Source organism: Streptomyces sp. NPDC085944 (assembly GCF_040686295.1).
Taxonomy (GTDB): Bacteria; Actinomycetota; Actinomycetes; order Streptomycetales; family Streptomycetaceae; genus Streptomyces; species Streptomyces salinarius.
Map to the genome: position 1 here is coordinate 166,334 of NZ_JBFBJX010000011.1, position 55,081 is coordinate 221,414.

Below are 55,081 nucleotides of genomic sequence, written 5' to 3' on the forward strand. Positions count from 1 at the left end.
AGGCTGGACTCCGTCACTCATGTATATGAGTGACATGAAGAAGAGTGCATCACTCCTATACATGAGTCAACCCGCCGCGACAGAGAACTCGTGACGGGCTGTGAGGAGTTGAGCGGTCGTCAGTCGGCTGCTGGGATCCGGTACTCGAAAACGAACTGGTCAGCGGCCATGAGGGTGTCGCAGACCTCGACGACGAGCCCGGCCGTGGTGCGGGCTTCCCGGATCAGGTGAACGACCGGGGCGCCTGGGCTGAGAGCCAGTTCGGTGGCTTCCGCCTTAGAGGCCGGCCGTGCTTGCAGCGTCTCGACGAACTCGGCGAACTCGTGCCCGTGGTCTTCGAGTCGGGCGTAGATGCCACCGCCGCCGGGGTTCTCGGCGAACAGCTCGGGGATGTCCTTGACGACGTCCCACGGGAGGTAGGAGGAGGCGGTCTCGACCGGGGTGCCGTTACGGAAGTAGAGGCGCCGCCGGGCGAGCACCTGAGTGCCGGCGGGGACGCCCAGTCGCTGAGCGGCATCCGCGGGGGCCTCCATCGGGCCGATGTAGAGGACGCTCACCTTGGCCATGGCGCCGGACTGCGCGGATTCCGCGAGGTACGCGGCCTTGCCGCCCTGGCGGATCGAGCGCCGGAAGCGGTCGGAGGAGCGGTGCCGCACCGGCGGCCGGTCCTTCACGATCGAGCCCTTGCCGTGCCGGGTCTCGACGAGTCCGCTCGCTCGTACCTCAACCATGGCCTTGCGGATCGTGCCGCCGGACACGCCGTAGCGATCGACGAGCTCCGATTCACTTGGCACCATGTCGCCGGGCTTGAGGACACCAGCCCGGATCTGCTGCACGATCTCGTCCGCGATCTGCACGTATCGAGGCCCCGACCTGCCCCCTTCTGCCGTGGTTCCCATAGTCCTTCTCTGCCTCCTATGCTCCTGTACATGAGTCAACCACAGGAAGCCACGTCGCCGCCGCTGCACTCCGTATCCGTTGCGGGAGTGGTGGTGCGCGAAGACGGGCGCCTCCTGGCGATCCGCCGAGCCGACAACGGCGCCTGGGAGCTCCCCGGCGGTGTGCTCGAACTGGACGAGACCCCGGAGGCGGGCGTAGCCCGCGAGGTCTGGGAAGAGACAGGCATCCACGTCGAGGTCGACGAGCTCACCGGCGTCTACAAGAACACCACCCGAGGCATCGTGGCCCTGGTCTTCCGGTGCAAGCCGTCCGGCGGGGTCGAGCGCACGTCCAGCGAGTCGACGGCTGTCTCGTGGCTCACGCCCGACGAGGTCAGCCAGCGCATGGCCGAGGTCTACGCGATCAGGCTCTTGGACGCCCTAGACGGTGCTGGTCCCCACGTGCGAAGCCACGACGGCAAGCACCTCATCCCAGTGGGATAAGACTTTCCCTACTTCATCAAGGCCCGCGCACGGCGCGGGCGCGCGCCGCCTCTACGGCGCGGCCCGCCTCCTGTCTTCGCCCCGGCTGGCCGCGCCCGGCGGCGCGCTCGGCGGCTGCGGGCATGAAATGGGAGACACCCTCTGTGGCTGGGGCGGTCGGCTCCACGGCTTTAGGCAGCCACTTTGGGGCGAGCCTCCAAGATCATGGCCCCAACGTCGTGCTTTAACGGGCAGGTCCACAGACTGCCCGACGCGCCGGAAGCTTACGGGGCCATGATCACTCGCCCCAAAGCAGCTCCAGCCCAAAGCCGCTCCACCGACCTCACAGCTCAGCATTCTGACCAATCAGTGACGCACCCTCTTCACCCTGTCCTGTTTTTCAATTTTCGCGCTTCCTCGATGCGTGCTCCCGATTTAACCCATACGGTTGCACCCTCTTCCGCTTTGGCGGGATTCACCCAAACAATACTCCCCACGCGACGACAATCCGATGATATGGAGGTGAAAATATTTCGAACGGTGTCATCGAGCGAGCTAACCAGCCCATCCGAAGCCCAAGCACAACAGACTAGGTGCGCGTCCTTATGGGCAGCCGCGCGCTCCTTACTATTCAGTAGGGAGGATTTATCAATCAACCCTTCCAGGTATTTCTCATCCACGACTGGACACGCAACAGAGGCAACCCTTCTCTTGCTTTGCATCATCGCAAACCACCTAAGTGCGTAGCCAGATTGATGCTTTCGCCACTCAGCCAAAAGAACGCCGTTATACGCAACTTTATGCCCTACAGAATAGATCTCCTGCAGGAAATCTCGGCATGCCTTAGATATTGGATGCTCAGACGTTCCAGAGGATCGAGCAATTGAGGCATCGACGACGATGGTCCGCTGCATGTGGTTCACAGGTCAGCCACCTTCTGCATCGCCGCATCAAGATAAGCGGCTTCAGAACCGAGATACACGTCGTCGAAATCTTCGGGCCAATCCCCGAAAGCCCCGTCACTGGAGAGTTCTGCCGTTGAAATCTCAGTTTCACCCGTAATGTAGCTTCTGGTGAACCAATGAAGCGCAACATCTTCAGGATCCAACTCGTCTCGCGCAATCATCGTCTGAATCGCTCTAATCAGAAGCGAGCTGTGAGTTTCGATGATTACCCGAACGCCCCTTTGTAGCGCACGCCCAACCAACCGAGCGAAATGCAGCTGAGCTCGGGGGTGCAAGTGAATTTCCGGCTGTTCCAGGTAGACGGTTTGTTCAGAGTCGGCAGCCAAGAGGGCCACCACAACAGGAAGCGTCTGGGAGACGCCAAACCCGACATCCGCGATATTGACCAGATCTCTGGCACCACCTTGTCGAGCATGGGGCAGCCGCCCAACCAAGAGTTCGACTTGTGTGTCGTCCACCTGACGCGCCTCCACTTTCCACGTGAGGCCAAGCTCTTCGATATCCTTTTTCAGCTGATTCAGCTTCTCTACCCGCCGGTTATTCTGCCAATAGGAGATGATACCGGCCGTGTAAGTATCAAAGGTGCCCGGATAGCGCCCTTCGATAGCGGCTGTCCGGTAAGTGCGTTTGGGATTACCACGCAAGGCGGGGAGATGAATTACCTTGGACGCTTCAGATGAAAGATCAATCCCGCCGATACCGAGAGGGAGCGTAACGGGATTAGAGCTCTGATCAAGAGTTACCCCTACATGCAAAGCGAATCTCTCACGAACTACCGAAATCTTATTCCCTTTACGCTTTAGAATACTTGCCGGAAACTCATCCGTTTTGAGGACCGAGGCGAAGGCTTTTCGTAGAGTCGCATCCGTCATCCCCTCCCGCAATGTAACTGGCTCTTCCTGTCCCATCATGAAAGTGGAGGTATATTCCGCTACGCGCAAGTTGCCGTTTGCGTCGCGGCTAAATTTGACTTTCGTTCGATAGTCATTAACGCAAAGCTCCACTGAAAAACTTGCTACTCTACTTGCAGCAGAAGCGCCTCGAGAGAGGATCTGATCAACAGACGTGATACTGACGTTAGGCCCATCGAGCTGCAAGGGGCCGGGATCATAAGCGGCATCCACTGTTTGCTTCAGCAGAAGTAGCGGTTGCATAATGCTGGACTTCCCAGAACTATTAACGCCCGCAATAACTGTGAGAGGAGGGGTAGCGATTTCCATGCGGCTTCGAAGCGACTTATAACCCTCGATTGCAATACTCTGGATTCCAGATCGCTTCGAACGCTTACGCGTAGCCACGGCGGTCTCCTCCTCATGGACAGCCCAACCTAGTTTGCTGGAAGACTAGGCATACTAGTAGAGGAACGGCCAAAATTCTGCCCCTCGAAATCAAATCATGCCTATGTGTCAGGGAAAACGCTTCACTTGGCCCCAGACACGGGTAGCGCGTTTCGGCCGCCTCGGCTGCACAGGGAAGTGGTCGCAGCGTTGTCCTGAAGCGCTTGAGGATCGATGCACGAGCGCCCTCCCGGGCCGTCCTAGGGCCGTGGAAGGGCGCTCAGCGTTGACCAACGTCGACAACTGCCGACAGCTCGGCAGCAGGTCAGGGCGTTGATCAGTAAGGCGGCCGCAGGTCACGGCCGCGCGTGATCAGTTGTGGCTGTGCAGCAGCCCGGCGCGTGCATCATGGAGCATGGGGATTGATCTGGAGCTGCACTCATCACGGCCGGCGCGCAAGGACTGGCGCGCGACGCTCTTGCGGAGTTCCTACGGGCATGGCGACGCTCTAGCCGATGCGCTCGGCTCGCTTCAGCTCCTCGGCGTACCTGGCAGGCTCACTGGTGTCGACCTGTATCGGGGATACGTTGATGAACGAGCAGGAGGCCGCAGCCGCCATCCAGGAGATTGACGATCTGAAGCAACGATGCGGTGACGAGCGTCAGCTCGCCGCGTTGGATGACCTCGCGAGGATGCTGGGTGAGTGCGCAGTCACTCCAGGAAGTTACCTATGGTTCGCGGGCGACTGACGCTCAGGTCGCACATGCCGGGTGAGTGTCTAACTGCGTGACAACGCCGACGAACAACGGCGGACGAGCGCGGACGACAGCGGACCATCAGCACAGGCGAGAGGCACGCACCCCCAAGGCAGCGCCCACAGCCAAGTTGCTTCGGGACGAAGAGGTCGTGGGTTCAAATCCCGCCACCCCGACAGAGAAACGCCAGGTCGGGCCCGGTGCTGAGAGATCAGCGCCGGGCCTGACCTGTTTTGTCGGCCGGGTCTGGGAGCCGACTTCACGGGGTCGAGCGCGGCGTCGGCTCCGCACGCACGACAGCCGCCCGATGATCTGGATCGTCGGGCCCGAACTGCCCTGGTGCAGGGCCGGCTCGGCGTCCAGGCCCGGACCGACAACCAGATGCGTGACCTGCGGTCCAGCCTGCGTGGCGGACGCGAGGCCCTGATCACCGGTGAGATCGGCGGCACCGCCGTCCTGCTGACAGGCTTCGCGTCGGCCCAGCTGTAGGCGGGCAGAGCCGCGGGCCCACGCCGCCGACGCCCCGCCGGTCGCCCGTCACCGGACCGAGGCCGTGGCGGTCTCCTGTTCCAAGCGGGCCGCGAGGGTGAGGTAGCGGGCACGCCGGGCCACCGGCACCATGCCCCGGATCCGGATGTGCCACATCTCCGCGAGACGGCGGGGCTGGCGCCCGGCCGGTTCGAGAGTGCCGCCCACGACGCAGGTACCGACGACGGAGGAGACGAGGGTGTGGGCGATGGAGTCGACGTCGATGTCCGCATGCACGTCCGACTGCTGCACCGCGTTCAGCAGCCGTGACGTGGCGATCTCCCGCCACTCGGTGAAGGGATGCGGCAGCGGCGGCCGCACGGGCACCCCCGCGGTGGCGAGTCGCATTCCGGCCCGCAGCACCGGCCCCTCCTCGTAGACCCGGGCCATGCCGAAGGTGAGGCGCATCAGCGCCTCCAGCGAGGAGTAGCCCCGCCCGTCCAGGTCCCTCGCCAGCCGGCGGAAGGTACGGGACTGCATCTCCATGATGGCGTGGGCGAGGTCTTCCTTCGCCGCGAAGTGGAAATACAGGGCGCCCTTGGTGACCCCGGCGTGGGCGACGATCTCGCTCAGGCTCGTCGACTCGTAGCCCTGGCGGTCGAACAGGTCGGCCGCCGCACCGACGATCGTCGCGCGGGTCCGCTCGGCGCGTAGCTGCCTCGCCATCGGCTGGATTCTCCCGGGCTGGGACTCAACAGACCGTATGCCTGCTCATACTCCCCGCACACGATAGCTCACGGGTCAACTGCCCATCGGGCAGGACCGCTACCCACTCTTGCCGAAGCGGGAAAACAGCGTGCGCAGGGCCGGTCCAGTGGTGAGAGTTGGCACATGGATGCCATCGAGGCCGCACGCGCCGTCGTAGAGGAGCAGCACCCCGGAGCACGTACCGCGTTCCTGGGCGGCAGCGTCGCGACGGAACGCGGCACGGCGACGTCGGACCTCGACGTCGTGGTGCTGCTCCACGGCGCACCGGCCCCTTACCGCGAGAGCCTCCAGTACGCCGACTGGCCGGTGGAGATGTTCGTGCACACCGAAGCGACGTGGCACGCCTACATCGAACGGGAACTGCCCACGCGCCGCTCGCCGTTGCTGTGGATGTGTGCCGACGGACTGCTGCTCTTCGACACCGACGGGCTCGGAGCGCGCCTCGCCGCACACGCCCGCACGCTGGCCGCCGCAGGACCTCCCCCGGTGCCGGCGGACGAGATCGACGACTGTCGCTACGCGATCACCGACCTCCTCGACGACCTCGCGGGAAGCACCGACCCGAGCGAGCGTCTGTTCATCGCGACCGAGCTGGTCCGTCGGACCGGTGAGCTGGCGCTGGCGGTGTCCGGATCCTGGGGCGGCGGCGGGAAGTGGCTGGCTCGCCGCCTGGAGACAACCGCGCCGGACGTCAACGCCCGCCTCCACCACGGCCTGAGGGAGGTGCTGGACGGGAGGGCGGAGCCCCTCGCGACCGTCGTCGACGAGGTGCTCGCGCGGGTCGGCGGCCGGTTGTGGGTCGGCTACAAGCGTGCTGGGACCCCCTGAACGGTGCCCCTTCCGGACGGAACAGGCCCGTTTCCGCCGGGGTGAATTGCGGGTGCCCGCGGCCCGGCGCCTCTGACATGATCAGGATGGACGGGGTGGGTACCGGGCCCCAACACGACTGTCCTGCGGGGGGATTCGCATGTTCCAGGTGAAGGACGGCTGTCGTCTCTTGCTGGTGGCCGGGCTCGCTCTGAGCCTGACCACGGCGTGCGGCGGCTCGGGCGACGGAGACGGTCCGAGCTGGGCCACACCTTCCGCGGGGGGCGGAAAGGGAGGTGGCGACAAGCACTCGCCCGGCCGCGTCAAGGCTTACGACCCGCCCCTGAAGTTCCAGGACGGCGGCGGGGCCCAGTACGTAGCGGGCGGCACGGGGGAGGGCAAGTGGTCCGTGAGGCTCAAGGACACCACGGTGTTCGCCGCCTCCGACGACGAGGTCCGGGCCATGAACGTGCTCGACGGCGAGGAGCTGTGGAGCGTGAAACCGAAGGGCCGCCCCGCCGAAGACACCGACTACGGCACGGAAGCCGTGGGCGGGCCGGAACTCGTCGAACTCGATGGGCAGACGGCGGTCCTCGCCGCGTTCTCGGTCACCAGGCCCGGGGCCGGCACGACGCCGGACCGCCGGCTGATCGAACTCACCGCCGTCGCCGCCGACTCCGGCAAGCGGCTGTGGACCACGGAGCTGGAACGCCCGGAGGGCGAGGAGGAAGGGGAACCCTATGTGGCAGGGGTCGACGACTCCGCCGTCGTCTTCTCCTTCGGGGGGAGCGGCAGCGCGGTGACCATGGGTGTGTCTCTCGACACCCGCAAGACGTCCTGGACGGAGGAGGGCTTCTACGCCGACTTCGTCGACGGGAGCGTGGTCGTCGGACGTGGGGGCGCCGACAGCGTGTTCGGCGGGGGCGTCTCCGTCGAAGGACGGAACATCGCGGACGGCTCCGAGCTGTGGACGTACAAGGGACGCCTGAACAGTGCCGAGCTCTCGCCGGCCGGTGACTGTCTGTTCACGGCCGTCGTCGACGCGCCCTTCGAGCGGGACACCGACATCGCCACCCTGGTCACGACGGACACCGGCAAGGAGCCCCCGAAGCTGCGGGCGGCCAAGCCGTTCGGCGACCCGACGGACCTGACGTGCTGGAACGCTGAAGACACCGCCCTTCTGTGCGCCGTCGCCGAGAAGTTCGACAAGAGACTGGTGGCAGTCGATCCCGGCAGCTGGACGGAGCTGTGGTCCGTCGCGGACGACGACGACAGCCGCCTCATGCCCAGCATTTCCACGGTCTTCCACGGAGCCGTCTACGGCACGACCGAGAACGGCTCGGTGATTCTCGACGCCCGCACGGGCAAGGACAGGTCCGCGGACAGTGGGGGCGCTCCCTTCCTGGTGAACGAGTACGTCGGCCTGTTCGGCGGGTCCATCGGCGAAATCGAAGCGCGCCGCGCGGTGGGCTGAGGGCTGAAGGCTGAAGGCTGAGGGCTCGGCGGAGGCCTTCCGCGCCCAGGAACCGGGACACTCCCGGAGCTCCCGGAGCTGCCGGAGCTCCCGGAGCTCCCGGAGCTGCCAGAGCTGCCGGAGCTGCCGGAGCTGCCAGAGCTGCCAGAGCTGCCAGAGCTAGGATCCGGGGCATGAGGCGGCGGGCGGGTGCGGGGCAACAGGCGGAAGAGCAGCAGAGGTTCACCGGCATGCGGCCGATGGAACCGCCCCCGGCCGGCTCGGACGCTCTCGGAGTGACCACCCACTACCTGAGTCACTTCCGCAAGGAATACACGCGCACCCGCGAGCTGATGAAGAAGAAGGCCCGGCGGTCCACCGTGGGGATCGCCGCCCTGAACGGACTCATCGCCGTGCTCGGCGTGGCGGTCGCGGCCTGGCGGGACTACGCGGCCTGGCTCGGGTTGGCGAGCACGGCCGTGGCCGGCGTCGTCGGTGTCATCTCGGCGTGGAGCGGCCTCATGCGTCACCACGAGCTGTGGCAGCAGCGGAGCCTGATCCTCGCGGAACTCCAGCGCATCATAAGGAACGTCGAGCGCCGGGAGGCCTCGGGCGACGACCGGCAGCTCATCGCGCGGGAAGCGATGGAACTGCTCGACGCGACGCTGAGCCAGGACGCCAGCAACTGGGGCAGCCTGAGCCGGACACCCCTGGCCGCAGCCGTCCCGTACCAGCCCCACCAGGCGCCCGGCGAACGCGCACCGCAATGACGCCGGCCGGTGTCGAGGCCGGTCACCTCTGGTGAGCCGGGGCGTCACCCGCCGGTGCCCGGGAAGGCCGTCGGCAGTTGCACGGTGACGCGGAGGCCGCCGTCGGGGCGGGGGGAGACAGTGAGGATGCCGTCGTGGGCCTCGGTGATGGTGGCGACGATGGCCAGGCCCAGGCCGGTGCCCGCGTGGTCGGTGTGGACGCGTTCGGTGCCGCGCTGGAAGGGTTCGGTGAGGGTCGCGGCCTGCTGGGGGCTGATCCGTTCGCCGGTGTTCTCGACGGTGAGCAGCGCGGTGCGCGGGCCGTTGGAGGTGCTGACCCGGACCCTGCCGTGTTCCGGGAGGTTGTGGACGATCGCGTTGTGGACGAGGTTCGTGGTCAGTTGCAGCAGGAGCGTGGGCGATCCGGGCGTGGGGGTCACGTCGCCGCCGGTCTCCAGAGTGATGCCGTGCTTCTCGGCGAGGGGCAGGAGGGTTTCGGTGGCCTCTTCCGCCAGCAGGGACAGGTCGACGGGTTCCCGGGTGAAGGAGCGCTGTCCGGCCCGGCTGAGCAGGAGCAGGGCCTCGGTGAGGTCGATCACCCGGGTGTTCACGGTGTGGAGGCGATCGATGATCTCGCCGGTGTCCTGGTCCGGGTCGGTGCGGGCCACGTCGAGAAGGGCCTTCGAGACGGCGAGCGGGGTGCGCAGCTCGTGCGAGGCATTGGCCGCGAAGCGCTGCTGTTCGGCGACGCGGGCTTCGAGGCGGGCGAGCATCGTGTCGAAGGCGTCGGCGAGTTCCCGGAACTCGTCCCTGCGCCCCGGCAACCGGATCCGGTGGGACAGCGAACCGGCCTCGGCCGTGCGGGTGGCCCGGGTGATGCGGTCCAGGGGTGCGAGCATGCGTCCGGCGAGGATCCAGGCGTACCCGTACCACGCGGTGCTGGGCACGGTCGGGGTGTGGAGCAGGCTGCCGTTGTCGGACACGCGGCCGGTCGACATCGCGACCGACGTCGGGCCGCTGGCGGCGACCAAACCCGCCGACGTGCGGACGGCCGGCAACCGGGCGCTGCGCACCACGGTGGCCACGGACCGGGGCCCACTCGCGGTGTACGCGGTCCACCTGGGCTCCGTACGGCTGAACCCCCGGACCGGTTTCTGGACCGACTCGCGCGACCGGAACGTCCGAGCGCTCGGCGATGTGCTCGCCGCCGACCGGAATGAGCGGGTGGTGCTGCTCGGCGACCTGAACGACAGCCTGGAGGACCGCGCCTTCGACGGCGTCACCTCACAGGTGCACTCGGTCCAGGAAGCGGCCGGCGACGGCTTCGGGTTCAGCTGGCCGGCGCGATTCCCGGTGGCGCGGATCGACCACATCCTGGTGCGGGGCGTGGAGCCGGCCAGTTCGTGGGTGCTGCCCGCCACCGGCAGCGACCACCTGCCGGTGGCGGCCCGTATCAGCTGGTGAGCGTCGCCGGGCGGGCCACGCGGCAGGCCGCCCCCGGGCCGAGCGGGGTCTCAGGGCTTCGCGACCTCGAAGGTGCGGCCGGGTGCCGTTACGCATGGTGATGCTTTCCGGGGTGGACGGGGGGCAACGGCTCCGACTCCGCAGTGCCGGACTCGCCCAGCCAGCGGGCCAGCTTGCCGCGGCGGCCGACGGCGCGCAGGCGGCGTTCGGCGGCCTCGCGGACCTGGGGCGTGGTGATGAGCAGCAGTTCGTCACCGGCGCGCAGCACCGTCTCGCGGTCGGGTACGAGTGTGGTGCCTTCGCGGACGACCAGGGACACCACCGTCGGGTGGGGCAGCCGCAGTTCGCAGACGGTGACGCCGTGCAGCCGCGAGCCCGGCGGGACGGACACGGTGAGCAGGTCGGCGTCCAGCAGGTCGAGCGGCGCGCTCTCGACCTGGATCTCGCGGACCGCGTCCGCGCGGGTCACCCTCGTCCACCGGGCGACGGCGGGCAGCGTGGGCCCCTGGATCAGGGTGAACAGGACGACGAGCACGAACACGATGTTCAGGGCGTCGCGCGCACCGGCCACCCCGGCCACCACCGGGAAGGTGGTGAGCACGATGGGAACCGCGCCGCGCAGACCGGCCCAGGAGATGAAGACCTGCTCGCGCCAGGGCACGCGGAAGGGCAGCAGACAGAGCAGGACCGAGACGGGGCGGGCGATCAGGAGCAGCACCAGGCCGACGACCAGGGCCGGGAGGATCGCCGCCGGCAGTTCACTGGGGTCGACGAGCAGGCCGAGCATGACGAACAGGCCGATCTGGGCCAGCCAGCCGACGCCCTCGGAGAAGGAGCGGGTGGCCGCGCGGTGGGGCAGCTCGGCGTTGCCGAGGACGAGGCCGGAGAGGTAGGCGGCGATGATGCCGCTGGCGCCCAGGGCTCCGGCGGCGGCGAAGGCGATGACGCCGAAGCCGACCGTGGCCAGCGGGTACAGGCCGGTCGCGGGCAGGGCGATGTGCCGCAGCGCCGCGACGCCCAGACGGCCGATCACCACGCCCAGGACGCCGCCGACCACGAGCTGGAAGAGCAGGTTGCCCACGACGGGCAGCGGTCCCGGCAGGTCGGCGGTGGTGGAGAAGAGCAGCACCAGGATGATGGTCGGCGCGTCGTTGAAGCCGGACTCGGCCTCCACCAGCACGCTCACCTTGCGCGGCAGCGGCAGGACACGCAGTACGGAGAAGACGGCGGCGGCGTCGGTGGAGGAGACGATCGCGCCGATCAGCAGGGCCAGGCGCCAGTCGATCCCCAGCAGCCAGTGCGCGCCCGCCGCCGTCACCACGACGGAGATCGCCACGCCCGCCGTGGCGAGTACGCCGGCGGGGGCGAGCAGGCGCCGTACGTCGCTCCACCGCGTGGTCAGGCCGCCCTCGACCAGGATGAGCGCGAGGGCGGCGGCGCCCAGTGCCTGCGCCAGCTGGGCGTCGTCGAACCGCAGGCCGAGGCCGTCCTCGCCGGCGACGAGGCCGACGCACAGGAACAGCAGCAGGCTGGGCAGGCCGATCCGGTGGGCGGCGCGGGCGGCGGCGATGCTGGCCAGCAGCACCGTGCCGCCGATCAGCAGCATCACGTACAGCTCGGTGAGGGTCATCGGGCAGGCTCCGGGGCGTACCCGCACGCGCCCCGGGGCGCCGTCGCTTCCCCCGTGCGGCCCCCGCCGGGGTCAGGACCCGGACGGCGGGCACCGGGTCGGGCGTTCGCGTCGGTGCGGGTCGAAGAGCTCACCGGCGACGCCGGCGAAGACCAGCCCGGCGGCGACGAGGAGCCCGTGGGCCAGGAAGACGCCGGTGGCCAGCGCGCCGAGCGCGACGGCGAGCAGCAGCCAGGCCCGGCGGTAGCGGTACTCGCGCGGGCGGCAGGGGCGGCCGTCGGCGAAGGCGCGGGCGAAGCGGGGATCCTCGCGGTGCAGCCGGGTCTCGATCTCGGTGAGCCTGCGGTCGTCGGGTACGGGCATGAGGTCCTCCTCCCGCCGCGGGACCCCGGGTGGGCGACGCGGTCAGTGGGGCGGGCCATGCGCTCTCCTTGCGGTGCGGGTCGTCCCGAGCACACCCGGACGGAGCCGCCGGGTGGGACCGGGTAAGGGGAGTGGCCTCCACCGTCGTCCGTCCGGAGGCCTTCGGGCCATCCGGGGCGGCACCCAAATACCGGGGCGTGCGACCTGTAGGACGCGAGTCACCCCGGCGCCTCACCCGCGCGCCCCGCCCCGACGCCCCACCCCGTCGACCCGCCGTGCGGGACGTGTGTGGCCTCCGGGTCCTGTTCCGGCGCAACCTGGGAGAAGATCTGCGTGTCCTGCGCGCTCGCGGGGGGTGCCGACCGGGAAGGACCCAGCTCGTGATCATTTTCGGCACCAAGGGATACCTCTACCGGCTCGCGATACTGACGCTGGTGTGCGGCCGGTGCGGCAATCCCTCCGCGCACGCACTCCGCAAGCGCGTCACGAAGGTCACGCTGTTCTTCGTGCCGCTGTTCCCCGTCTCCACGAAGTACGCGACGCAGTGCACGTTCTGCGGCGCCGAGCAGCAGGTGCCTCGGGAAGAGGCGGAGCGGTTCCAGGCACAGGAGGCTGGGTGAGGCTAGCGGCTGCCCCCTGCCTTCGGCGTTGCCGGTTTCCGGCAGTGTTGACTACCCTCACGTTGCCGGACACCGCGCACGGGGCGTGAACGGCAGGGGAGGCGCGGGGTGAGGGACCTGCAGACGGACCAGCGGGCGGACGAGCGGGCGGGCCGACAGGAGACGTACCTGACCGGGTACGCCGAGATCCTGGCGGGGGTCGCCGCCACGGGGCGCAGGCTGACCCGCGACGAATTGGAGGAGCGGCGGCTCTTCGGTGAGCAGGCCGCGGAGGCGGGACACAGTCTGCGCAGCCTCGTGCGGCTGCATCTGGACGCCACGCGCACGTCCTGGCCCGGCGGCGGTTCGTCGGGGGCGGGCTCCGACGCCACCGGCAACGTGCTCGCCGCCGTCGCGCAGGCCGTGGACGCCTTCGCCGAGGGGTACGAACGCGCTCAGCGGCTCGCCGTGCGCCAGGAGGAGGCCGCGCGGCGGGAGTTCATCGACGACCTGCTCTACGGGCGCAGCGATCTGGGCCGCCTCTCCGAGCGCGCCGAGCGGTTCGGGCTCGTCCTCTCCCGCGCCCACGCCGTCGCGGTGGCCGAGGGCCCCGAGGCGTACGACGACACCGCTCCGGTCACCCGGATCGTGGAGACCGCGCTCATCGCCCGCTTCGGCGACCGGCGCGTCCTGATCACCACCAAGAACGGGCAGTTGATCTGCATCGCCCCGGGCGACCAGGACGACGTCCTGTCCTTCTTCGCCAAGCAGGCCTACGCCGCCACGGACGGCAACCGGGTCGCCATCGGGCGCCCCCAGAGCGGCGCGGGCGGCGTGGTGCACAGCTACGAGGAGGCGCTCAGCACCCTCGAACTCGCCGAGCGGCTGGGGCTGGACGAGCCGGTGGTGCGCGCCGCCGACATGCTGGTCTACCCGGTCCTCGCCCGGGACCGGCAGGCGATGGCCGACCTGGTGCTGAGCACCCTCGGTCCGCTGCGCGATGCCCGCGGCGGAGCGGAGCCGCTGCTGCGGACCCTGGAGGTGTACTTCGACGCCGGCTGCACCGCGGCCGAGGCCGCCCGACGGCTCGCGCTCAGCGTGCGGGCGCTCACCTACCGGCTGGACCGCATCCACCAGCTGACCGGGGCGGACCCCTCCGACCCGGTGCACCGCTACACACTGCAGACCGCGGTCATCGGCGCCCGGCTGCTGAAGTGGCCCGCGCAGGAGATCTAGCCCCGGCCCCCACGGCGGGGGACGGCCTGGTGCTCCGCCGGACGCGCCTGCCGGTACTCCGCCGCACACCCGCCTGCCGTCATTCCGCCGAAGTCCAGCGACAGGGCGGGCGGCACGACCCCCGTGGCACTCCCCCGTGCCCCCCTGCCCACTCGGTCCGGAAACCGGACCGTGCGTGCCGTCCCCCGTCCCGCCCGTCGCTGAGCTTCGGTGAGACGCATCGTCACACGTGCCGCGACAGCACGTCACTGCCGAGTCCCGGCAATCTTCGCGGGTCTTCCATGCCGCCCTCGATCGCCGGCGGCATCCCTGGAACCGCACCCGGCACCGGTACTGTCCTTCTTCAAATGGGGACTCATACGGGGAGCGTTCCGAACCAGGTGCCGCAGGGCGACGGGTACGCGCACATGGTGGTGTGCGGCGACGACGGGCTGGCGCACCGGCTGGCCGCCGAACTGCGCGGCGTCTACCGCGAACAGGTCACACTCGTCGTCCCGCCCTCCGGGCGCCGGGTGCGTCAGCCGGTGGTCGGGCGGGCCCGCGCGGCCTCGGCGGCGCTGCTCGACATGGTCAACGCGGCCGTCAACCGGACCGGCAACGGTGACGCGGCCGACGCCGACCGCGAACTGGAGGCCACCGAGCCGACCGAGGACGTGCTCGCGGACGCCGGCGTCGAACGGGCCACCGCGCTGGCCCTCGTGTACGACGACGACGAGACCAACATCCGCGCCGCCCTGACCGCTCGCCGGCTCAACCCCCGACTGCGCCTGGTCCTGCGCCTGTACAACCGGCGGCTGGGGCAGCACATCGAGGAACTCCTCGACCAGAGCGCCGCGCTGGCCGCCGGCGACGGTCCCGGCTCCGGTTCCGGGTCCACGACCGTGCTGTCCGACGCCGACACCGCCGCGCCCGCGCTGGCGGCCACCGCGCTCGTCGGCACCAGCAAGATCGTCGAGACGGACGGCATCCTGTTGCGCGCCGTCGAACGGCAACCGCCGCGCCCCGGCGAGGTGGCCGACCCGGGACTGTGCACCCTCGCGCTGCTCTCCGCGACGAGCAACGACCCCGCCGGGGCGGACGGTTCGGAGGAGAGCGGCGAGCACGGGCCGCAGCTGCTGCCCGACGCGGCGGCGGTGGAGGCGGCCACCGGACGCGGGACCGTGGCCCTGGAGCAGGTGTCGTACTCCGGGCCGCCGCTGGCGGCCGGGCGCGCCGGTGTGCCCGCCTTCGGCGAACTGTTCTCGCGCCGGCTGCGGTGGTCCCTGGCCGGTCTGGCGGCGTGCGTGGTGGCCCTCGCCGTGGCGCTGATGGTGGTCACCGGCGACCATCCGGTGCACGCCACGTACGTGACGCTGCTCGACCTGTTCGCCATCAACGATCCCGCGCACAACGACGACAGCGGGCGCCAGATCCTCCAGCTGCTGTCCGGCTTCGTCGGGCTGCTGCTGCTTCCCGTCCTGCTGGCGGCTGTGCTGGAGGCCCTCGGCACCTTCCGCACCGCGTCGTCCCTGCGCAAGCCGCCGCGCGGGCTCGGCGGGCACGTCGTCCTGCTGGGTCTCGGCAAGATCGGCACACGCGTGCTGACCCGGCTGCGGGAGATGGACATCCCCGTGGTGTGCGTCGAGGCCGACCCCGAGGCGCGCGGCATGGCGACCGCACGAAGGCTGCGGGTGCCGGTGGTGCTCGGGGACGTCACCCAGGAGGGCGTCCTGGAGGCCGCCAAGATCCACCGGGCGCACTCGCTGCTCGCGCTGACCAGTGTGGACACGACCAACCTGGAGGCGGTGCTGTACGCGCGTTCCGTGCGGTCGCGGCTGCGGGTGGTGCTGCGGCTGTACGACGACGACTTCGCGACCGCCGTATACCGCACCCTGCGCGCCGCGCACCCCCGCGCGCTCACCCGGAGCCGGAGCGTGACACATCTGGCGGCGCCGGCCTTCGCCGGGGCGATGATGGGCCGGCAGATCCTGGGGGCCATCCCCGTCGAGCGACGGGTGCTGCTGTTCGCGGCGGTGCGAGTGGCCGGGCATCCGCAGCTGGAGGGGAAGACGGTCGGGGAGGCGTTCCGGGCGGGGGCGTGGCGGGTGCTGGCGCTGGAAGTCTCCGACGGCGTCCTTGACGGTGAGCGGGTGGGGGGCGCCGGCTCACCGCCGGAGGGGGCGCGGGAGTCTCGGTTGGTGTGGGAGCTGCCCGACTCGTACGTCCTGCGGGGCTCGGACCGGGTGGTGTTGGCGGCGACGCGGAGGGGGTTGGCGGAGTTGCTGGGCCGACGGGGGGTGCGGCGGGGGGCGGATGTGTAGGGGCGCTGCCCCTACGGCCCCGCCAGGGGGCTCCGCCCCCTGGGCCCCGGCCTACGCCCACCCACCACCCGCCCCGGTCGGCCAGGCAGCCACCCCGAAGACCGCCCCGGGCGGCCGAGAAAGCCACCCCGACGAACGCCTGGGGCGGCCGAGAAGCCACCCGACGAACGCCCCCGGTCGGCCGAGGGGTTTCACCGCTTCGGCAAGTGCCTTCTCGCGAAGTCCAGTTCCAGGGCGACCTGCTTGATGCGTTCGTCGACGACCAGGGAGCCGTGGCCCGCGTCGTAGCGGTAGACCTCGTGGACGGCGCCCCTGGCCTCCAGGCGCTCGACGTAGTTCTCGACCTGGCGGATGGGGCAGCGCGGGTCGTTGACCCCGGCGGAGATGTACACCGGGGCCTTGACGTCGTCGACGTAGGTCAGCGGTGAGGAGGCCTCGAAGCGCTCGGGGACCTCCTCGGGGGTGCCGCCCAGCAGGGTGCGGTCGAGGGCTTTGAGGCCCTCCATCTCGTCGTGGTACGCCGTGACGTAGTCGGCGACCGGCACGGCCGCGATGCCCAGCGTCCACGCCTCGGGCTGGGTGCCGATGCCGAGGAGGGTGAGATAGCCGCCCCAGGAGCCGCCGGTGAGGATCAGACGCTCGGGGTCCGCGAGGCCCGAGGTCACCGCCCACTCCCGCACCGCCGCGATGTCCTCCAGCTCGATGAGGCCCACCCGGTGCTTGAGGGCGTCGGTCCAGGCCCGGCCGTACCCGGTGGAGCCCCGGTAGTTGACCCGGACCACCGCGTACCCGTGGTCGACCCAGGCGGCCGGGCCCGCGGCGAAGGAGTCGCTGTCGTGCCAGGTCGGACCGCCGTGGATGTCGAAGACCGTCGGCAGCGGACCGGCCGCCCCGGCCGGCTTCTGGACCAGGGCGTGGATGCGGCCTCCGGGCCCCTCCACCCACACGTCCTCCACCGGGACCGAGCGGGGCGACTTCAGGCCGGGCGGGTCCAGGACGACGCGGCCGGTGGTGGAGCGGACGGCCGACGGCTCGGCGGCCGAGGACCACAGGTACTCCACGCTGCCGTCGGGGCGGGCCGTGGCCCCCGAGACGGTGCCGGCGGGGGTGTCGATCTCCGTCAGGACACGCTCGGCGAAGTCGTAGCGGAACAGCTCGCTGCGGGCCTCGAAACCGTGCACGATCAACAGCCCGGAGCCGTCCGGATACCACTCCGCGCTCACGTCGCCCGGCAGCTCCAGCGCGAGGTCGGTCTGCTCCCCCGTCGCCACGTCCCACACCAGGGGCTCCCAGCGGCCCCGGCGCTGGTGGCCGACGAGCAGCCGGGTGTCGCCGTCGACCGGCGCGAAGCCCAGGACCTCGAGGCCCAGCTCCTTCTCGCCGCCCTCGGTGTCGTCCAGCTCGGCGACCGTGCTGCCGTCGGGGCGCAGGACGCGCAGCGCCGAGTGCATGGCGTCGCCGTGCTCGGTGTGCTCGATCGCGATGAGGGAGCCGTCGTGGGAGAGGTCGCCGACGCCCGCGGACTCACGGTGCCGGTAGATCTCCGCCGGGGGCCCGCCCGCGTGGGCGAGGTGGATCGTCGTACCGTCCTCGTCCGTCGAGCGGCCGACCACCGCCGTGCGCCCGTCCCGGCCGAGGGCGAGGCCCGCCGGGTAGGAGGGGTCGAGGCCGGGCACGGCGAGCTCGTCCTCGCCGCCCGCGAAGGGCTGGCGGCGCCAGACGCCGAACTCGTCGCCGTCCTTGTCGTCGAACCACCAGATCCACTCGCCGTCGGGCGCGAGCGCCCCGTCCGTCGTGCCGTTGGGCCGGTCCGTGACCTGGCGCTGCTCGCCGCTCGCGCGGTCCCAGGCGTACAGCTCGTACGTCCCCGTCGCGTTCGACACGAACAGGGAGCGGTCCGGGGCGTCCTCGGCCCAGTCGGGCAGCGACACCCTCGGCGCCCGGAACCGCTTCTCCCAGTCGGGCGCCTGCTCGCCCCGCGTGCGCCGCTCGTCCACGTCCCGCCCGTCCACGGTCCGCTCGTCCCTGTCCGCGTCCACGGCCGTATCCATGTCCGGCGGAACGGACCCGTTGCTCTCAGTCATGGCCCCATACTGCCCCGACCGGGCCACAACGCGCAGAAGAGATCCCCAGCCTGTGGACAACCTCCCCCGGCCCGTTCCCCCTCCCCCACGTTTTCCACAGCCCCGCGGCAGAGGTCTCCGGGCGCGCACCGTACCGTGGAAGGCGTGTACCGGTTTCTGCTGACGCCCCGATGGTGGGGGATCAACGTCTTCGTCGTCCTGGCCATCCCGTTCTGCATCTTCATGGGTTCCTGGCAGCTCGGCCGCTTCGAGGACCGGGTGCAGGACCACGAGACCGCCACCACGCAGCACGAGTCGGCCCGCAGCAAAGCGGCGCGCCCGCTGGCGGAGCTGCTGCCCGTGGACAAGGCGACGGTCGGCAAGCAGACCACCGTCACCGGCCGGTACGACGATCAGCTGCTGGTCCCGGAGCGGAAGCTGGACGACCGGGAGGGTTTCTACGTCCTCACCCTCCTGCGCACCGACGCCGGCAGGGCGCTGCCCGTCGTGCGCGGCTGGCTGCCCGGCGAGCCCGACCCGGCGAAGGCCCCGGCCCCTCCCACCGGCGAGGTCACCGTCACCGGGGCGCTCCAGGCCGCCGAGTCCCCCGGCAGCAACGGTGTCAGCGGACGCTCCGGGTGGCCCGAGGGGCAGACCGGCGCGATCAACGCGGCGACGCTGCTCAACCTGGTGCCGTACGACGTGTACGACGCGTGGGTCACGCTGAACGAGGGCGACTCCGGGATGCCGGCCGTGCCGGTGAGTACGCCGCAGGGCACGGGGCTCGATCTGAAGGCCTTCCAGAACCTCGGCTACACCGCCGAGTGGTTCGCCTTCGTCGGCTTCGTCATCTTCATGTGGTTCCGGCTGGCGCGCCGCGAACTCGAACTCGCCCGGGACGCGGAGCTGGGCCTCGTCACGGAGGACGAGGAGCCCGGTAGGACCGGGGACGCCGGTGAGTCCGCCGAGCCCGAGCCCTCCGGGGACGAGGTGGGTGAGCCCAAGGCGGGGCTCACCTCCTGAGCCTCTGGGGTTACGCCGCCGGGTCCGCCAGCAGCCCCGTCCAGTACACGGTCCCCACGCACGCGTTGGCCACCGTGGCCAACGCCGAGCCGGAGCCGCCCTCGGGGGTGTACGTCACCGACACGCTTCCCTCGGCCGGGCCGTCCGCGGTGACCAGCTGGGTCGTGGGCCCCGCCTCTCCGCCACCGCCACCACCACCGCCGCCGCCGCCGCCTGCGGAGCTGCCCGCCGACGTGGTCGTGCCCCCGGTGGGCGAGGGATCGGGCGAGGGCCCGCCCGTGCCGCCGCCGGTGGGACCGCCGGCGGTGGGGCAGGTCTCCGAGGGCACCCAGGCGAACCGCACCTCGTACGCGGCGCCCGGCGCCAGGGTCAGCGTGGGCGCCTCCAGCGACGGGTCGGGCAGACCGGCCGCGGCGTCCCCGGCGGCGTGCCGCGCGGTGCCGATCCGGTCGGCGTCCGCGGCGCCCGCCGAGGCGGTGACGACACTGCCGGGACCGGTGACCGTACAGCCGTCCGAGGAGACGTTGGTGACCCGGAAGGAGCCGTAGACCACGCCCGTGGAGTCGGGGTCCGCGCTGCTGGCGACGGCCGGGTCGAGCGAGCCCGGCGCGCAGGCGGGGACGGCGGCGGGGCTGGAGGCGCTGGGGACGTCCGTGGGGGACGTGCCCGCCGCCGCGCCGCTCTCCTTGCCGTCCGGCGTCTCCTCGGGACCGGCCTTGTCCTTGCCCTCGGCGGTGTCCCCGGAACCGGCGATGCCGCTCTGGCCGCCGGCCGGATCCTTGCCCTGGGAGGCGCCGCCCTGGGCCTGTGAGGCGTTGCCCGCGACGGACGGGTCGGCACCCGCGCCGGCGGAGTTGGAGACATGCACGAGGGCGGGGACCGCCGTGCCGAGGAAGAGGACGGCGGCGGCCGCGCCGACGAAGGCCTGGCGCTTGCGGGCCCGCCGGGCGGGCACGGCGCGCCGCAGGTGCTCCAGGGTGCCGTCGCTCGGCTCGATCTCGCCGACCGCCCGCTGCATCATCGCGCGCAGGGCGGCCTCGTCGACGGCCGGCCCGTCGACGGTCGGCCTGTCGGGTCCCTCGGCGTCGGGGCCCTGCTCGGCGGGGCCGTGGTTCACAGTTCCGTTCCCAGGGTGCGTGTGCTTGTGCCTGTGCTGCTCCCGCCCGTCCGACCCGGCGGGCGCGTCGCGGGTGTCGCGGGCGTCCGGTCGCACGTCGTGACCCTCGTGGCCGTCGTCCCGTCGCGCGTCGTTGCCGTCGCTCATGCCGGCGCCTCCATGGCCACCCTGAGCGCCGCGATCCCGCGCGAACCGTACGCCTTGACCGAGCCCAGGGATATGCCGAGCGTCTCGGCGACCTGGGCCTCCGTCATGTCGGCGAAGTACCGCAGGACCAGCACCTCGCGCTGCCGGCGCTGCAGTCCCTTCATCGCCTTGATCAGGGAGTCCCGCTCCAGCTGGTCGTAGGCGCCCTCCTCCGCGCTCGCCATGTCCGGCATGGGCTTGGAGAGCAGCTTGAGGCCGAGGATGCGGCGGCGCAGCGCCGAGCGCGAGAGGTTGACGACGGTCTGGCGCAGGTACGCCAGGGTCTTCTCCGGGTCCCGGACGCGCTTGCGCGCCGAGTGGACGCGGATGAAGGCCTCCTGGACCACGTCCTCGCAGGAGGCCGTGTCGTCGAGGAGGAGGGCGGCGAGGCCGAGCAGCGAGCGGTAGTGCGCCCGGTAGGTCTCGGTGAGGTGGTCGACGGTGGTACCCGCCGCCACGTCCTCGGCTCCGTCGCGCTGGTTCGATATGCGGGCCGGCCGCGCTGCGGGCATGGGCGCGATCACCGGCATGCCACCGGCCGGACCGGCCACACGGGGACGGACGGACCGGGCGGGCGGGACGGGCGGGCGCAGCGCCGCGCTCCGTGCCCCTGCGGTGAATTCGAGAACCTCTGCCACGCCAGTTGGACACGTCCACCCCCGTGAGGGTTGTACGTGCCGGTCGTCACGTTCCCGTGTCTGCCGCCGGACCGCCGCCCGGGGAGTCTCCCGGGCAGTCGCCCGCCTGACGGTACGTCATAGGCCGTCATCGTCCGCTCTTCCCCTATGTCCCGTGTGAACGAACGTCCCCGCGCCCGTCCTCGGCGTCCCCACGCCGACCCACGCGTCCCCGCGCCCCGAATGGTGACCGCAAAGACGCTCCCCGCCGCTCGCGCGGTTGCGGAGGGCGGGGAGAAAATCCTCTGACGGCACGGATGCCCGGTACAAGTAGTCCGGACCAACTTCCGGATCACATCTCGTCCATGGATCCTACAAACGGGACCCACGACGGCCGGCGCTTTTCGCCCACCGGTCCACAGTTGACCGACGGTCAGGCGAACTCGGCCGCCACCAGCTCCGCGATCTGGGCGGTGTTCAGCGCGGCACCCTTGCGCAGGTTGTCCCCGCAGACGAAGAGTTCGAGCGCGGTCGGGTCGTCCAGGGCCCGGCGCACCCGGCCGACCCAGGTCGGGTCGGTGCCGACCGCGTCGGCGGGCGTGGGGAACTCCCCCGCGGCCGGGTTGTCGAACAGGACGACGCCGGGCGCGGTGGCCAGGATCTCCCGGGCCCCCTCGACACTGACCTCACCCTCGAACCGGGCGTGCACGGTCAGGGAGTGGGTGGTGACGACCGGCACCCGTACGCACGTCACCGCGACCGGGAGGTTCGGCAGCCCGAGGATCTTGCGGGACTCGTCCCGCACCTTCATCTCCTCCGACGACCAGCCGTCCTCCCGCAGCGATCCGGCCCACGGCACGACGTTCAGCGCGACCGGCTCCGGGAACGGCCCGGTGCCGTCGCCGACGGCCCGGCGTACGTCGCCGGGGTGCGTCCCCAGCTCGGTGCCGGCCACCAGCGACAGCTGCCGGCGCAGCGTGTCCACGCCGTCCCGCCCGGCGCCGCTGACCGCCTGGTACGAGGAGGCGACCAGCTCGCGCAGCCCGAACTCGGCGTGCAGCGCGCCCAGCGCCACGATCATGGAGAGCGTCGTGCAGTTCGGGTTGGCGACGATCCCGCGCGGCCTCATCCGCACCGCGTGCGGATTGACCTCGGGCACGACGAGCGGCACGTCCGGGTCCATCCGGAACGCGCCCGAGTTGTCGACCACCACCACGCCCTTGGCGGCGGCCACGGGCGCCCACTGCGCGGAGACCTCGTCGGGCACGTCGAACATGGCGACGTCGACCCCGTCGAAGGCCTCTTCGCTCAACGCGACGACCTCGACCTCCTCCCCGCGCACGGCCAGCTTGCGGCCGGCCGAGCGCGAGGAGGCGATCAGGCGGATGTCGCCCCAGACGTCAGCGTGCTGGGACAGGATCTGGAGCATGACCGAGCCCACGGCACCGGTCGCGCCCACGACGGCGAGCGTGGGCCGGCCCGTGCGGCTGCCACCCGGGCCGGCGCCTTCCGCAGCGGACATCAGCGCCCGGTGCCCCCGTAGACGACGGCCTCGTCACGGTCGGAGTCGAGCCCGAAGGCGGTGTGCACGGCGCGCACGGCCTCGTTCACGTCGTCCTTGCGGGTGACGACCGAGATGCGGATCTCGGAGGTCGAGATGAGCTCGATGTTCACCCCGGCGTCGGAGAGCGCGGTGAAGAAGTCGGCGGTGACGCCCGGGTTGCTCTTCATCCCCGCGCCGACCAGGGAGATCTTGCCGATCTGGTCGTCGTAGCGCAGCGAGTCGAAGCCGATGCCCGGGCGGTTCTTCTCCAGCGCGTCGATGGCCTTGCGGCCCTCGGTCTTGGGCAGCGTGAACGAGATGTCCGTCAGACCGGTGGAGGCGGCGGACACGTTCTGCACGACCATGTCGATGTTGACCTGGGCGTCGGCGATGGCGCGGAAGATCGCGGCCGCCTCGCCCGGCTTGTCGGGCACGCCGACAACCGTGACCTTGGCCTCGGAGGTGTCGTGCGCGACTCCGGAGATGAGGGCCTGCTCCACGTGCTTTTCCCCTTGCTTGATCGGCTCGCTGCTGACCCACGTGCCCTGCAGTCCACTGAAGCTGGACCGCACGTGGATCGGGATGTTGTACCGGCGGGCGTACTCCACGCAACGGTGCAGCAGCACCTTGGAGCCGGAGGCAGCGAGCTCCAGCATGTCCTCGAAGGAGATCCAGTCGATCTTCTTCGCCTTCGGCACCACGCGCGGGTCGGCGGTGAACACGCCGTCGACGTCGGTGTAGATCTCGCAGACGTCCGCGTCGAGCGCGGCGGCGAGGGCGACGGCCGTGGTGTCGGAGCCGCCGCGGCCCAGCGTGGTGATGTCCTTGCTGTCCTGGCTGACTCCCTGGAAGCCGGCCACGATGGCGACGTTGCCCTCGTCCACCGAGGTGCGGATGCGCCCTGGCGTGACGTCGATGATCCGGGCCTTGTTGTGGACCGAGTCGGTGATGACTCCTGCCTGGCTGCCGGTGAACGACTGGGCCTCGTGCCCCAGGTTTTTGATCGCCATGGCCAGCAGCGCCATGGAGATACGCTCTCCGGCGGTCAGCAGCATGTCGAGTTCACGTCCGGCAGGGATCGGGGAAACCTGCTCGGCGAGATCGATCAGCTCGTCCGTCGTGTCGCCCATCGCGGAAACGACGGCGACCACCTGGTTGCCGTTCTTCTTCGCTTCCACGATCCGCTTGGCGACGCGCTTGATGCCTTCGGCATCGGCTACGGAGGAGCCTCCGTACTTCTGCACGACAAGGCCCACGTGCGCTCCTCGCTCATCCGTCTCTTTCCGCACGTACCTATATGTACTGCGGTCGGCTCATTTTACCGAGCGTCCGGATTTCCCCCCTGCGGTATCGCATGGTGAGACCCGGGTACTCGCTCAGGCTGGCTCATGCCCAGGGGGCGGCGGGTCACTCGGAAAAGTGCCGTGCATCACACGTTCACAAGTGAGAGGCCTCAGTCCGCCAGCTCCTTGAGGGGCTCGGTGTCGAGAGTGATGTCGACGGGGGCGGGGAGGTGCACCGTCGCACCGAAGTGCAACCTCTCCTCGTGCTGGTAGCTGCCGTTCTCCGGTTGGTCGAACACGACGACGGAGCAGCTTTCCCGGTCGATGAGGAGGTAGACCGGGATCCCGGCGGCCGCATACCCATCGGGCTTGTCCACACGGTCCCGCCGTGCGGCATCCGCGTCCCGCGAGGTGACTTCCACGGCCATCAGTGCGTCGTCGGGCGCCGGCCACCCACCGTGTCCCTTGAAGGCGCCCGGGGGAACCAGTACCCCGTCCGCTCGTGCTCGCCCCTTGCGGTACGCCTCCGTCTTGAGGCCTCGCTCCGCGTGCAGCCAGAGATCGGGGCGGTGCTGCATACAGAGCCTTTGCAGCCAAGCGACGATCTCACTGTGGTTGCCGTCCGGCATGGGCTTGACCGCGACCCTTCCCCTGATGAACTCCAGCCGCACCAGCTCGGGTGCACGGCGGTCGAGTTCCTCGAACTCCTCGACGGACATATCGGGCCGGTGCTCGGTCCTGGGGGTCATGGCGTCGCCTCCTCGACACCATGGTGCCCCGATCGGTGCCTCCCGCACGCTCACAGCGCGCGTTCCGTCCTCGGCGGAAGGCCGGCCGCCGCGCGCACCTCGGCCGCGCGGCGGGGGACGTCGACAACCTCGTACACCGCGTCGGGGGCGGCCAGGAACGTGTCCGGCACGTACCCGGCGTCCAGCAGACCGGCCTCCTCGGCCGCCACGGCCGCCTCGTACTCGGCGCGGCAGTCGGGGCACATGCCGCCCCTGATCTCCGTCGTCCGCTCGTCCGCGTCGCAGCTCATGCAGGCCATGACGGCGCGGGTCACCCGAGCGCGACGCGGGGCCGCCTTCTGACGGATCTTCGCCTTCTTCGGGGGCATCCTGTTCTCCAGTCGGTTGCGGGCGAGGCCGCCCGGGTTGTTCACGGTCGCGGGAAGGCCGTCGGTCACCGCGCGGGTGATGTCCTGGGGTGTCGCGCCCCGCGTCAGCCATTCCTCGGCCAGGGCGGCGAGGGACCGGCAGTCGGCCTCGGACAGGCGCATGCGGGGTTCCGCTTCGCGGATCGCGGCGAGGGTGAGGTACGGGGCACTCGACTCCGGGTCCGTGCCGGACTCGGGCTGCGGCTCGGGTTCGGGCAGCTCGGGCTCGTCGGTGCGGGCCAGACCGGGGCGGAGGTCACCGGGCACGATCCGGCCGTCGCGCTGCCGCGCGAACTCCGCCCACCACTCCGCCGACCTGCGGGTACGCGACCAGTACGTCCGCGTGACCCACCGCATGGTGTTGTCCTCGACGGTGATGTGTTCCTTGATCCAGCGCAGGTGGCCGGCTTCGGTGATGCGACTCAGCGACGAGCGCGTCGCCTGCTGGCCGTAGCGCGGGTGTTCCGCCGCGATCACCTTGTGGCCCATCGCGTGGCCGTCGTCGAGGTGGTCGATGAAGACGGCGACTTCGGCGTCACGCGGGAGCAGATGTGCGAAGTCCGGGTCGGCGTGCGGGTCTTCATCGCCCGCGAGGCGTTTTCCGTAGCCCGGATTGGCCATCGGGTGGGACGGGGAGGGGAGGGCGGGACTAGGCTTGGTTGAAGCCGCCATCGGAGCTGTTTCCTTCGATGCGTCGGTCAGGTCCCGGATTGGTGTTGGCGCACCGCCGGGGCCGACCTTTGTGGTCGTTTGCCGCGAACCTAGGGCGGCTTTACACACCGGCGCAAGCCGATCACGGAACGTCACCCTATTGAGGTACGACGCCTCAACTCGCGTTCAGACTTGGTTGGTTGGGTATTTCAACCAGACCAGAAAACCAAGGGAAGAGCTCGGGTCCCGGGGCTCAAGCTCCGGGCTGAACTGCGGCGATGAACGCCGCCCAGGCGGGGGCCGAGACCTGGAACTCGGGGCCCGTGGGGGCGGACTTGGAGTCGCGGACGTGTATCGCGCCGCAATGCGCGACCTCGACGCAGGCGCCGCCTTCGTTGTCGCTGTAGCTCGACTTGAACCAGTTCAGCTGGTTGCTCACGTCTGATTCACCATCCGCTTGATGAAACGGGCGGACTCATCGGGGTCGAGAGCCCGCGTGCGGATCATGCTTAGCCGCTCGGTCACCCGGCTGACAACACCCGCATCAGCCGAAAGTTCGCTGGCGAACGCGCCCTCCATGAAGCTCAGCCCCACCGGCGGCCTGCGTGCGGTGAGGATCTCCTGTCGCTCCATCCGGGCGGTGACCCGCTCCTCCACCGTCTCCTCGTCGAGGGGCGCGATGCGGTTGTCGATGAGTGCCTGTGCGTAAGTCCGCGTCTGCAACAACCCAGGAACGAGCGCGACTTCGTACCACCACAGACTCGTCGCCTCGCGCTTCCGCTCGATGAAGTCCACCGCACGCGCCGAATACCGCTCTGCGCACGTACTTCCTCGCCGCGCTCAGCATGCCCTGTGCGCCGCACAGTTCGTCCGCGACGTCCAAGAGCCTTGGGGACGGCATCCGTACGCCGCGTTCCATGGACGAGACGGTCTCGGGGGCATAGTTGGCGGCGGTGGCCAGGGCCTCGCGGCTGACGTTGGCCAGGGTGCGCCAGCGTTTGATCTGGTTGCCGCTGCAGCACCAGGCCGCGGGTGGCTGGGAGTTGTTGTTCGGGTTCGGCACGGCGCCCACCTCCGACCGCTCGTGGCTACCGAGCGTAGGCGATCGGGGCGGTGTGCGTGACCTACTTCACCGGGCGCAGCCCCAGCGGGCCCGCGATCTCCCGGACCATGACCCGCCCCGCCTCCGACTCCAGGGTCTCGTCGCCCAGCTCCTGGTCGGTGTCGAGGCCGTTCAGCTCCTCCAGGGGCTGGTTCAGGCGGACGTGGGCGACGACCGACTGGAGGGCGCGCAGGGTGGCGGAGGCGGTGGAGCCCCAGTTGGAGAAGTAGGAGAACTGCCACCACCACAAGGCCTCCGTGGTGCGGCCGGCCTTGTAGTGGACCATGCCGTGGCGCAGGTCGGTGATGACGTCGGTGAGGTCGTCGGAGATCCGGGCCGGGACCGGGGCCTTGCGCGGCTCGTAGGGGTCGAAGACCTCGGAGTAGACGTCGATCGGGTCGAGGAGACGGGCCAGGTTCTCGCGGAGCTGGTCCACGTCCTGCTCCGGGCCCGGGTCGGGCTCGTAGCGCTCGTCGGGGACGATGTCCTCGTGGGCGCCCAGGCGCCCCCCGGCCAGCATCAGCTGGGAGACCTCCAGGAGGAGGAAGGGGACGGCGGAGTCCGGCTCGTCGCCCTTCGCCACCTCGGTGACGGCCACCAGGAAGCTCTCGATCTGGTCGGCGATCTGGACCGCGAAGTCGTCCGGGTTCTGGTCGGTCGCGTGCAGCGTGGCGTCAGACATCTAGGAGTCGTCTCCCCTCGAAGGCGCGGCCGAGGGTCACCTCGTCCGCGTACTCCAGGTCGCCACCCACCGGGAGGCCGCTGGCCAGGCGGGTGACCTTGAGGCCCATGGGCTTGATCATGCGGGCGAGGTACGTGGCCGTGGCCTCGCCCTCCAGATTCGGGTCCGTGGCCAGGATCAGCTCCGTGACCGTGCCGTCCGCCAGGCGGGCCAGCAGCTCACGGATGCGGAGGTCGTCGGGGCCGACCCCGTCGATCGGGCTGATCGCGCCGCCGAGCACGTGGTAGCGCCCGCGGAACTCGCGGGTGCGCTCGATGGCGACGACGTCCTTCGGCTCCTCCACCACGCAGATGACGGAAGGGTCGCGCCGGGTGTCGCGGCAGATGTTGCACTGCTCCTCCTGCGCGACGTTTCCGCAGGTCGCACAGAAGCGAACTTTGGCCTTCACTTCCATGAGGGCCTGGGCGAGCCGCCGTACGTCGGTCGGCTCGGCCTGCAGGACGTGGAAGGCGATCCGCTGCGCGCTCTTGGGACCGACGCCGGGCAGCCGCCCGAGTTCGTCGATGAGGTCCTGGACCACGCCTTCGTACAACGGACTGCCGTCCTTCCTGAGGTTCGTGCACTACGTACGGTAGATGGCTTCGGCCGGTCTGAGAAAGGCGAACCGGGGAGACGGCTCAGAACGGCAGGCCGGGGATGCCGGTGCCGCCGCCCAGCCCCTGGGCGAGCGGGCCGAGCTTCTGCTGCTGGAGGTTCTGCGCGTTCTCGTTGGCCGCCTGGACGGCCGCGACGACCAGGTCGGCGAGGGTCTCGGTGTCCTCCGGGTCCACCGCCTTCGGGTCGATCTTGAGGCCGCGCAGCTCGCCGGAGCCGGTGACCGTGGCCTTCACCAGGCCGCCGCCCGCCTGGCCGTCGACCTCGGTCTGCGCCAGTTCCTCCTGGGCCTTCGCCAGGTCCTGCTGCATCTTCTGGGCCTGCTGGAGCAGCTGCTGCATGTTGGGCTGGCCACCACCGGGGATCACGTTCAGCTCCCATCAAGTCCGGTCACGACGGTTTTGCCGTTCGGCACGAGCCTACGTGGTCCGGGCGGCCCTCGCCCCAGCACTCTTTCGAGTGATGCCGTCGTCGCCCTATACCTGATCAACGCCCTCTTCCGGGCGGAAAAGCGGCGGAACCCGGCTCTTCGCCACCCATTGGGCGGTAGGAAGGGTTTCGGCACAGTGTTCCGGCGCAGGATTCCGGCGCATGAGTCCTCGCGGACGGCAAGCGGTACGGCGAGCAGTAGGGAGTGCCGGGTGGGTCAGCCGGAGATGCAGCCCGAGGGGCCGCCGCAGCACGGGCGGGACGGCGAGAGGGCGGCGGGACCGCTGCCGGGCGACCTGACCGGGCGGGCGTTTCCCCACGGGGACTGGACGCTGCCCGCCGAGCGCCTCGACGAGCTGTACCGGTGGGTGGAGCGGGGCGCGCTGGACACGGCGGCCTGGTATCTCGCGGACCGGGTGTGGAAGCGGCGCGGCGCCGTGCTGCTGCGGTGCGGGGCCGCGGTGGGCGCGGTCGCCGGGGCGGCGCTGCCGCTGCTCGACCTGTCCGGGGTGGTGGGCGGCGGGGTCGCGGGCTGGGGGTATCTGGCGCTGCTGTGGGCGGTGGCGTGCGTGGCGGGTGACCGGTATTTCGGGGTCACGTCCGGGTGGATGCGGGACGTGGCCACGGCACAGGCGGTGCAGCGCCGGCTCCAGACTCTCCAGTTCGACTGGGCGTCGGAGAGCGTACGGGAGGTGCTGGGACCGGCCGAGGGGACGGCGAGCGAGGCCGCGGAGCGGTGCCTGCTGGTGCTGCGGCGGTTCTCGGAGGACGTGACGGAGCTGGTGCGGGCGGAGACGTCGGACTGGATGGTGAGCTTCCGGCCGGGTCCGGCGCCCCTGGGGTCGCACGCCGCCGCGGTGGCGGACGGGCCGCGCCCCGATGGCGGGGGCACGGGAGGCGCCGGGCGGTTCGCCGTCCCCCCGCAGAACGGCACCCGTCCGAACATGCCCCGCCAGCGCCCGCCGGAGCCCCGGTGACCGTCGGCGACGGGACCGCGGCCTCACTCACTGGCGGGTGTAGACCAGGGACTCGCCCGTGTCGTCGTTGGTGCGCTGCAGGCTGCCGTCGGGCAGCACGGTGACCGTGGTGGACCCGCCCGGGGCGCAGCTGGTGGCCGGGCCGGTCCTGACCTGGGACGGGCCGAGCCGCAGCGGGCCGTCCGCACTCGGCTCGGCGGCGAGGGTCGCCTCGAACACGCAGTGGTAGCTGCCGGTGTCCGTCGGGCCGTCCGCCACGAGGGTCATCACCGTGTCGCCGACCTCGCCCTGCGCGATGGTCAGGCTCCGGGGGTGGGTGCCGGAGGCGTTGTCGATGGTGGTCGTCCAGTCGCCCACGTACGCGGCCGGCACCGCGCCCTCGTCGGCGGCCGGAGCGGTCGAGCCGGTCGACGGCGACTGGCCCGCCGCCGGGTCGGACGTGCCGGGATTCTGCGGCGCGCCGGTGGACCGGGTGGGCGTCGGATCGCCGCCCGCGGTGCTGTCGCCGTCCCCGCGCATCAGGGCGTAGACCGTGCCGCCCGCGCCCAGCGCGACGACCAGGGCGACGACGACCAGCAACGCGGTGGAGCGGGCGCTGCGGGGCGGCTCGGGCGGGGGGTTGTACGGGAAGCCGTACGGGAGCGGGGGCCCCTGGGGCGGGGTCGGGCCGAGGCCGCCGCCGTACGGCTGCTGGTGCCCCGGGTGCTGGTACCCGGGATGCGCCGAGGGCCAGCCAGGGTCCTGGGCCGGGGCGTATCCCGGGTAGGACGGATGTGGGTGGGCGTGCGTGGTGGGCGGGGGTGTCGGCGGGCCCTGGCCGGCGACGAGGGTGGGGAGGTGGTTCAGCGGGGTGCCACCGGTGCCCGGCTCCCGCGGGGGCGGCGGCCCACCCGGCGCCGAGCCGTCTCCCGGGGCGACATCCGCGTCCCCGGCACCCGCGCCACCGGGCACGGCACCGGCAGACGCCGGACCGCCGGGCGCACCACCAGGCACTCCGGACGCCCGAACATCAGGCGCCCCACCAGGCACTCCGGACGCCGGACCATCAAGGGCACCACCAGGCACTCCAGACGCCGGACCATCAGACGCACCACCAGGCCCCGGGCCACCGGGCCACACGCCCCCGGGCACTGGGCCGGCGGGCCCCGCGGCACCCGGCACCGCAGCGCCGGGTACTCGGGACGCCGGGCCATCGGGCGCACCACCGGGCACTCCGGACGGCGGACCATCGGGCGCACCGCCGGTGCTCGCCCCGCCAGGCGCTCCGCCACCGGCACCCACGCCACCCGGCACCGCACCGACAGCTCCCGCACCACCCGGCACCCCGCCGCCAGAGCCCGCACCGTCGGGCCCCGCGTGGCCCCGCGCGCCGGGGCGAGTTGCGGCGGGCCCGGGCGCGTCCGTGGACTCCGGGGACTCCGGGTTCTCCGTGTCCAGGAGGCGTACCGCGTGGCGTCCGAGTTGGGCCACCAGGGCGCTGGGCAGCCACGGGTCGCGGGAGCGGCCGCCGGTGACCGTGTCCTGCGCGCCCGTGCGCTCCAGGACCTCGGCGAGACCCGGCCGCGCGGCGGGGTCCTTCCTCAGGCAGTCGCGTACGAGGTCGGCGATGCCCTCGGGCACGCCCGCCAGGTCGGGCTCCTCCTGCGCGATGCGGAACATCAGCGCGTGCACGCCGCTGTTCGCGCTGCCGAAGGGCAGGTTCCCCGTGGCCGCGTAGGCCAGGACCGAGCCGAGGCAGAAGACGTCGCACGCGGGCGTGACGCGGTCGCCGCGCACCTGCTCGGGCGCCATGAAGCCGGGCGAGCCGACGAGCGCGCCGGTACGGGTGACGCCGCCGTCGGTCACCGTCTCCAGGGCGCGGGCGATGCCGAAGTCGATGACCCGGGGGCCGTCGATGGTGACCAGGACGTTGGACGGCTTGAGGTCGCGGTGGACGATCCCGGCGGCGTGGATGTCCTGGAGCGCGTGCGCCAGACCGGCGCCCAGCGTGCGCACCGAGCGTTCCGGCAGGGCACCGTGGTCGTGCCCGACGACCTGCTGGAGGCTGGGCCCCGCGACGTACCCGGTGGCGACCCACGGCACCGCGGCCTCGGTGTCCGCGTCGAGTACGGGCGCCGTCCAGTACCCGCCGACCCGGCGCGCGGACTCGACCTCCTGCCGGAACCGCTCCCGGAACTCCTCCAGGGCGGCCAGCTCCTCGCGCACCAGCTTCACGGCGACGGTGCGCCCGCGGTCCGAGCGGGCCAGGTAGACGTGCCCCATCCCGCCCGCGCCCAGCCGCCCCAGCAGCCGGTATACCCCGATGTGCTGCGGGTCCCCGTCCCCCAAGTTCCGCATGCCGCGCCGCCTTCCCCCCGCACATGAACAACAGGGCGAGGATAGTGCGGAGGTGGTCGCGCGGGCCGCGGGCGTCGTCCACGGTTCCGTAACAGGAACGGCTCCCCCCGTCGACAACCTGTCGTGGAAAGCCTCCGACCGCAGACAGGACGCCGATTCCGTTTCCGCATCGCGGACATCTACCCTCGGCCGCATGACCCCTCAGCCCTCCCCCCAGGCCGGCGCCGCCGTGAAGGCCGCGGACCGCGCGCACGTCTTCCACTCCTGGTCAGCCCAAGAGCTGATCGACCCGCTCGCCGTCGCCGGCGCCGAGGGGTCCTACTTCTGGGACTACGAAGGCAAGCGGTACCTCGACTTCTCCAGCGGGCTCGTCTACACCAACATCGGCTACCAGCACCCCAAGGTCGTCGCCGCGATCCAGGAGCAGGCGGCGCGGATGACGACGTTCGCGCCCGCGTTCGCCGTCGAGGCGCGCTCGGAGGCGGCCCGGCTGATCGCGGAGCGCACCCCCGGCGACCTGGACAAGATCTTCTTCACCAACGGGGGTGCCGACGCCGTCGAGCACGCCCTGCGCATGGCCCGGCTGCACACGGGCCGCCCCAAGGTGCTCTCCGCCTACCGCTCGTACCACGGCGGCACCCAGCAGGCGGTCAACGTCACCGGTGACCCGCGCCGCTGGGCCTCCGACAGCGGCACGGCCGGGGTCGTGCACTTCTGGGCGCCGTTCCTGTACCGCTCGCGCTTCTACGCCGAGACCGAGGAGCAGGAGTGCGCGCGGGCGCTGGAGCACCTGGAGACGACGATCGCCTTCGAGGGTCCGGGGACGATCGCCGCGATCGTCCTGGAGACGATCCCGGGCACCGCGGGGATCATGATGCCGCCGGCCGGTTACCTGGCCGGGGTGCGCGAGATCTGCGACACGTACGGCATCGTCTTCGTGCTCGACGAGGTCATGGCCGGCTTCGGACGCACCGGCACCTGGTTCGCGGCCGGTCTGTACGACGTCGTGCCCGACCTGATGACCTTCGCCAAGGGCGTGAACTCGGGTTACGTGCCCCTCGGCGGCGTCGCGATCTCCGGCGAGATCGCCGCGACCTTCGCCGAGCGGCCCTACCCCGGCGGACTGACCTACTCCGGGCACCCGCTGGCCTGCGCCGCCGCCGTCGCCACGATCAACGTGATGGCGGAGGAGGGCGTCGTCGAGCACGCCGCGCGGCTCGGCTCCGAGGTCGTCGAACCGGCGCTGCGGGAGCTGGCCGAGCGCCACCCGAGCGTGGGCGAGGTACGCGGCACCGGCATGTTCTGGGCGCTGGAACTGGTGAAGGACCGGGAGACCCGGGAGCCGCTGGTGCCGTACAACGCGACCGGACAGGCGGCCGCGCCCATGTCGGCGTTCGCCGCCTCGGCCAAGGCCCACGGTCTGTGGCCGTTCGTGAACATGAACCGCACCCACGTGGTCCCGCCGTGCAACATCACCGAGGCGGAGCTGAAGGAGGGCCTCGCGGCGCTGGACACGGCACTGTCCGTGGCGGACGAGTACACGCGGTAGGCGGAGCGGGGCGGGAGCCCCGAGCGCGTAGGGTTGCGTGCTCGTACGCGGTACACATGTGCCAAGCGATAGACACGTGTACGAGCACGCCCCCCGGACGGCGCCCTCCGGCGACGCCCCGAACGCGACGAGGAGACGCCCGATCATGCCCGGCCCCAGCGGTACCGGTGCCGTCACGCGCAGCACCCTGCGGCAGCAGATCGCCGACGCGCTCCGCGACGAGGTGCTGGCCGGGCGGCTCCAGCCGGGGCAGGAGTTCACCGTCAAGGAGATCGCCGAGCAGTACGGGGTGTCCGCGACGCCGGTGCGCGAGGCCCTGGTCGACCTGTCGGCGCAGGGGCTCCTGGACGCCGACCACCACCGCGGCTTCCGGGTCCACGAGTACTCGGTCGACGACTTCCGGGGCATGATCGAGGCCCGCAGCATGGTGACCGACGGGATGTTCCTCGCCCTCGCCGCGGACCTGCCGGTGCCGGACGACCCGCGCATCGCCGCCGCCCTCGCCGGGGTCCGGCGGCGCGGCGAGGAGGCCCAGCGCGCCGCCGCGGCCGGCGACCTGACCGTCCTGATCGGCTACGACCTGCGCTACTGGCGCGAGTTGGCCGCCCTCTTCGGCAACCCCTACCTCTCCGACTTCCTGCACCGGCTGCGCGTGCAGAGCTGGGTGTGCACGGTGCAGCACCTGCGCCGGCTCAGCGACCTGCGCGGCACGCTGTGGTCCGGGCACACCGAACTGGTCGACGCCCTCGCCCACCGCGACGTTCCGGGCGCCCGCGCGCTCGTCGACGCGTACAACACCCACTCGCTCACCCTCATCGAGCGGCTCGCCGAGCACTCCACCGAGGACCTCACCGGCGGATGACCAACGCAGGACATGTCGTGGTCCGGCCCCAGATGGGTAGGGGAACTGCACGCACCGCGCACCGGCGCACACCCGCGCCCACCGACTACGCTTCCCTGACCACCGTCCTGTGTGAGGAGCCCTCTTTTGGCCTGTGACCTGTGGCTGGTACCGCTCGTCGACGTCTTGTGCCACACGCCGGACAACCCGTTCGCCGAGGAACTCGCGCAATACGACAAGGTGCTGGCCGAGGCCGGGCTGCCGCCGGTGCCGGTGTACCAGTACATGCCGGGCCTGTCCGGGGAGGTCGCGCCGGTGGCCGGCTTCGACTACGACGCGCTGCACTTCCTGCGCCGGGCCTACCTCCTCCAGGTGTGCGGTCTGCCGGTGACCCCGGTGGACGAACTCGGCGGGGACTACGAGCAGTTGCTGGAGATGTTCGAGTCGACGGCACAGCAGTCCCACCTCGTGTGGCACTACGACCACGCGGGCGCCTACGTCCCGGTCGACTTCCCGCACCCGCTCGCCGACGACGAACTCCTGGCGGGCGGCGGCCCGCTGGGCTCCTCGCACACCCTGCTGCGGGAACTGGAGGCCGTCGCCCCGGCCCTCGGCATCGACCCGGCCAACCCCCCGGCCCCGCCGCAACCGCCGCTCGGCCCGACAGAGCTGGAGGAGCCGGCGGTGCCCGCGCCGTACGACGCCAGCCCGTTCGCCCGGGAGCGCCATGTCTGGCTGGGCCTGCACGCGGCGGCGACACGGAGCCTGGCGCAGGGGTCGATGATCGTCTTCAGCTGACCGGTTCTTCGGCTGACCGGTTCGTCAGCCGACCGGGGCCGGTCAGCCGAGCTGGGACAGGCCCTTGCGCAGATCGTCCGCGTTCATGATGGGAGAGAGCTCGATCTCCGCGTTCAGTTCGGTGAAGAACGGCTCACCGGTGGGCGGCATCTCCGAGCTGTCCTGCATGTCGAAGATCATCAGGGCCGTCCGCCGGCCACCGAGGAGACCGAAGTAGGCGGCCTCCGGCTTGACGTGGTCGAGCGCCCGGCTGATCACCTCGGGCATCCTCCCGCTGCGGATCGCCTCGTTCGCCCTCTCCGTGTCCATCGTCGCCTTGAGCAGCACGCGCATCGCACTCACCTTCCTCGGCCGACGCGACGTGTACGCCCTCACCCTATGCCCGGGATGTCCCGTTCGTTCAGGCGAGCGGGTTCGGCGATCACGTCGATGCCGGTGAGGCGGCCGTCGGCGGCGAAGTCGAGGCGGAGACGACGCGCAGCCTGCCGTGCTCGGCCGTCGCCTGGCCGACCCGGCCGTCCACGAGGACCGCGCCGGTGAAACGGGCGCGTGCCATCGAGGCCATCGCGCCCCTGGCCACCGGCTCCACACCGCCGACGGACAAGGGCTCGGGTCGAACCGCCGGGCCGTGCCGTCGGGACGTCCGGGCACCGTACGGGTTCCTTCCGCGTCCACCGGCCGTCCGGGGCGGGCCCCCGAGTCAACCGCTGTGCGTATGCCCCTCCGCAAGGGCCGGGCCGTCACCCCACCAGGATGATCCCCGGCGGCCACAGCACCCCGGCGGCCAGCAGCAGCGCCGGTCCCAGGTGGACGGGGCACACCCGCAGCGGCGCCCGCAGGTGCCGGGCGACCTCGAAGCGGGCCGGGTCGCCGCAGTCCTCGACGCCCTTCTCGCCGCCGTACGGGCCCCGGCAGACGGCGGTGCGGTCACGGTCGGTCATGCCCCCGATCCGACACCACCGGGCCCGGCGGCGCCCGGCCAAGGGGGCCGAACGAAGGGCTACAGGGCGGTGGCGGCGTCGTCCAGGCCGATGCACTCGCGTTCCTGCGGGATCCACTTCACGGCGGGATCCAGGGTGGCGAGGATGCCGCCGACCTCCTCGCGGGGACCCGAGTACGTGAACTCCACGGCCGGTGAGCGGCCGTACGTCCGCAGGACGCTCACGCCGTCCCGCTTGAGCCGTGCCTCGTCCAGGACCCAGTCGACGCCGTCCGCGGTGACGCAGAGGTTGACGTTCGGCTGCAGTTCGTCGGCGCCGCAGCGGAACACGGCCTTCTGGCCGCCCCAGGACGCCACCCCGTTCCCCAGGGCCCAGTCGCGCGAGGCACCGGGTATGTCGTCCGGGAGGCGGGAGATCACCTTGTCGCACTTGGGGTCGTCGGCGTGCGGGGCGGCGGAGACCCGGTGGCCGTCGACGTATAAAGCACCGCCGGTCACGACGACGACCGCCGCGGTCAGCCAGATCCACGTCCGGGTGGTGGGCTTCCGCATCTTCCGCTCGCTCCGTGCTGTCCGTGCCGTTCGTCCGCCGGGAGGGCGGCTCCGGCCAGCGTATCCGCCGTCCCGACGGCGACGGCCGGGGCCCCGGTGCGGGGCCCCGGCCGTAGGGGTGTGCCCGCTCGCCTAGAGGAACGAGTTGATCTCGATCGTCTCGTCCCGGCCCGGACCGACGCCGATCGCGGAGATCGGGGCGCCGGACATCTCCTCCAGCGCCTTGACGTACGCCTGGGCGTTCTTCGGCAGGTCGGAGAAGGACTTCGCCTTGGTGATGTCCTCGCTCCAGCCGGGCAGCGTCTCGTAGACCGGCTTCGCGTGGTGGAAGTCGGACTGCGAGTACGGCAGCTCCTCGACGCGCTTGCCGTCGATCTCGTAGGCCACGCAGACCGGGATCTGCTCCCAGCCGGTGAGGACGTCGAGCTTGGTGAGGAAGAAGTCGGTGAGGCCGTTGACGCGGGTGGCGTAGCGGGCGATCACCGCGTCGAACCAGCCGCAGCGCCGGTCGCGGCCGGTGGTGACGCCGCGCTCGCCGCCGATGCGGCGCAGGGCCTCGCCGTCCTCGTCGAACAGCTCGGTCGGGAACGGGCCGGCGCCGACGCGGGTCGTGTACGCCTTGAGGATGCCGATGACCCGGCTGATCTTCGTCGGGCCCACGCCGGCGCCGGTGCAGGCGCCGCCCGCGGTCGGGTTCGACGAGGTGACGAAGGGGTACGTGCCGTGGTCGATGTCCAGGAGCGTGCCCTGGCCGCCCTCGAAGAGGACCACCTTGTCGTCGTCGAGGGCCTGGTTGAGGACCAGGACGGTGTCGGCGACGTACGGGGCGAGCTTGTCGGCGTAGCCCAGCAGCTCCTCGACGACCTGGCCGGTGGCGATGGCGCGGCGGTTGTAGAGCTTGGTGAGCATCTGGTTCTTGACGTCGAGCGCCGCCTCGACCTTCTGGGTGAGGATCGACTCGTCGTAGAGGTCCTGGACCCGGATGCCCACGCGGTTGATCTTGTCGGCGTAGGTCGGGCCGATGCCGCGCCCGGTGGTGCCGATCCTGCGCTTGCCGAGGAAGCGTTCCGTCACCTTGTCGACGGTGACGTTGTACGGCGTGATGATGTGAGCGTTGCCGCTGATCAGGAGCTTGGACGTGTCGACGCCGCGCTCGTTCAGCCCGCTCAGCTCGGAGAACAGGACCGACGGGTCGACGACGACGCCGTTGCCGATGACCGGCGTGCAGCCGGGGGAGAGAATCCCGGAAGGGAGCAGGTGGAGGGCGTACTTCTGGTCGCCCACGACTACCGTGTGGCCGGCGTTGTTGCCGCCCTGGTAGCGCACCACGTAGTCGACGGAACCACCGAGCAGGTCCGTCGCCTTTCCCTTGCCTTCGTCACCCCACTGAGCACCGAGCAGCACAAGTGCGGGCACGCGCGTACACCCCTTCCGGGCGGGGCATGTCCATGGTCGAGGGCGTATGCGACGGGTTTCCGCCACGTACACCGCGACCGTCGTTGGCCGCCAACCGTCGGACCGGGTGCCCCGGAATAGACGAAGCCCCTGGCGCAACAGCGCAAGGGGCTCTTGCACAAAGATGCTACCCGAGGAAGTGAGGCATGGCCGAGGTGGCGACTTCCGCGAGCTCTTCAGCGAACTCCTCCGCGAGGTCCGACCAGCTTCTGGTGGTCGTCGATCCGGCCGCCCGGCGGATGGACGGAGAGTCCGTCCGGATCGCGAAAGACGTGCTCAGCGCGGGTGCGTCGCATACGAAGGTGTGTCTGCCGGACGGTCCGGAGGAGTTCGCGCGGGCGCTGGGGCGGCGCGGCTCGCGGCGTCCCGTGGTGGTCGGTGACGACGGCGCGCTGCTGCGGGCCGTGGCCCTGCTGCACCGGCGGCGGGAGCTGGCCGGCTGCGGCCTGTCGGTGGTGCCGGTGGGCCCGGCACTCGGTCTCGCCCGGTCCCTGGGGCTGCCGACCGGGGCGGTGGCGGCGGCGCGGGCGGTCCTCGACGGGGCGGAACGGCGCCTGGACCTGCTCGTCGACGACAGCGACGGGGTGGTGCTGGGGGCGGTGGGGATTCCGCCGGGTCCGCTCCCCGCACCGGAGCGGGCGGACGGGGACGTCGGCGCGGGATCGCTGCGGCCCTGGCTGCGGACCTGTCAGTCGCTCGTGCGGACGCTGGCGTCCTCGCGTCCGGCCCGGACCGCCGTGGCGCCGGGGGTGGCCGGTCCGGCCCGGCTGCGGGTGGAGGTGGACGGGGTGACGCTGGTGGACCTGGACCAGCCGGTTCAGGCGCTGACGGTGATGCCGGGCGGCGGAGGGCTGGCGGTGGTGGAGGCGCGGCCGCTGTCGGTGGGCGCGCAGGCGGCGCCGCTGACGGCGAGCGGACGGACGGTGACCGTGTCGGGGGCGCACTTCCGGTACCGGGCCGACGCGGTGGTGTGCGGACCGGTGGGGACGCGGACGTGGGTGGCGCGCGAGGGGGCGTGGGGGCTGACGCTGCCGGCGGGGTAGGGCGCCGACGGGCGGAAACGGCGTGCGCAGGACCGGGGCGGGCGCCTACGCTCTCCGTCGGACCTGATCAGGGGGGGGCGCGTGAGCCAGTACTTCGACGCGGGCGACGAGACGCTGTGGAATCCGTCCAACGGGGCGGCGCGGCTGTTCCTGCGACACGTGGCCGTGTACGAGGCCGAGCTGGGCACCCCGTCGGGCGTCGGCGAGATGATCAACGACGAGTGCCAGATCGATACCGGCGCCTACGAGAGGTTCGTGAACGTCCTGGTCGAGTGGCACCACGGCACCCGGCACCGGATCATCCACACCCTCGCCCGCGGCTTCGTCGTCACGGCCCTGGCCCTCGCGAACCGGGCGGGGGCCGAGGTGCGCTTCCCGGACGCCGGTGCGGACGGCGGACTGGAGGGGCGCGCCGACGTGCAGGTGCCGGCACCCGCGCACCGGCACTCGGAGTGGGAGGAACACCTGCGCGAGCAGGCCGCGGCCGTCGAACGCGCCATGCCCCGCTGAGCCGCCCCGGCGTCAGCCGGCGCCGAAGGTCTTCTCCCGGTGCACCCGCCAGCGTTCCATCATCGCCGCGATCTCCCCGTCCACGAACTCGAAGAAGGCGAGCGTCTCGGCCATGCGCCGGCCCGCCGGGGTGTCGGCGCCGAGGCTGGCGACGCCCTCGCGCAGCGCGCTCTCCCAGCGCTTGAGCACGGCCTCGCGGTTGGTGAGCGCCTCGTACCACTGGTTGCTGTGCACCCGGTAGCGCTCCCGTCGCGAGCCCGGTTCGCGTTCGCGCGCGACCATGTGCTGCTGGGAGAGGTAGCGCACGGCGCCGGAGACGGCGGCGGGACTGACCCGAAGGCTCTCGCCGAGTTCGGCGGAGGTCAGTGAGCCCGAGTCGGAGGCCAGCAGGGCGGTGAAGACCCGGGCCGGCATGCGCTGCATCCCGGCCTCGACGAGCTGGGCCGCGAAGCCCTCCACGAACTTCGACACCGCCTCGGGGTCGCGCCCCGCCTCCGCTGGTTCCGTCGTCATCCGTCGATCATCCCTCACCCGGCGCGACCCCTCATCCTGACGGTTTCTTAACTTCACAAATTTCTGAAAGAAGCGTACGTTCCGAATCATGACGAAGGCAATCAGCGTCTCCGGACTGCACAAGGCGTTCGGACGCACGCACGCGCTGGACGGTCTCGACCTGGAGGTCGGGGCCGGCGAGGTCCACGGGTTCCTCGGGCCCAACGGAGCCGGCAAGTCCACCACCATCCGGGTCCTGCTCGGCCTGCTGCGCGCCGACTCGGGCGCCGCCCAGGTGCTCGGCCGCGACCCGTGGGCGGACGCGGTGGAGGTGCACCGGCGGATCGCGTACGTCCCCGGCGACGTGACGCTGTGGCGCAACCTCTCCGGCGGCGAGGTCATCGACCTCTACGGCCGCCTGCGCGGCGGACTGGACTCCCGGCGCCGCGCCGAGCTGGTCGAACGCTTCGAACTCGACCCGACCAAGAAGGGCCGCACCTACTCCAAGGGCAACCGCCAGAAGGTGGCCCTGGTGGCCGCCTTCGCCTCCGACGTCGACCTGCTGATCCTCGACGAACCCACCTCCGGACTCGACCCGCTGATGGAGGAGGTCTTCCAGCGCTGCGTGGCGGAGGAGCGCGAGCGCGGCCGGACGGTGCTGCTCTCCTCCCACATCCTCAGCGAGGTCGAGGAGCTGTGCGACCGGGTCAGCATCATCCGCAAGGGACGGACCGTCGAGAGCGGCTCGCTCGCCGACCTGCGCCACCTGACCCGTACCAGCGTCACCGCCGAACTCGCGGGCGCCCCGAACGGGCTCGCCCACCTGCCGGGCGTCCACGACCTCGACGTCCGGGGACACCGCGTCCGGCTCCAGGTCGACACCGACAAGCTGGACGCCGTCCTGAGGTCGCTGAGCGAGACCGGCGTGCGCTCGCTGACGTCGACGCCGCCGACGCTGGAGGAGCTGTTCCTGCGGCACTACCAGGCCGACGGCACGGAGTCCGGGGCGGCGGTGACGACCCGATGACCACCACCGCCGACGCCGCCGCCACGGCTTTCGCGGCCCGGTCCGGCGGCTCGCGCCAACTGGCCGGCACCGGCACGCTGCTCCGCTTCGCCCTGCGCCGCGACCGCGTGCTGATCCCCGTCTGGGCCGGGGTGAACGCGCTCATGGTGCTGTCCATGCCGGGCACGATCAACGGCCTGTACGGCACCGCCGCCGAACGCGCCGACCTGATGCGGCAGATGGAGACCAACTCCTCGCTGCGCGCGCTGGTCGGCCCCGTCTTCGACGACAGTCTCGGCGCGCTCACCGCCTGGCGCGTCGGCCTGTACGCCGGTGCGCTCGCCGCCGTGATGAGCCTGCTGATCGTCGTACGGCACACCCGCGACGAGGAGGAGAGCGGACGGCAGGAGGTCGTCGCCTCCGGCATGGTCGGCCGCCGGGCCCCGTTGACGGCGGCGCTGCTCGCGGCGGCGGTCGCCAACGCCGCCCTGGCTCTGCTGGTCGCCGCCGGACTGGCCGGGCAGGGGGCGGCCGGCGCGCTCGCCCTCGGTCTCGGGGTCGCGGCGGTCGGGATGCTCTTCGCGACCACGGCGGCGATCGTCGCCCAGCTCACCGAGAGCGCACGGCTGGCCCGGGGGCTGACGGCGGCGGCGCTGGGCGGCGCCTTCGTGCTGCGGGCGGCGGGCGACTCGGGGACGGACGACGGTTCCTCCGTCCTGACCTGGGTGTCGCCGCTGGGCTGGCTGGAGAACGTGCGGGCCTTCGCGGACGAACGATGGTGGGTACTGCTGCTGCTCGCGGCCGCGGCGGCCGCACAGGGGACGGCGGCCTATGCCCTCGCCGGGCGCCGGGACCTCGGGATGAGCTTTCTGCCGACCCGGCCGGGACCGGCCGCCGGGCGCCTGGGTACGGCCGGTGCACTGGCCTGGCGCCTGCAACGGGGCGGCGTCCTCGGCTGGAGCACCGGCTTCCTCCTCGCCGGTGTCGTCTACGGCGGGATGACGGAGGGCGCGACCGATCTGGTCGGGGACAGCGAGCAGGCCCGCGAGATCATCGAACGGATGGGCGGGCAGGCCGGGCTCACCGACGCGTTCGTGTCGGCGATGGTCGGCATGCTGGGGCTGGTCGCCGCGCTGTACGTCGTGGCGTCGGTGCTGCGCCTCGGCGGCGAGGAGACCTCCGGGCGCGCGGAACCGGTGCTCGCGGGCGCGGTGGGCCGGCTGCGGTGGGCCGCCGGGCACCTGGTGATCGCCTTCGGCGGTGCGGCCCTCATCATGCTGCTCGCCGGGCTCGGTTTCGCCGCCGGGTACGGGCGGGACGTCGGGCCGATCCTGGGCGCGTGCCTGGTGCAGCTGCCCGCGGTGTGGGTGATCGGCGGCACGGCGGTCCTGCTGCACGGGCTGCTGCCCCGGGCCGCGGTGGCCGCGTGGGCCGTCGCGGGCGCCGTGCTGCTGCTGGGGTGGATCGGACCGGTGCTCGACGTGCCGCAGGCCGTGCTGGACGTGTCGCCGTACGGGCACCTGCCGAAGCTGCCGGGCGGGGAGATGAGCTGGTCGCCGGTGCTGGTGCTGCTCCTGATCGCGGGGGCGCTGGTGGCGGCGGGGCTCGCCGGGCTGCGGCGGCGGGACCTGACCTGACGTCCGCGGACCCGCCGACGCGCGGCACGACCCGGACCACGTGGACGGACTCGCCGGTACGGGGTGGCCCTCCCGGTCGGCCCGCCCCGCGCGTGGCACCTCCGCCCACCTCACGCACCACCGTGAGGGAACCGGTGCGGGGGCCGGTGGCGTCCTCAGGTGCATGAAACGAGACGCGGTGACGTACGGCGGGTGCCTGGTGTCGATGGCGGGTGCCGCGGGAGCCGTGTGGCTGTGGGGCGCCTCGGGCCGCACGCAGCGGCACCTGGGCAACGGGTTCGAGAACAACGGGCAGGACTTCGGCGCCGTCCTCACCGAACTGCCGTTCGTCTTCCTCGCCGGAGCCGTGGTGCCCGCCGTGGTCTGGGGGCTCGGCGCCTGGCTGCTGGGGCGGCGCCGACGCCCCCGGGAGTCACAGTTCCACGCGTAGTTCCGTCAGGCCGCGCATCACGAAGTTCGGCCTGCGTTCCGGTTCCGCCGCCAGGCGCAGCGTCGGGGCCCGCTCCAGCAGCGACGTCATGGACGCCGCCAGCTCGATGCGGGCCAACGGGGCGCCGATGCAGTAGTGGATGCCGGCGCTGAAGGAGATGTGGGGGTTGTCCCGGCGGGTGAGGTCCAGGCGTTCCGGGTCGGGGAAGACCGCCGGGTCGTGGTTGGCGGAACCGAACAGCATCGCCACCTCCGCGCCGCGCGGCAGCGTCGACCCGTCGATCTCGATCTCGTCGAGGACCCAGCGTTCGAAGAGCTGGAGCGGGGTGTCGTAGCGCATCAGCTCCTCCACGGCCGGCGGGACGAGCGAGTGGTCGGCGCGCAGGGCCGCCAGCTGGTCGGGGTGGCGGAAGAGGGCCAGCCAGCCGTTGGTGGTCGCGTTCACCGTGGCCTCGTGACCGGCGTTCAGGAGCAGGACGCAGGTCGAGATCATCTCCTGCTCGGTGAGGCGGTCGTCGTCCTCGTCGTGCGCCGCGATCAGGCCCGAGATCAGGTCGTCGCCGGGGTCCTTGCGACGGGCCGCGATGAGGGTGCGCAGGTAGTCCGAGAACTCGAGCGACGCCCGGACCGCCTTCGCCGCCGTCTCCTCGGACGGGTTCAGCTCGTACATTCCGCAGATCTCCGCCGACCAGGGGCGCAGCGGGGCCCGGTCGGACTCCGGGATGCCCAGCATCTCCGCGATCACGGCGACCGGCAGCGGCTCGGCCACGTCGGTGAGCAGATCTCCGCCGCCCGCCGCCACCAGCCGGGCCACCAGGTCGTCCGCCAGCCCGTGCACGTACGGCCGCAGCCGCTCCACCGTACGCGGCGTGAACGCCTTCGACACCAGACGCCGGATACGGGTGTGGTCCGGCGGCTCCAGGTCGAGCATGCCGTGGTCGTTCAGCGTGTGGAAGGGCTCGTGCTCCGGCGGGGGCGGGGTCCGCCCGTACTCCTCGTGCGTGAAACGGTGCTGGTAGGTCCGACCGAGGCGGCGGTCGCGCAGCAGCGCCGAGACGTCCGCGTGGTGCGGGACCAGCCACTGGTCGCTCGGCTCGTAGTAGAGCACGCGCCCCTGCCCCCGCAGCTCGGCGAAGGCCGGGTACGGGTCGGCGACGAAAGCCGGGTCCCACGGGTCGAACGCGGGGCCGGACGCGGGATCGGACGCGGAGTCGGACGCGCGACCGGTCGCGGAGTCGGATGCAGCCGTCATGGACGGACAGTAGGACCTCGACCGGCCCTGTGCCCAGAGTGCCGACCACCCGTGTGAGGAGTCTTGACCTCGCGCCGCCGGAGCCTTAGCTTCCTTGACCAATGTTTCGGAAAGCCTTCCGAAACATTCGGTACGACGGAATGAGACTCCCCGCAATGAGATCCGTTCGTTTCGCCACCGTGGCCCTCGCCACCGCCGCCCTGACGCTGCCGCTCGTCGCGGGAACCGCCACGGCCGGCCCGTCTTCCGGCCGGCACCCCGCACCGCACTCCCACGCCAAGTTCGACCGGTTGCGCGAAGCCGCGCCCGACGGCTTCTACGTGGGCACCGCCGTGGCGGGCGGCGGCCACCACCTGGAGCAGGACTACCCGGACCCGTTCACCTCGGACAAGGAGTACCGGAAGGTCCTGGGGCGCCAGTTCGACTCGGTTTCCCCCGAGAACCAGATGAAGTGGGAGTTCATCCACCCCGAGCGCGACCGGTACAACTTCGCGGCGGCGGACGCCATCGTCGACTTCGCCGAGCGCCACCGCCAGGTCGTGCGCGGTCACACGCTCGTGTGGCACAGCCAGAACCCTCAGTGGCTGGAGCAGGGCGACTTCTCCGACGAGGAACTGCGCGCGATCCTGCGCGAGCACATCACCACCGTCGTCGGCCGGTACGCCGGGCGGATACAGCAGTGGGACGTCGCAAACGAGATCTTCGACGACCAGGGCAAGCTCCGTGCACAGGACAACATCTGGATCCGCGAGCTCGGCCCGGGCATCGTCGCGGACGCCTTCCGCTGGGTCCACGAGGCCGACCCGAAGGCGAAGCTGTTCTTCAACGACTACGGCGTCGAAAGCGTCAACGCCAAGAGCGACGCCTACTACGCACTCACCCGGGACCTGCTCCGGCAGGGCGTGCCGGTACACGGCTTCTCCGTACAGGCACACCTGAGCACGCGGTACGGCTTCCCCGCGGACCTGGAGACGAACCTGAGGCGCTTCGACGCGCTGGGCCTGGAAACCGCCGTCACCGAGCTGGACGTGCGGATGGACCTGCCGGCCGACGGTGAACCCACCGCCGCGCAGCAGGAACAGCAGGCCGACTACTACCGGCGGACGCTGTCGGCGTGCCTGGCCGTCGAGGACTGCAACTCGTTCACGATCTGGGGCTTCACCGACAAGTACTCGTGGGTGCCGGTGTTCTTCGAGGGCGAGGGCTCCGCGACGGTCATGACCGACGACTTCCACCGCAAGCCCGCCTTCTACGCCCTGCGGGACACTTTGAAGGCGGCGGCACGCAAGCACTGACGCCCGCCGTCCGCCGGGTCCGCCGCGGGGGCCGTCGCCCGGCACCCCGCGGCGGGGCCGGCCCCTCTGCTCACACCCCGGGTCGGGAGTGCCGCTTGACGCCCTCGACGAAGGCGGTGAAGGCGGGGGCGGGGACGGAGAGGGTTGCGCGGGTGGGGGCCTTGGAGTCGCGGATGGCTATGCGGGTGGCCAACTCCGCGATCTCGACGCAGGTGTTGCCTTCGCCGCCCCCGGAGTGGGTGGACTTCCGCCAGTTCATCAAAGCTCCTTCGTCAAGCGGTGAATGAAGTCCCGTGAGTCCGAGGGGTTCAGCGACGACTTCTTCACCGTACGGAATAGCGTTCGGAGTCGGTCCAAGTGGGGTGCGGCATCGATGAACAGGGTGCCGGTGGGTGAGTCGAGGAGCCCCGTGTCCAACTTGGGCACCGGACCGCCCAAATACATCATCGATGCGTCACCACCTGCGAAACCGTCCCGATCGACCGGGATGACCCGGACAGTGGCGTGCCCCTTCTCGATCTCGTCCAGGATGAGCCGAAGCTGAGACACAGCCGTCCGGCGGTCGGCCACACGTACACGCAGGGCGAACTCGTGGATCACCGTCTCGTACGGGGTCGGCGCGTCACCCTCGATCGCGCTGTGTCGTCGCATCCTGTGCTCCACGCGCGGCTCCAGTTCAGCCTCTGGCAGCTCGGGGCGCATGTACCTGAAGACCGCCCGGGCGTAGTCCGGGGTCTGGAGAAGGCCAGGAACGTGCGTGATGACGATCTCACGCAGGAACGTCGCGTGATGTTCCGCCTCGGCGACATCCAGGTTCACCTGGGGCAGGACTCCTCGGTAGTCGTCCCACCAGCCGTGTGACCGCTCGCCGGCCAACGACACCAGGGCATCGATGAACGCCTCGTCCCCGCAGCCGTAATGAGCTGCCAGTCGACGAACGCGCTCAGCGCTGGCGCCCGAGATACCCAACTCCACCTGACTCATCTGCGCCGAAGTCGAGTTCAGAAAGGCCGCCACCTCACGCGCCGTCATGCCCGTCGCCTCGCGCAGCTTGCGCAACTCGGCCCCCAGCCGCACTTGCCGAGCGGTGGGATTGCTCCTCGGCGCCATACGTTCTCCGTCCCCAACACCTCTGCGTACGTGCCACGTTCGAGTGCCTGATTATGGCAACGGCTTGCACGAGGAGAAATTACTCCTCTACCGTCGGTGACGCGACGCACACGCTGCGGAACGCCGGGGCACCGGAAGCGCACCGCACCGGCCTGCCATGACGGATGCGGCATGACACCGCCCGGAGACCGCGCCCTCCCTCTCCTCCCCTCACCCGAACGGAGTTGACGCACGCATGCCCGAAGACGAGTCCTGGGAGTACTCCCTGTACATCCCCAACGACCCCCGCGCCGTCACCATCAGTCGGCGCACCCTGCGCCTCATCCTCACCATGCACGGACTGATCCGCCTCGTCGATGTCGCGGAACTCCTCGCGGCGGAGCTGATCGGCAACGCCGTGCTGCACACGAAGGGCCCCGCCGCGCTGCGGGTGCGCTGGTCGCCGCCGGAGACGCTACGGATCGGCGCGTGGGACGCGGACCCCGAACCGCCCGATGCTCCCGCCCGGTTGGCGGACGGGACCGAGAGTGAGAGCGGTCGGGGGCTCGCCCTCGTCAGAGCCTGCTCCGATCTGTGGGGCTGGCAGCCGCTCTCCCGGTTCGGCAACAGGGGAAAGTACGTGTGGTGTGAGCTCGGTGCCGGTCAGCCCGGCGTCACCAGTCGTGCCTCGTAGGCGAAGACCGCCGCCTGGGTGCGGTCGCGCAGGCCGAGCTTCACCAGGATGCGGCTGACGTGGGTCTTGATCGTCGACTCGGCGACCACCAGCCGCTCGGCGATCTCCGCGTTGGACAGGCCCTGTGCGATCAGGACCAGGACCTCCGTCTCGCGCTCGGTCAGGTCGCCGTACGCCGCCTGTGCCGAGGGCATCAGGCGCGGAGCGTCGGACAGCTTGGAGAACTCGGTGATCAGACGCTTGGTGATGGAAGGCGCCAGGAGGGCCTCCCCGGCCGCCACCACCCGGACACCGTCCGCGAGCTGACGGGCCGAGGCGTCCTTGAGCAGGAAGCCGGATGCGCCCGCGCGCAACGCCTGGTACACGTACTCGTCGAGGTCGAAGGTGGTCAGCACCAGCACCTTCGAGGTGCCGTCCGCCGCGACGATCTCCCGCGTCGCCTCGATGCCGTTCAGCTCGGGCATGCGGATGTCCATCAGGACCACGTCCGGGGCCAGCTCACGGACCTTGGCCACCGCCTCCCGGCCGTTGACCGCCTCGCCGACGACCTCGATGTCCGGCATCGCGTTCAGCAGGACCGAGAAGCCCTCGCGCACCATCATCTGGTCGTCGGCGATCAGTACGCGGATCGTCATGCGTCGTCCTCGGTCCGGGCGGCGACCGGCAGGAACACCACCACCTCGTACCCTCCGTCGTCCGTGGGACCCGCGGTCATCTCGCCGTTCAGCATCGAGACGCGTTCGCGCATGCCGGTGACACCGTGACCTGCGCCGGGCGATGGTTTGACCAGGGTGTTCGGTGGGACGGCCGTGTTGACCACGCGCAGGCCCAGGCCGCCCAGGACGTAGGAGACCTCGACGCGGGCCGTCGCGCCGGGCGCGTGCCGCAGGCTGTTGCTCAGGGCCTCCTGCACGATCCGGTACGCCGACAGCTCCACGCCGGGCGGCAGCTCGCGCACCGCACCGGTCACCGCCTTGTCGACCGTCAGACCGGCCTCGCGCACATTGGCGAGCAGAGCGTCCAGGTCGGCGAGGGTCGGCTGCGGGGCGTCCGGGGCCTCGTAGTCCTCGGCGCGGACGACGCCCAGGACGCGGCGCAGCTCGGTGAGCGCCGCCACCGCGTTCTCCCTGATCGTGACGAAGGCACGCTCCAGCTCCTCGGGCGGATTCTCCACCCGGTAGGGCGCGGCCTCCGCCTGGATGGCGACCACCGACATGTGGTGGGCGACCACGTCGTGCAGCTCGCGGGCGATGGTGGTGCGCTCCTCCAGCAGGGTGCGGCGGGAGCGCTCGTGCGCGGTGACCGTCTGCTGGGCGGTGACCTCCTTGCGGGCGGTCTGCCGTATGTGCCAGAGACAGACCAGGAGCAGGGCGAACGCGGACGTCACCATCATGGGCGCGCTGTTCGTGTAGTAGTACGCCCCGCCGAAGAAGACGTCCGCGAAGAAGGCGTACACGCAGGTCAGGATCCACATCCAGACGGCGGTGCGGGGCCGGGTGCGCAGCGCCACGATGATCAGCACCGCAAGGTGGCAGATGAACGCGCCCGGCATCCAGGGCCAGTCCCACCCGGCGCCGTTGATGAGCGCCACCAGCGGCGTGACGGCGAGGGACATCCAGAAGGCACCGATCGGCCGGAGCAGCGTGGCGAGCACCGGGAGGGCGCACAGGATGCCGGACAGCAGGGCCGGTACGTCACCGCCGGGCAGGTCCCCCGATACCGAGCCGACGACGAACGCGATGAACGCGATCGCCCCCACCACCGCGTGCGGAAGGTACTGCGCGTCCGTCCGCAGCCTGCCGGGCAGCCGGCGGACGAACGGGCCGTCGGTGTGCCGGGGCGGCAGGCGGCGGTAGGCGAAGGGGTCGTGGAACAGATCCTGGCGCAGGCCCCGCAGGGAGGTCCGCGCCAGCCGGTACTCCTGGCTGCGGGTCTCGCCCTCGTGCTGCTGGTGGGTCGTCTCGGTCACGCTCACACGGTAGGCCGACCGGGAGCGGCCGGTCGTCCCCGTGGAGAGGGGTTCCGCGGCATCCCTCTCAAGTACTACGGGGGCCACTGCGTATCGCTCCTCAGTAGCCCGCGGGGCGCACCAGCCCCGACTCGTAGGCGAACACCGCCGCCTGGGTACGGTCCCGGAGGCCCAGCTTCACCAGGATCCGGCCCACATGGGTCTTCACCGTCTGTTCGGCGACCACCAGGCGCTGGGCGATCTCCGCGTTCGACAGGCCCTGCGCGATCAGGGCGAGCACCTCCGTCTCCCGCTCGGTCAGCTCGCCGACGCGGGTCTTCAACGGGGCGCGCGGACGGTCGTCCAGCCGGGAGAACTCCGCGATCAGCCTCCGGGTGATCCCCGGTGCCAGCAGGGCGTCTCCGGCGGCCACCACCCGCACCGCCTCGGCCAGCTGGTCGGCGGACGCGTCCTTCAGCAGAAACCCGGAGGCCCCCGCCCGCAGCGCCTCGTACACGTACTCGTCGAGGTCGAAGGTGGTCAGCACCAGCACCCTGACCTCCGGGGTGGCGCCGGTGATGCGCCGGGTGGCCTCGATACCGCCCAGCTCCGGCATGCGGATGTCCATCAGGACGACCTCCGGCGCCAGCTCGGCGACCTTGGCCACGGCGTCCAGGCCGTCCACCGCCTGCCCGATCACCTCGATGTCCGGCTGGGTGTTGAGCAGCACGGTGAAACCCTGCCGGACCATCTGCTGGTCGTCGGCGATCAGCACGCGGATCACGCGGCCGTTGCTGCTGGTCGTCATGGGGTGTCGTCCTTGGTGAAAGGTTCGGTGGAAGAGTCGGCGAACGGGTCGGTGGGAGAGTCGGTGAAGGGAGCGGCGGGCACGTCGGGGCCGTCGGTCGGGAGGAAGGCCGCCACCTGGTAGCCACCGCCCTGCAGTGGGTGCGCCGTCAGGGTGCCGTCCAGCATCGCCACCCGCTCCCGCATGCCGAGCAGCCCGTGCCCGGCCCCCTGCGAGGGTGTGGGGGCGCGCTTCGGCCGGGTGTTGGAAACCTCCACACGCAGCCCGATCGGCAGGTGGGTGAGGTGGACGCGGGCGGTGGCGCCCGGTGCGTGCCGCAGCACGTTGCTGAGCGCCTCCTGCACGATCCGGTACGCCGACAGCTCCACGCCGGGCGGCAGCGGTCTGCGCGTCCCGCTGCTGTCCAGGGCGACGGTCAGTCCGGCGGCCCGGATGTTGTCCACCAGCGCGTCGAGCCGGTCCAGGGTGGGCTGCGGGGCGTGCGGGGCGGCGGCGCTCCCCTCGGGCGCCTCCAGCGCGTTCGAATGCTCGGCGCGCAGCACGCCCAGCACCCGGCGCAGCTCGGTGAGCGCCTCCAGCGCGTTCTGCCGGATGCCGGCGAGGTTCTCCTTCAGCTCGTCCGGCGGGTTCTCGACGAGCAGGGGCGCGACCTGGGCCTGGATGGAGATCACCGACATGTGGTGGGCGACCACGTCGTGCAGCTCGCGCGCGATGCGGCCGCGCTCCTCCAGCAGGGTGCGCCGGGCTCTCTCCTCGGCGGTGAGCGAGGTCTGCTCGGCCAGTTGGGTGCGGGCCTCCCTGCGGCCGCGCAGGGCGATGCCGAGAACGACGGCGACCGTGAACAGGATGACGGCGAGCTGCCCAGTGGGCTGGAAGTTCTGTGCGCCGACCACGCCCTGGGTCAGGTAGGTGAGGAGCCCGGTCAGTGCGAGCGCCTCCAGGGACACTCTCGTGCGCACCCGCAGGGCGAGCAGCAGCAGGACGAACAGGTGCCCGATGAGTCCGGCGGCCGTCCAGGGCCAGGTGAACTTGTCGCCGCTCGGCACCATCTCGGCCCGCACGGCGAAGGCGCCCACCAGCATGGCGGCCAGCGACAGCCACCACGCCGCGACCGGTCGCCACAGCGCGAGCACCATCGCGCCGCCCGCCGTGACACCGATGACGAGGGCGAAGCCCGGCTCGATGCCGCCACCGTCGCGGTCGCCGAGCTGGCCGGCGTCGCCCAGCAGCACCCCCAGCGCCGCCAGGCACACGACCCCGTGCGGGAACCAGCGCAGCCACACCGACGGCGGCAGCGGGTCGGCCCGCCAGGTCCACAGGTCGTCGTGGAGCACATGCAGCACGCGCCCGGCCCGGGCTCGTGAGCGGGCCCACTGCCGCTTCCCCCATCGCGTCACGGGCCCCACCCTAGACATGACGTGCACCCGCCGCGGTCCCCCGGCGCCGCGGGCTGTGCGCACGGACGACCCGGGTGCCGCGCCGTACCCCGACGTGCTCGCAGGAGCGGAACGTGGCCCAGCAACAGGCCAGGACCAGCGCGAACACCGGCAGCCAGACGAGCCGGGCCGCAACCCAGTCCAAGCCGTCGGGGAGCGTGTGCAGGCCGGGCAGGCGGCCCGCGAGGAGTCCGGTGGCCGTGGTCGCCATCAGCGCCGTCTGATGCCAGAGGAAGATCGTCATCGCGGAGAGATTGACCAGCGCGACCGCCGCCCAGGCCACGGGACGCCGCATCGCACGGCGCAGCCGCTCGCGCAGCAACAGGGCGAGCCCGCACTGGGCCAGGCCAAAGGTGACGGCGGCCAGGGTCGGCGGGTTGAGATTCGACACCGACGCGCCGGGGACACCGACCATCGACGCCGGGTAGCCCGCCCAGGCGACGAGCGCCGCCGTGGCCGCCGTGCCACCGGTCAGCAGGAGCCGGCCCGCGCGCCGCCGGTCCAGTTCGCCGCGGGTCCAGGCGGCGCCGAGGGTGTAGGGGACGAGCCAGCCGGCCGCCAAATTGACCCAGCCGAGCCAGGACGGGGCGCCGAACCCGAACCGCAGCAGGTCCACGTGGAGGACGACGACCAGCGGCCACAGCGGATGCAGCCGGGTCAGCAACGGGGTCGCCGCGGTCAGCGCGGCGAAGACCAGCAGGAACCACATCGGGGACAGCGCCAGCTTCACCAGCGTGTGGACGGTCGGGTAGTCCGCGCCTGTGAGCAGAAGCAGCGCGGCCGTCACCGTCCACAGGGTGAGGACGGCCAGGACGGGTCGGAAGAGCCGGGACAGCCGGGCGGCCAGCCAGCGGCCGTAGGTCTCGCCGCGCGCACGCGCCGACGCGTACCCACGCGTCGCGACGTGGCCGCCGACCAGGAAGAACACGGCGAGGGTCTGGAAGGCCCAGGAGATCGGGGCCAGCCAGGGCATGTCCTTCAGCGGGCTGGCCGCGTGCAGGCCGGTGCCGTCGGCGACCAGGGCCGTCACCAGCCAGTGCCCGAACACCACCCCGAGGATGGCGAGGGCGCGCAGGGCGTCCACGGCCTGGTCCCGCTCCTTGGGGGTGGCGGCGTCGATGCGGGCGACGGCGGCACGCAGGGCGCCTTGTGGGAGCGCCGGGGTCGGGTCAGCCATGGGTCACCTCCGTGGTCTCCCCCAGGGCGATCCGGGTCAGGTTCGTCAGGGAGAGGGAACCGGTGTCGAAGTAGTCGCTGTGGCCGCCGTCGCCGGCGTCGAAGACCCGGGCGCCGAAGTCCGGGGAGACCGGGTCGGTGCCGAAGCCGACGGTGGTGCCGAACAGGTCGGCGCTGACGTGCGGAACGTGCTCCACCCAGTCGTCGCTGCCCCGCCCCGCCCATATCCGGGCCTCGGAACGCAGGCCGGCGGCGGTGTCCGCACCGGTGCCCGGGCTGCCGACCAGGGCGATGTCGGAGACGGTCAGGCCGTCGGCGGCGCGGGCACAGACCACCGAGCCGTAGGAGTGACAGAGCAGGGCGACGCGGGTGTCCGGACCCGTGATCCGGCGCAGGTCGTCGACCAGGTCGCGCAGCCCGGGGGCGGCCCGGTCGGCGCGGTCGGTCGTGGCGACGGTGGTGCTGACGGTGCCCGGCGTCTCGTAGCCCAGCCAGGCCACGACGGCGGTGCGCGTCCCCGCGGGAGCCTCGGCGACGAGCTGCCGGTGCAGGGCGAGGGCGGCGGCGCGGAAGCGGCCGTAGGTGTCGATGCCGGTGTCGGAGCCCGGGACCAGCACGGCGACGCGGTCTGCTTGCGCCAGGTCGCCGAGGACTTCGGTGACCAGCCCCGCGCCCCGGCCGTCGAAGGCGAGGAGGTGACGGGACGGGTCGGCCATCGCACGGTCCGCCGCCGCGCGGTGCCGGTCGCCGTGGTCGGCGGCCATCCGGGACGCCTGAGCCGCGTTGGCCCGGTTGGCGGCGTAGGCCTTCTCCAGTGTGTCGGCCGTCGGTGCCGCGAGAGCGGCGGGCGCCGGGGCGGGGATCTCTGGCCGCGCGGCCCCGGAGAGAGGGAGAGCCACTGCGCCGGCGATGAGGGCGGCGCAACCGGCGCGGCGCCATCCGCGCACACGCCGCCGCCAACGTACCGTCGTCCTGGGCCCCATGGCCTCTCCCCTCCAGCCCGCCCGCTCATCGGGCGCGTCTGCAGGGAAAGTTATGAATCGGGCCGGGTAACCCGCGTCCCGCCAGGGAACTCACCTGGCGGGTAGCTCTCAGGTATTACGGGTACGACAACTCTCGCCTTCCGCTCATTCGAGCGGGCCGAGGACACTTCCGGGGCATGTGTGCACGTCTTTCGTCAGCCCCCCTCCGCCGGACCCCCTCCCCGGCTCACCACGCCAGCTGCGCGATCTCCTCCGCCACCACCGCGCAAGCGTCCGCCGCCGGATCGATCAGCGGGTAGTGCCCGACGTCCTCCAGCAGCGTCACCCCCACCACCTCCCCGGCCTTCGCCGCCGCGTCCGCGTACGCCTCGGCGACGGCCTGCGGGACGTCGACGTCGGCGCGGCCCTGCACGAGGGTGGTCGCAATGCCGGTGGGCAGCAGCAGGGCCGGGTCGGCATACGGCCGCCGCTCGGCGAACAGCTCGCCGCCCCCGAGCAGTTGGCGCGCCGCGCCCCCGCACACGTCGAGCTTGTCGGCGACCTCGAAGTCGGCGATCGGCGCCAGGGCGACCACGCCACGCAGCGGCGCCGGGCGGTCGGTCCGCCACGGGGCGTCGGCGGGCAACAGGTGCCGGGCGGACGCCCAGAGGGCCAGGTGGCCGCCGGCGGAGTGGCCGGTGAGTACCGTACGGCGGGCGTCGGCCCGCGGCAGGTACTGCCGGACCAGCTCCGGCAGCACGTCCAGCGCGGCGGCCACGTCGTCGAACGTGTCGGGCCAGCGCCCCGCGACGGGCTCCCCGGAACCGTCGGCGCCGGTCCCCGCCGCCCCGCGCCGGTACTCCACACTGGCCACGGCGAAGCCCCGCCCGGTCAGGAAGCCGGCGAACGGGCTGATGTGCCGCCGGTCGTACGGGGCGCGCCACGAGCCGCCGTGCAGCACCACCACGACCGGAGCGGCCTCGGCCGGGCCCGTGAGGCCGCGCGGCGCGTAGAAGTCGATCACCTGGTCGGAGTGGTCGCCGTAACCGGCGGTGGAGTCGGGCTCGACCGCCGGGTGGGAGAAGGCCGATTTCTCCTCCGCAGCGTTCCTCGCGGCAGCGGTGCCCGGTTCTGCGGCGGCGTCCGGCATGCTC

The 55,081-nt window shown here is 71.4% G+C and carries 56 protein-coding genes and 3 pseudogenes; 22 read left to right on the forward strand and 37 right to left on the reverse strand.

Features of this window, described 5'->3' with window-relative positions; translation table 11 throughout:
* Positions 1–119: 119 nt before the first annotated feature.
* Positions 120–899 (reverse strand): GntR family transcriptional regulator, encoded by a 780-nt coding sequence (locus tag AB0P07_RS22715; protein ID WP_365553184.1) that lies wholly within the window; start codon positions 897–899, stop codon positions 120–122.
* Between the two features lie 18 nt (positions 900–917).
* Here AB0P07_RS22715 and AB0P07_RS22720 point away from each other — a divergent pair, with 18 nt between their 5' ends.
* Complete coding sequence (locus AB0P07_RS22720; RefSeq protein WP_365553186.1) at positions 918–1,382, forward strand: NUDIX domain-containing protein; 465 nt, start codon at positions 918–920, stop codon at positions 1,380–1,382.
* A gap of 362 nt (positions 1,383–1,744) precedes the next feature.
* Here the strand turns inward: AB0P07_RS22720 and AB0P07_RS22725 are convergent, their stop codons facing one another.
* Positions 1,745–2,284: a hypothetical protein gene (locus AB0P07_RS22725; protein WP_365553188.1), complete on the reverse strand. Its 540-nt coding sequence runs from the start codon at positions 2,282–2,284 to the stop codon at positions 1,745–1,747.
* Positions 2,281–3,624: an AAA family ATPase gene (locus AB0P07_RS22730; protein ID WP_365553190.1), complete on the reverse strand. Its 1,344-nt coding sequence runs from the start codon at positions 3,622–3,624 to the stop codon at positions 2,281–2,283. Before AB0P07_RS22730 ends, AB0P07_RS22725 begins: the two co-directional genes overlap by 4 nt.
* A gap of 569 nt (positions 3,625–4,193) precedes the next feature.
* Between AB0P07_RS22730 and AB0P07_RS22735 the strand changes: the two genes are divergently transcribed.
* Positions 4,194–4,352, forward strand: coding sequence for a hypothetical protein (locus tag AB0P07_RS22735; protein ID WP_365553192.1), 159 nt, complete (start codon positions 4,194–4,196; stop codon positions 4,350–4,352).
* A gap of 345 nt (positions 4,353–4,697) precedes the next feature.
* The gene (locus AB0P07_RS22740; protein WP_365553194.1) at positions 4,698–4,847 is read left to right on the forward strand and encodes a hypothetical protein; all 150 of its coding nucleotides are present in this window, start codon (positions 4,698–4,700) and stop codon (positions 4,845–4,847) included.
* A 48-nt stretch (positions 4,848–4,895) separates the two neighbouring features.
* Here AB0P07_RS22740 and AB0P07_RS22745 read toward each other — a convergent pair whose 3' ends face one another.
* Complete coding sequence (locus AB0P07_RS22745; RefSeq protein ID WP_365553196.1) at positions 4,896–5,552, reverse strand: ScbR family autoregulator-binding transcription factor; 657 nt, start codon at positions 5,550–5,552, stop codon at positions 4,896–4,898.
* A gap of 165 nt (positions 5,553–5,717) precedes the next feature.
* On the opposite strand from AB0P07_RS22745, the gene AB0P07_RS22750 reads away from it, so the two are divergent.
* The 3 genes from AB0P07_RS22750 (at position 5,718) to AB0P07_RS22760 (ending at position 8,624) form a co-directional block, all read left to right on the forward strand.
* A complete protein-coding gene (locus AB0P07_RS22750) occupies positions 5,718–6,422 on the forward strand; it encodes a nucleotidyltransferase domain-containing protein (RefSeq protein WP_365553198.1) in 705 nt (234 codons plus the stop codon).
* Positions 6,423–6,561: 139 nt separating this feature from the next.
* On the forward strand, positions 6,562–7,875 hold the full coding sequence (locus AB0P07_RS22755; RefSeq protein WP_365553200.1) for a PQQ-binding-like beta-propeller repeat protein: 1,314 nt from the start codon (positions 6,562–6,564) through the stop codon (positions 7,873–7,875).
* 173 nt (positions 7,876–8,048) lie between these two features.
* A complete protein-coding gene (locus AB0P07_RS22760) occupies positions 8,049–8,624 on the forward strand; it encodes an SLATT domain-containing protein (RefSeq protein ID WP_365553201.1) in 576 nt (191 codons plus the stop codon).
* 44 nt (positions 8,625–8,668) lie between these two features.
* Here AB0P07_RS22760 and AB0P07_RS22765 read toward each other — a convergent pair.
* Positions 8,669–9,520 (reverse strand): annotated as a pseudogene (locus AB0P07_RS22765) (HAMP domain-containing sensor histidine kinase); the annotation flags it as partial.
* On the opposite strand from AB0P07_RS22765, the pseudogene AB0P07_RS22770 reads away from it, so the two are divergent.
* A pseudogene (locus AB0P07_RS22770) lies at positions 9,519–10,067 on the forward strand (endonuclease/exonuclease/phosphatase family protein); the annotation flags it as partial. The pseudogenes AB0P07_RS22765 and AB0P07_RS22770 overlap by 2 nt on opposite strands.
* A gap of 88 nt (positions 10,068–10,155) precedes the next feature.
* On the opposite strand, the gene AB0P07_RS22775 reads toward AB0P07_RS22770, so the two are convergent.
* Both AB0P07_RS22775 and AB0P07_RS22780 read right to left on the reverse strand, forming a co-directional pair.
* Positions 10,156–11,697: a potassium/proton antiporter gene (locus AB0P07_RS22775; protein WP_365553203.1), complete on the reverse strand. Its 1,542-nt coding sequence runs from the start codon at positions 11,695–11,697 to the stop codon at positions 10,156–10,158.
* Positions 11,698–11,769: 72 nt separating this feature from the next.
* Entirely contained in the window at positions 11,770–12,060 is a 291-nt protein-coding gene (locus AB0P07_RS22780; protein WP_365553204.1) for a DUF3040 domain-containing protein, read from the reverse strand.
* Between the two features lie 380 nt (positions 12,061–12,440).
* On the opposite strand from AB0P07_RS22780, the gene AB0P07_RS22785 reads away from it, so the two are divergent.
* The 3 genes from AB0P07_RS22785 (at position 12,441) to AB0P07_RS22795 (ending at position 16,195) form a co-directional block, all read left to right on the forward strand.
* Positions 12,441–12,680: a zinc-ribbon domain-containing protein gene (locus tag AB0P07_RS22785; protein WP_365553206.1), complete on the forward strand. Its 240-nt coding sequence runs from the start codon at positions 12,441–12,443 to the stop codon at positions 12,678–12,680.
* Positions 12,681–12,788: 108 nt separating this feature from the next.
* Positions 12,789–13,895, forward strand: coding sequence for a helix-turn-helix domain-containing protein (locus AB0P07_RS22790; protein ID WP_365553208.1), 1,107 nt, complete (start codon positions 12,789–12,791; stop codon positions 13,893–13,895).
* A gap of 407 nt (positions 13,896–14,302) precedes the next feature.
* Entirely contained in the window at positions 14,303–16,195 is a 1,893-nt protein-coding gene (locus tag AB0P07_RS22795; protein WP_365553373.1) for an NAD-binding protein, read from the forward strand.
* Positions 16,196–16,386: 191 nt separating this feature from the next.
* On the opposite strand, the gene AB0P07_RS22800 is transcribed toward AB0P07_RS22795, so the two are convergent.
* Positions 16,387–18,279, reverse strand: a complete 1,893-nt coding sequence (locus AB0P07_RS22800; RefSeq protein ID WP_365553210.1) for a prolyl oligopeptidase family serine peptidase — start codon at positions 18,277–18,279, stop codon at positions 16,387–16,389.
* A gap of 144 nt (positions 18,280–18,423) precedes the next feature.
* On the opposite strand from AB0P07_RS22800, the gene AB0P07_RS22805 reads away from it, so the two are divergent.
* Entirely contained in the window at positions 18,424–19,281 is an 858-nt protein-coding gene (locus AB0P07_RS22805) for an SURF1 family protein (RefSeq protein WP_365553211.1), read from the forward strand.
* Between the two features lie 10 nt (positions 19,282–19,291).
* Here AB0P07_RS22805 and AB0P07_RS22810 read toward each other — a convergent pair whose 3' ends face one another.
* From AB0P07_RS22810 to AB0P07_RS22865, 12 genes and pseudogenes are all read right to left on the reverse strand, one after another.
* Positions 19,292–20,545 (reverse strand): hypothetical protein, encoded by a 1,254-nt coding sequence (locus tag AB0P07_RS22810; protein WP_365553213.1) that lies wholly within the window; start codon positions 20,543–20,545, stop codon positions 19,292–19,294.
* Entirely contained in the window at positions 20,542–21,114 is a 573-nt protein-coding gene (locus AB0P07_RS22815; RefSeq protein ID WP_030183825.1) for a SigE family RNA polymerase sigma factor, read from the reverse strand. The genes AB0P07_RS22810 and AB0P07_RS22815 overlap by 4 nt, the downstream gene beginning before the upstream one ends.
* 520 nt (positions 21,115–21,634) lie before the next feature.
* Positions 21,635–22,723, reverse strand: a complete 1,089-nt coding sequence (locus AB0P07_RS22820) for an aspartate-semialdehyde dehydrogenase (RefSeq protein WP_365553215.1) — start codon at positions 22,721–22,723, stop codon at positions 21,635–21,637.
* The gene (locus AB0P07_RS22825; RefSeq protein WP_061443392.1) at positions 22,723–24,000 is read right to left on the reverse strand and encodes an aspartate kinase; all 1,278 of its coding nucleotides are present in this window, start codon (positions 23,998–24,000) and stop codon (positions 22,723–22,725) included. The genes AB0P07_RS22820 and AB0P07_RS22825 overlap by 1 nt, the downstream gene beginning before the upstream one ends.
* 197 nt (positions 24,001–24,197) lie before the next feature.
* Positions 24,198–24,776: a Uma2 family endonuclease gene (locus AB0P07_RS22830; RefSeq protein ID WP_365553218.1), complete on the reverse strand. Its 579-nt coding sequence runs from the start codon at positions 24,774–24,776 to the stop codon at positions 24,198–24,200.
* 50 nt (positions 24,777–24,826) lie between these two features.
* Positions 24,827–25,804: a hypothetical protein gene (locus AB0P07_RS22835; protein WP_365553220.1), complete on the reverse strand. Its 978-nt coding sequence runs from the start codon at positions 25,802–25,804 to the stop codon at positions 24,827–24,829.
* Positions 25,805–26,087: 283 nt separating this feature from the next.
* Positions 26,088–26,273 (reverse strand): DUF397 domain-containing protein, encoded by a 186-nt coding sequence (locus AB0P07_RS22840; protein ID WP_365553222.1) that lies wholly within the window; start codon positions 26,271–26,273, stop codon positions 26,088–26,090.
* Positions 26,270–26,629, reverse strand: a complete 360-nt coding sequence (locus AB0P07_RS22845; RefSeq protein WP_365553224.1) for a Scr1 family TA system antitoxin-like transcriptional regulator — start codon at positions 26,627–26,629, stop codon at positions 26,270–26,272. The genes AB0P07_RS22840 and AB0P07_RS22845 overlap by 4 nt, the downstream gene beginning before the upstream one ends.
* Positions 26,630–26,741: 112 nt before the next feature.
* Positions 26,742–26,906 (reverse strand): annotated as a pseudogene (locus AB0P07_RS22850) (helix-turn-helix transcriptional regulator); the annotation flags it as partial.
* A 52-nt stretch (positions 26,907–26,958) separates the two neighbouring features.
* Positions 26,959–27,618: a DUF5063 domain-containing protein gene (locus AB0P07_RS22855; protein WP_365553226.1), complete on the reverse strand. Its 660-nt coding sequence runs from the start codon at positions 27,616–27,618 to the stop codon at positions 26,959–26,961.
* Positions 27,611–28,210 (reverse strand): recombination mediator RecR, encoded by a 600-nt coding sequence (gene recR, locus AB0P07_RS22860; RefSeq protein WP_031042987.1) that lies wholly within the window; start codon positions 28,208–28,210, stop codon positions 27,611–27,613. The genes AB0P07_RS22855 and recR overlap by 8 nt, the downstream gene beginning before the upstream one ends.
* 85 nt (positions 28,211–28,295) lie before the next feature.
* Entirely contained in the window at positions 28,296–28,640 is a 345-nt protein-coding gene (locus AB0P07_RS22865) for a YbaB/EbfC family nucleoid-associated protein (RefSeq protein ID WP_365553228.1), read from the reverse strand.
* Between the two features lie 273 nt (positions 28,641–28,913).
* Between AB0P07_RS22865 and AB0P07_RS22870 the strand changes: the two genes are divergently transcribed.
* Positions 28,914–29,678 carry an SLATT domain-containing protein gene (locus tag AB0P07_RS22870; protein ID WP_365553230.1) on the forward strand — a complete coding sequence of 255 codons (765 nt, stop codon included), beginning with the start codon at positions 28,914–28,916 and terminating at the stop codon, positions 29,676–29,678.
* A 27-nt stretch (positions 29,679–29,705) separates the two neighbouring features.
* Here AB0P07_RS22870 and AB0P07_RS22875 read toward each other — a convergent pair whose 3' ends face one another.
* Entirely contained in the window at positions 29,706–32,015 is a 2,310-nt protein-coding gene (locus AB0P07_RS22875) for a serine/threonine-protein kinase (protein ID WP_365553232.1), read from the reverse strand.
* A 193-nt stretch (positions 32,016–32,208) separates the two neighbouring features.
* Between AB0P07_RS22875 and AB0P07_RS22880 the strand changes: the two genes are divergently transcribed.
* From AB0P07_RS22880 to AB0P07_RS22890, 3 genes are all read left to right on the forward strand, one after another.
* Positions 32,209–33,564: an aspartate aminotransferase family protein gene (locus AB0P07_RS22880; RefSeq protein ID WP_365553234.1), complete on the forward strand. Its 1,356-nt coding sequence runs from the start codon at positions 32,209–32,211 to the stop codon at positions 33,562–33,564.
* Between the two features lie 145 nt (positions 33,565–33,709).
* Positions 33,710–34,426 carry a GntR family transcriptional regulator gene (locus tag AB0P07_RS22885; protein ID WP_365553236.1) on the forward strand — a complete coding sequence of 239 codons (717 nt, stop codon included), beginning with the start codon at positions 33,710–33,712 and terminating at the stop codon, positions 34,424–34,426.
* A gap of 126 nt (positions 34,427–34,552) precedes the next feature.
* On the forward strand, positions 34,553–35,203 hold the full coding sequence (locus AB0P07_RS22890; protein WP_061443402.1) for a hypothetical protein: 651 nt from the start codon (positions 34,553–34,555) through the stop codon (positions 35,201–35,203).
* 42 nt (positions 35,204–35,245) lie between these two features.
* On the opposite strand, the gene AB0P07_RS22895 is transcribed toward AB0P07_RS22890, so the two are convergent.
* From AB0P07_RS22895 to AB0P07_RS22915, 5 genes are all read right to left on the reverse strand, one after another.
* Positions 35,246–35,536 (reverse strand): hypothetical protein, encoded by a 291-nt coding sequence (locus AB0P07_RS22895; protein WP_365553238.1) that lies wholly within the window; start codon positions 35,534–35,536, stop codon positions 35,246–35,248.
* An 88-nt stretch (positions 35,537–35,624) separates the two neighbouring features.
* Positions 35,625–35,768, reverse strand: coding sequence for a hypothetical protein (locus AB0P07_RS22900; protein WP_365553240.1), 144 nt, complete (start codon positions 35,766–35,768; stop codon positions 35,625–35,627).
* 175 nt (positions 35,769–35,943) lie between these two features.
* A complete protein-coding gene (locus AB0P07_RS22905; RefSeq protein WP_365553242.1) occupies positions 35,944–36,144 on the reverse strand; it encodes a hypothetical protein in 201 nt (66 codons plus the stop codon).
* A gap of 59 nt (positions 36,145–36,203) precedes the next feature.
* The gene (locus tag AB0P07_RS22910; protein ID WP_365553244.1) at positions 36,204–36,695 is read right to left on the reverse strand and encodes a DUF3515 family protein; all 492 of its coding nucleotides are present in this window, start codon (positions 36,693–36,695) and stop codon (positions 36,204–36,206) included.
* Between the two features lie 132 nt (positions 36,696–36,827).
* Positions 36,828–38,111: an adenylosuccinate synthase gene (locus AB0P07_RS22915; RefSeq protein WP_365553246.1), complete on the reverse strand. Its 1,284-nt coding sequence runs from the start codon at positions 38,109–38,111 to the stop codon at positions 36,828–36,830.
* Positions 38,112–38,296: 185 nt separating this feature from the next.
* Here AB0P07_RS22915 and AB0P07_RS22920 point away from each other — a divergent pair, with 185 nt between their 5' ends.
* Entirely contained in the window at positions 38,297–39,193 is an 897-nt protein-coding gene (locus AB0P07_RS22920) for a diacylglycerol kinase family protein (RefSeq protein ID WP_365553248.1), read from the forward strand.
* Between the two features lie 81 nt (positions 39,194–39,274).
* Positions 39,275–39,703: a DUF6086 family protein gene (locus tag AB0P07_RS22925; RefSeq protein WP_256112776.1), complete on the forward strand. Its 429-nt coding sequence runs from the start codon at positions 39,275–39,277 to the stop codon at positions 39,701–39,703.
* Positions 39,704–39,715: 12 nt separating this feature from the next.
* On the opposite strand, the gene AB0P07_RS22930 is transcribed toward AB0P07_RS22925, so the two are convergent.
* Positions 39,716–40,216, reverse strand: coding sequence for a MarR family transcriptional regulator (locus tag AB0P07_RS22930; RefSeq protein WP_176154466.1), 501 nt, complete (start codon positions 40,214–40,216; stop codon positions 39,716–39,718).
* An 88-nt stretch (positions 40,217–40,304) separates the two neighbouring features.
* Here AB0P07_RS22930 and AB0P07_RS22935 point away from each other — a divergent pair, with 88 nt between their 5' ends.
* The 3 genes from AB0P07_RS22935 to AB0P07_RS22945 all read left to right on the forward strand — a co-directional run bounded on the left by AB0P07_RS22935 (position 40,305) and on the right by AB0P07_RS22945 (position 43,268).
* Positions 40,305–41,222, forward strand: coding sequence for an ABC transporter ATP-binding protein (locus AB0P07_RS22935; RefSeq protein ID WP_212730737.1), 918 nt, complete (start codon positions 40,305–40,307; stop codon positions 41,220–41,222).
* Positions 41,219–42,838, forward strand: coding sequence for an ABC transporter permease (locus AB0P07_RS22940; protein WP_365553251.1), 1,620 nt, complete (start codon positions 41,219–41,221; stop codon positions 42,836–42,838). Before AB0P07_RS22935 ends, AB0P07_RS22940 begins: the two co-directional genes overlap by 4 nt.
* A 163-nt stretch (positions 42,839–43,001) precedes the next feature.
* Positions 43,002–43,268 (forward strand): hypothetical protein, encoded by a 267-nt coding sequence (locus tag AB0P07_RS22945; RefSeq protein WP_365553253.1) that lies wholly within the window; start codon positions 43,002–43,004, stop codon positions 43,266–43,268.
* On the opposite strand, the gene AB0P07_RS22950 is transcribed toward AB0P07_RS22945, so the two are convergent.
* Positions 43,251–44,519 (reverse strand): cytochrome P450, encoded by a 1,269-nt coding sequence (locus tag AB0P07_RS22950; RefSeq protein ID WP_365553255.1) that lies wholly within the window; start codon positions 44,517–44,519, stop codon positions 43,251–43,253. The two genes, AB0P07_RS22945 and AB0P07_RS22950, sit on opposite strands and share 18 nt — an antisense overlap.
* Before the next feature lie 155 nt (positions 44,520–44,674).
* Here AB0P07_RS22950 and AB0P07_RS22955 point away from each other — a divergent pair, with 155 nt between their 5' ends.
* Positions 44,675–45,814, forward strand: coding sequence for an endo-1,4-beta-xylanase (locus AB0P07_RS22955; RefSeq protein WP_365553257.1), 1,140 nt, complete (start codon positions 44,675–44,677; stop codon positions 45,812–45,814).
* Between the two features lie 70 nt (positions 45,815–45,884).
* Here AB0P07_RS22955 and AB0P07_RS22960 read toward each other — a convergent pair whose 3' ends face one another.
* The gene (locus tag AB0P07_RS22960; RefSeq protein ID WP_365553258.1) at positions 45,885–46,073 is read right to left on the reverse strand and encodes a DUF397 domain-containing protein; all 189 of its coding nucleotides are present in this window, start codon (positions 46,071–46,073) and stop codon (positions 45,885–45,887) included.
* Positions 46,073–46,924, reverse strand: a complete 852-nt coding sequence (locus tag AB0P07_RS22965) for a helix-turn-helix transcriptional regulator (protein ID WP_365553260.1) — start codon at positions 46,922–46,924, stop codon at positions 46,073–46,075. Before AB0P07_RS22965 ends, AB0P07_RS22960 begins: the two co-directional genes overlap by 1 nt.
* 235 nt (positions 46,925–47,159) lie before the next feature.
* On the opposite strand from AB0P07_RS22965, the gene AB0P07_RS22970 reads away from it, so the two are divergent.
* The gene (locus AB0P07_RS22970) at positions 47,160–47,597 is read left to right on the forward strand and encodes an ATP-binding protein (RefSeq protein WP_365553262.1); all 438 of its coding nucleotides are present in this window, start codon (positions 47,160–47,162) and stop codon (positions 47,595–47,597) included.
* Here AB0P07_RS22970 and AB0P07_RS22975 read toward each other — a convergent pair.
* The 7 genes from AB0P07_RS22975 to AB0P07_RS23005 form a co-directional block, all read right to left on the reverse strand.
* Positions 47,567–48,232, reverse strand: coding sequence for a response regulator transcription factor (locus AB0P07_RS22975; RefSeq protein ID WP_365553264.1), 666 nt, complete (start codon positions 48,230–48,232; stop codon positions 47,567–47,569). The genes AB0P07_RS22970 and AB0P07_RS22975 overlap by 31 nt on opposite strands.
* Complete coding sequence (locus AB0P07_RS22980) at positions 48,229–49,653, reverse strand: histidine kinase (protein ID WP_365553266.1); 1,425 nt, start codon at positions 49,651–49,653, stop codon at positions 48,229–48,231. Before AB0P07_RS22980 ends, AB0P07_RS22975 begins: the two co-directional genes overlap by 4 nt.
* Positions 49,654–49,666: 13 nt before the next feature.
* Positions 49,667–50,353: a response regulator transcription factor gene (locus AB0P07_RS22985; protein ID WP_061443419.1), complete on the reverse strand. Its 687-nt coding sequence runs from the start codon at positions 50,351–50,353 to the stop codon at positions 49,667–49,669.
* Positions 50,350–51,768 carry a sensor histidine kinase gene (locus AB0P07_RS22990; RefSeq protein ID WP_365553268.1) on the reverse strand — a complete coding sequence of 473 codons (1,419 nt, stop codon included), beginning with the start codon at positions 51,766–51,768 and terminating at the stop codon, positions 50,350–50,352. Before AB0P07_RS22990 ends, AB0P07_RS22985 begins: the two co-directional genes overlap by 4 nt.
* The gene (locus tag AB0P07_RS22995) at positions 51,761–52,966 is read right to left on the reverse strand and encodes an acyltransferase (RefSeq protein WP_365553270.1); all 1,206 of its coding nucleotides are present in this window, start codon (positions 52,964–52,966) and stop codon (positions 51,761–51,763) included. Before AB0P07_RS22995 ends, AB0P07_RS22990 begins: the two co-directional genes overlap by 8 nt.
* The gene (locus AB0P07_RS23000) at positions 52,959–53,948 is read right to left on the reverse strand and encodes an alpha/beta hydrolase (protein WP_365553271.1); all 990 of its coding nucleotides are present in this window, start codon (positions 53,946–53,948) and stop codon (positions 52,959–52,961) included. The genes AB0P07_RS22995 and AB0P07_RS23000 overlap by 8 nt, the downstream gene beginning before the upstream one ends.
* Positions 53,949–54,174: 226 nt before the next feature.
* Complete coding sequence (locus AB0P07_RS23005; protein WP_365553273.1) at positions 54,175–55,077, reverse strand: alpha/beta hydrolase; 903 nt, start codon at positions 55,075–55,077, stop codon at positions 54,175–54,177.
* Positions 55,078–55,081 lie beyond the last annotated feature (4 nt).

Coding starts and splice junctions, on each gene's coding strand:
- AB0P07_RS22715 (WP_365553184.1), bottom strand. CDS start 899: ATGGGAACCACGGCAGAAGGGGGCAGGTCGGGGCCTCGATACGTGCAG.
- AB0P07_RS22720 (WP_365553186.1), top strand. CDS start 918: ATGCTCCTGTACATGAGTCAACCACAGGAAGCCACGTCGCCGCCGCTG.
- AB0P07_RS22735 (WP_365553192.1), top strand. CDS start 4,194: ATGAACGAGCAGGAGGCCGCAGCCGCCATCCAGGAGATTGACGATCTG.
- AB0P07_RS22745 (WP_365553196.1), bottom strand. CDS start 5,552: ATGGCGAGGCAGCTACGCGCCGAGCGGACCCGCGCGACGATCGTCGGT.
- AB0P07_RS22750 (WP_365553198.1), top strand. CDS start 5,718: ATGGATGCCATCGAGGCCGCACGCGCCGTCGTAGAGGAGCAGCACCCC.
- AB0P07_RS22755 (WP_365553200.1), top strand. CDS start 6,562: ATGTTCCAGGTGAAGGACGGCTGTCGTCTCTTGCTGGTGGCCGGGCTC.
- AB0P07_RS22760 (WP_365553201.1), top strand. CDS start 8,049: ATGAGGCGGCGGGCGGGTGCGGGGCAACAGGCGGAAGAGCAGCAGAGG.
- AB0P07_RS22775 (WP_365553203.1), bottom strand. CDS start 11,697: ATGACCCTCACCGAGCTGTACGTGATGCTGCTGATCGGCGGCACGGTG.
- AB0P07_RS22780 (WP_365553204.1), bottom strand. CDS start 12,060: ATGCCCGTACCCGACGACCGCAGGCTCACCGAGATCGAGACCCGGCTG.
- AB0P07_RS22795 (WP_365553373.1), top strand. CDS start 14,303: ATGGTGGTGTGCGGCGACGACGGGCTGGCGCACCGGCTGGCCGCCGAA.
- AB0P07_RS22800 (WP_365553210.1), bottom strand. CDS start 18,279: ATGACTGAGAGCAACGGGTCCGTTCCGCCGGACATGGATACGGCCGTG.
- AB0P07_RS22810 (WP_365553213.1), bottom strand. CDS start 20,545: ATGAGCGACGGCAACGACGCGCGACGGGACGACGGCCACGAGGGTCAC.
- AB0P07_RS22815 (WP_030183825.1), bottom strand. CDS start 21,114: ATGCCGGTGATCGCGCCCATGCCCGCAGCGCGGCCGGCCCGCATATCG.
- AB0P07_RS22820 (WP_365553215.1), bottom strand. CDS start 22,723: ATGTCCGCTGCGGAAGGCGCCGGCCCGGGTGGCAGCCGCACGGGCCGG.
- AB0P07_RS22830 (WP_365553218.1), bottom strand. CDS start 24,776: ATGACCCCCAGGACCGAGCACCGGCCCGATATGTCCGTCGAGGAGTTC.
- AB0P07_RS22835 (WP_365553220.1), bottom strand. CDS start 25,804: ATGGCCAATCCGGGCTACGGAAAACGCCTCGCGGGCGATGAAGACCCG.
- AB0P07_RS22855 (WP_365553226.1), bottom strand. CDS start 27,618: ATGTCTGACGCCACGCTGCACGCGACCGACCAGAACCCGGACGACTTC.
- AB0P07_RS22875 (WP_365553232.1), bottom strand. CDS start 32,015: ATGCGGAACTTGGGGGACGGGGACCCGCAGCACATCGGGGTATACCGG.
- AB0P07_RS22880 (WP_365553234.1), top strand. CDS start 32,209: ATGACCCCTCAGCCCTCCCCCCAGGCCGGCGCCGCCGTGAAGGCCGCG.
- AB0P07_RS22885 (WP_365553236.1), top strand. CDS start 33,710: ATGCCCGGCCCCAGCGGTACCGGTGCCGTCACGCGCAGCACCCTGCGG.
- AB0P07_RS22895 (WP_365553238.1), bottom strand. CDS start 35,536: ATGCGCGTGCTGCTCAAGGCGACGATGGACACGGAGAGGGCGAACGAG.
- AB0P07_RS22900 (WP_365553240.1), bottom strand. CDS start 35,768: ATGGCCTCGATGGCACGCGCCCGTTTCACCGGCGCGGTCCTCGTGGAC.
- AB0P07_RS22905 (WP_365553242.1), bottom strand. CDS start 36,144: ATGACCGACCGTGACCGCACCGCCGTCTGCCGGGGCCCGTACGGCGGC.
- AB0P07_RS22910 (WP_365553244.1), bottom strand. CDS start 36,695: ATGCGGAAGCCCACCACCCGGACGTGGATCTGGCTGACCGCGGCGGTC.
- AB0P07_RS22920 (WP_365553248.1), top strand. CDS start 38,297: ATGGCCGAGGTGGCGACTTCCGCGAGCTCTTCAGCGAACTCCTCCGCG.
- AB0P07_RS22930 (WP_176154466.1), bottom strand. CDS start 40,216: ATGACGACGGAACCAGCGGAGGCGGGGCGCGACCCCGAGGCGGTGTCG.
- AB0P07_RS22935 (WP_212730737.1), top strand. CDS start 40,305: ATGACGAAGGCAATCAGCGTCTCCGGACTGCACAAGGCGTTCGGACGC.
- AB0P07_RS22940 (WP_365553251.1), top strand. CDS start 41,219: ATGACCACCACCGCCGACGCCGCCGCCACGGCTTTCGCGGCCCGGTCC.
- AB0P07_RS22945 (WP_365553253.1), top strand. CDS start 43,002: ATGAAACGAGACGCGGTGACGTACGGCGGGTGCCTGGTGTCGATGGCG.
- AB0P07_RS22950 (WP_365553255.1), bottom strand. CDS start 44,519: ATGACGGCTGCATCCGACTCCGCGACCGGTCGCGCGTCCGACTCCGCG.
- AB0P07_RS22955 (WP_365553257.1), top strand. CDS start 44,675: ATGAGATCCGTTCGTTTCGCCACCGTGGCCCTCGCCACCGCCGCCCTG.
- AB0P07_RS22960 (WP_365553258.1), bottom strand. CDS start 46,073: ATGAACTGGCGGAAGTCCACCCACTCCGGGGGCGGCGAAGGCAACACC.
- AB0P07_RS22965 (WP_365553260.1), bottom strand. CDS start 46,924: ATGGCGCCGAGGAGCAATCCCACCGCTCGGCAAGTGCGGCTGGGGGCC.
- AB0P07_RS22970 (WP_365553262.1), top strand. CDS start 47,160: ATGCCCGAAGACGAGTCCTGGGAGTACTCCCTGTACATCCCCAACGAC.
- AB0P07_RS22975 (WP_365553264.1), bottom strand. CDS start 48,232: ATGACGATCCGCGTACTGATCGCCGACGACCAGATGATGGTGCGCGAG.
- AB0P07_RS22985 (WP_061443419.1), bottom strand. CDS start 50,353: ATGACGACCAGCAGCAACGGCCGCGTGATCCGCGTGCTGATCGCCGAC.
- AB0P07_RS22990 (WP_365553268.1), bottom strand. CDS start 51,768: ATGTCTAGGGTGGGGCCCGTGACGCGATGGGGGAAGCGGCAGTGGGCC.
- AB0P07_RS22995 (WP_365553270.1), bottom strand. CDS start 52,966: ATGGCTGACCCGACCCCGGCGCTCCCACAAGGCGCCCTGCGTGCCGCC.
- AB0P07_RS23000 (WP_365553271.1), bottom strand. CDS start 53,948: ATGGGGCCCAGGACGACGGTACGTTGGCGGCGGCGTGTGCGCGGATGG.
- AB0P07_RS23005 (WP_365553273.1), bottom strand. CDS start 55,077: ATGCCGGACGCCGCCGCAGAACCGGGCACCGCTGCCGCGAGGAACGCT.